Raw genomic sequence first — 57,671 nt, 5'->3', positions numbered from 1 at the left:
CCGAATCTGCTGCGCACGGCCGTCTGGACCTCGGCTTCCTCGGCCGGGTCGGCGGCGAGGCGGCGGAGTTGTTCGACGACCCGGGCATCACCGGTCGCGGCGTGCCGGGCGGCCAGTTCCCGGGTGGTCTCCTCGCAGTCCCACAGGCATTCGACGGCGAAACCCGCCGCGAAACCGGGGTCGGTGGCGGCGAGCGCCCCGGCGGCCCGGCCGCGCAGATGCGAGGAGGAGGTCTCGCGGTAGACGTGGCGCAGGACGGGGGCGGCGCAGCCGACACCGAGGCGGCCCGCCCCGTCGACCAGCTCCCACAGCCCGCCCGCGTCCGGGCCCTCGGCGCGTACGGTCCTGCGCAGCGCGGCCAGCACCAGTGCGGCATCGCGCTGCCCGCCGCGCCGGGCGAGCATCGCGGCGGCGGACGCGCCCAGCCGGTCCTCGCGCCGGGCCCAGACCCGGGCCCGGTCGACGGCCTGGACACTGCGCATCCGCTCGAAGGAGGCCAGCGCGGCGGCGGTCAGCGGCTCCGCGGTCAGCGGGTCGACGGCCACCTCCTCGATCAGGCCGAGGACGTCCGGGTCGCCGCGTTCGGCGAGGTGGTGCAGGGCGGCGGCGCGGGCGGCGTCCGGTCCGCCGCGCGCGGCCCGCAGCAGTTCGGGGCGGTCCTCGGGCCCCGCGACGGCGGCCAGGCAGCGGGCGGCCGCGGCGTGCCGGTGTTCCTCGGGGTGCAGGTCGAGGCCCTGCTGGGCCCACTCCAGCACCTCGGTGACGCTCCAGCCGGGGCGCGGTCCGCGGGGCCGCAGCTGCCGCTGCCAGCGGTCGAAGGAGCCCTGCTCCCCGGCGGCGGCCAGCCGTCCGGCGTACCGGGCGTCCTCGGCCCACAGCCGCCAGGGCCGCGGCTCGAAGGCGTCGCGGACGGCGGTGGCCAGCGTGGCCTCCCCTTCCTCGGTCTCGGGGAAGCGGGCGAGGACGGCGGGGGCGAGGCCCATCAGCCCGGCGTCGTCGTCGCGCAGCGCCAGCTCGTCCAGGGCCCAGCGCCAGTTGCTGCCGACCGCGGCGTAGCTGCGCAGCAGCAGGCGCGCGGCGTCCCGGCCGTACGAGGCGAGGTGGCCCAGGACGGCGAGGGCGAGGCCGGTGCGCTCCTCGGCGGTGTCGATGAGGTCGTCGGGGTGGAAGAGGTGCCGTTCGATCTCTTCGAGCCCGCCGTCGAGCTGCATGTAGAGGCGCGCGTAGTAGAGCGAGCGGTTCTCCACCTGCCAGTCGCGGCGGGGGTCACGCAGCACACTGTCGTTGAGTGCCGCGAGCGCCTCGGCCCGCGGCGCCGCGAGGGCATGCAGGGTACCGTCGCCGCGGCCTCGCTGAAGGAGGCCGAGCAAGGTGCCACTGGGCGCTATGTCTGGATCGAACATGAGGTCAGCATCCGGTGCGGGGGACAGGCTGGCAACGGGATTTCCGCCGACCGGCATTCTTGCCGGTGACCGCGGGCCGTATGCATCGTTCCCACCGTGGGTCGGGGGGCGTGACTGCCTGCGGCGGGCGCAGCCTAGCTTGGAAGCGGTCATTCCGCCGATTCGGCCCTGGGTTGCCCCAGGGAGGCCGGGGGCATATGCCGGGTGCACCACCGTAACGGGTACCGCCAAATCCCTTACGGACAGTCGCAGCCTGTGCAACAGTCGTGACCGGCCCTTCTGTCAGACCTGGCCCCGGCGCCGCCTGATCACGGAGTACGTCATGCCGTCCCCTCGCTTCGCGGACCACCACGCCGCCCAGCCGCCCGAGCGTGAATCGCTGGAGGCACTCATCACGCAGGCCCGCCGGCTGCGCGGTGGCCTCGACGCCGTCCGCCGGGAGGCATCGTCCGCCGACGCCCCCGCCGACCCGCAGCAGCGCTGGCAGCGGGCCCTGTGCGATCTCGCCGTCCACCACCTCGACGACCTCGACGGCCACCTCGGCCAGCTGCGGGAGGGCCTGCCGGCCGACACCGCGGACGGCGGGGTCGCGGACGCCGAGCCGCCGGCGGCCCCGCCCGAGCCCGAACCGCACGAGCGCGGCTCGCTGCTGCGCCGGGTGGGCAGCGCCGAGTGGAATCTGCTCACGGACGAGGTGAGCTGGTCCGATGAGCTCTTCGCGATGTTCGGCAGGGAACCGTCCGACGGTCCGCTGACCCTGGACGAGCTGCCCTCCCTGGTCCTCGCCGAGGACCAGGAGGGACTGACGACGATGGTCACCAACTGTCTGGTGGACGGCCGGCCGATCGACGGCGAGTTCCGCATCGTCCGCTCCGACGCGAGCGTCCGCACGGTGCACATGGTGGGCGAGCCGGTCCTCGACGCCGACGGCGGTACCGCCTGCATGTGGGCCGTGCTGCGGGACGTCAGCGCGCTGCGGCGCAGCCAGCAGGCGGTGGCCGAGACCCGCGAATCGCTGCAGCGCCAACGGCATATCGCGCAGACCGAGCACCGGCTCGCGGTCGAGCTCCAGCAGGCCGTGCTGCCGCCCTGGCGCGGCTCCCTCCAGTTCCCGCAGAGCGGCCCGGCCGCCCTCGACCTCGCCGGGCACTACCTCCCCGCCGGCACCCGGGCGCTGATCGGCGGCGACTGGTACGACGCCCTGCAACTGCCGGACGGCAACACACTGTTAAGTGTCGGTGATCTCACCGGGCACGGCGTCACCGCCACCTCCGGGATGGCGATGGTGCTCGGCGCGCTGCGCGGGATGGCCGTCGCGGGCCAACGGCCGGGGCCGCTGATGGGATTCCTCAACCAGCTCCTCGACACCGCTGCCCAGCCCGCCCTGGGCAGCGCGGTGTGCTGCCGCTTCGACCCCGCCACCCGTCTGCTGGAGTGGGCCCAGGCCGGGCACCCCGCACCGCTGCTCTTCCGCGGCGGTACGGGGCGCGCGCTGGACCCGCCCGAGGGGGTGCTGCTCGGCGCCACGACGGGCGCGGTGTACACCCAGCGCACCGAGCAGCTGGCCCCCGGCGATCTGCTCGTCCTGCACACCGACGGACTCGCGCCGCGCCGTACGCACCACGCGGACACCGCCCATGAGGGTGCCGAGCGGCTGCTCGCGCTGGCGCCGCGGTTCGCCGCGGCGCGCAGTGCGCAGGACGGTGTCCGTATCGTCCTGGAGGAGTTCGGCAGCGCCGAGCGCGAGCACGACGCCTGTGTGCTGATCGCCAGAGTCGGCGCCTGACGCACCGCGCGCGGACGGCGGGCGGACCTGTCGGCCGGATGTCGGCCGATCTGATACCGGGTGGGGGTAACGGACCGGGTGGCGGGGTGGGTGGTGTCACCCCGTCACACCGAGAGGCCGCCCAGCGCCGGTCCCCACTCCGGTACCGGTCCCGCCTCCTTCTCCCGGGCCTTGCCCTTGGCCTTCTCCTTCGGCATGACCTGCTGGATTTCCTCGCGCAGCGCCCGGATCTCGGCGGAGTTCGCGTACTGCCCGGTGAGCCGGAACATCTCGCGCAGCCGGTCCCAGGTGCGGTGGGAGGAGTTCTCACCGATGGTGGCCAGCGCCAACCGTGCGTACCGGTCGCCCTGTTCGGGATCGTCACCGATGAAGCACGCCGAGGCCATCGAGAGGTAGTCGAAGATCTGCGACCGCTGGTGGCCGCTCCCCCGCAGCCGGAGCGCCTGCTTGGCGTGGTGCTGGGCCAGCCCGGCGACCGACGGATCGTGGTCGGCGAGCGTACGGAAGGCCAGCGCCTGCATGCCGTGCAGATCCGCCTCGTCGAAATTCTGCATCCAACTGGGCCGCGGCGCATCGGCCTTGTCCGAGACGAAGAGCTCCTCCGCCTCGCCCAGGGTGCGGCGCATCGCCTGGCCGTGGCCCTTGGACGCCTGCGCCCATGCCTCGATGGTGTACAGCATGGCGCGGGTGCGCGGCAGATTCTCCGCACCGGAACCGGACTTGGCCAGCTTCATCAGATCCAGCGCGTCGTCCGGGCGGCCCAGATGGACCATCTGGCGGGCGGCGCGGGAGAGCGCCTCCCCGGCGCGCGGCCGGTCGCCGCCCTCGCGCGCCGCGTGGGCGGCGATGACGAAGTACTTCTGGGCGGTGGACTCCAGGCCCACGTCGTGGGACATCCAGCCGGCCAGCACCGCCAGATTGGCCGCCACTGCCCAGAGTCTGCGTTGCAGATGGTCGGGGTGGCGGTAGGCGAGCATGCCACCGACCTCGTTGAGCTGGCCCACCACGGCCTTGCGCTGCAACCCGCCGCCGCGGGCCGCGTCCCAGGCGCGGAACACCTCCACCGAGTGCTCCAGCGCGTCGATCTCCTGCGACCCCACGGGGGCCGCCTCGTAGCGGTCGAGGCCGATCTGGTCGAGCTGATCGCGCCGGCCGGCCGAGCCGGCGGCGAACGGGTCGTGGGAGGGGGCGGCCGAGGTGGCCGGGTCGGTGTGCAACCAGTCGTGCATGGCGCCGGTGAGTGCGGAGCCTGCGGCGAGCGCAGCGCCCGCGCCCACCAAGCCGCGTCGGTTGAGCATGAGGTCCATTCCCGTGAATTCCGTGAGGACCGCGGCGGTCCGCTCGGGTGCCCACGGCAGACCGTCCGTGGCCTGCCGTTTCCCCGCGCGGCCGGTTCTTGCGAACCCGAGGTCCTCGATGGTTACGACACGGCCGAGTCGCTCGGTGAACAGGGATGCCAGGACCTTGGGCACCGGATCGCGCGGGGTCTCCCCCGTATCGATCCAGCGCCGCACTCGCGAGGTGTCGGTCGCCAGCTGCGGATGCCCCATGGCCGCCGCCTGCCGGTTGACCAGTCTCGCCAGTTCTCCCTTGGACCAGCCCGCCAGGCCGAAAAGGTCCGCGAGACGGGTGTTCGGCTCCCTGTTCACGTCAAGCCCCCAGGTTCCTCGACTGAGTTGACAGTAACGGCCCGTGACATGCGCGGCGACCATTCGCCAGGGTTCGCCAGGGTGCGCCAGATGGTCTGCCACCCGCGCCCGAGTGTTCTGTAGGTGTGCAGCCCCCGGCCCCGTGGCGGGACCGCATTCCCCAGGGTGCGAGCCCTGCGCAGGGGCCCTGGATCGGCCTTCTGCACGGGACCCTTCACCGGGTTCCCACCGCCGGGCCGGGGGCGCGCACGCAATTCGTCGGCGCACGAAGGGATCTGTCTCACCCATGTACGCAGCATCGTCCGCCGTGACCGCCCCCACCCGGCCGTACCGGCCGCACACCGCAGGCAGCGGGCCGTATCTCGCCCCCGCCGCTGCCGCGGGGGCGGTCAACGGCCTGTCCGGCGGCCACACCCGGCGGGCGCAGGGGACGGGCACCCAACCGCTCAGCGGGAGACTCGACTTGTCCGGCCCACAGGGTGCCCAGCTGCGCGCCGCCGTCGCCTCGGTGCACCGCATCTGCCCGGAGTTCAACCCGGTCAAGGTGCTGCGCCGGGGCGGCAGGTCCGTTCTCCTGGTGGGCACCACGGGCCGTACGACCGCGGTCGCGAAGTGCTTACTGGACCATTCCCCGGCCTGGGTTGAGCGGTTCCGGCAGGAAATAGTCGCCTATCGCGCGTTCGTCCGGCACCGTCCGCCGGTGCGGGTACCGCGGCTGGTGGCCGCCGACCCCGACAACTGCACCCTGGTCGTGGAGCGCATGCCGGGCCGGGTCGCCGCCGTGCAGCGGCATCCGTCCGAGGCGCCCGCGCGCGCGGACGTCAGGGCCGCGCTCGGCGCGATCTGCCGGGTCAACCTCTGGCGTCCGCAGGCCGGACTGTTCGACGCCCCGCTGGACTACGCGGACCGCATCGGCCGCTATCACGACCTCGGGCTGCTCACCGACCGGGATCTGGGCGACCTCCAGAAGCTACTGCGCGGTCTGTCGCACACCCAGGGCCAGTTCTGCCACGGCGACGCGCTGCTCAACAACGTCCTGCTCTCCCCCGCGGGTCCGGTGCTCCTGGACTGGGACAACGCGGGCTGGTATCTGCCGGGCTACGACCTGGCGACGCTCTGGTCGGTGCTCGGTGACGCGCCGGTGGCCCGCCGTCAGATCAGCCAGCTGGCACAGGCCGCGGGGCCGGCCTCGCGGGACGCCTTCCTGGTGAATCTGATGCTGGTGCTGACCCGCGAGATCCGGCGCTACGAAACCGCGGTCCAGCGGACCATGCGCGAGCCCGCGCCGACGGGGACACCGGGTCCGGGACAGCCCGGGGCACCCGCGGCGGGCGAGGAGCAGCGACTGCTCCTGCGCCGGCTGCACGACGACTGCCAGATGGCGCGGCGTGCGGTGCGGGCGGCGGTCGGCACGCGCTGACCGCCGGCGGAGACGGGTGAGCGGCGCGCCCGATCCGGGCGCGCCGCTCACCCGTCTCCGCCCAGCCGTCTCGGCCCACCGGCGCGCCCGGCTTTCCGTATCCGCGCCGTATCGCTCCCGTCTCCGCTCCCCGGATGCGCGGAACCGGACCCTCCGGTGTCCTCCGCCGCAGATTCGTGATCCGCGCCGGAGCCCGGACATTGGTCCATTCCACTGACGCGCCGCAGGCCGGGAGCCCGCAGCGGGAAAGCTCCCCGGGACATGCTCTGACATGCGAAATCCCAATCCTGCACGGTCATTGACGGGGCGTCGGCAAAGGGGTACCCCTAGGGCCTGACCGCGGGTCCGGTCCCGCCCCGCACGGCCGTTCACGCACCACCCGCCACACCGTCCCGGCTCGGGCCGGCTTTGAGGAGGCTCTTTTGCGAGAATCCGCCCCGATTGACACGAAGAGAACTGTCCGCCCCACCTTGCGCAGGTCCGCCACCGCCGTCGCCACCGCGGCGCTGATGGTGCCGCTGGTCTCCGCCGCGCCCGTCGGGCAGACCCGGGCGGACGCCGCCTTGCAGCGGGCCTTCACCGACGCCGCCGCCCGTTTCCAGGTGCCGCGCAGTGTGCTGCTCGGCGTCTCGTACCTGGAGTCCCGCTGGGACGGCCACGGCGGCGCGCCGAGCGTCTCCGGCGGCTACGGGCCCATGCATCTGACCGACGCCCGGACGGCGCTGGCGCGCGAGCCGGAGTATGGCGCGGACGCGACGGACGCCCGGCGGGCCGGCGCCCGCGGTGACGGTAGCGGCACCCGTGCGACGGCGCCCACGGCACGGCTGGCCGCCCTGCCCGCCGAACTCCCCGCCCGACTGCGGACGTTGCCGACCGCGGCGCGGCTGACCGGGCTGCCCGCCGAGAAGCTGCGCACCGACCCCGCCGCGAATGTGCTCGGCGGTGCCGCGCTGCTCGCCGCCGAGCAGCGCGCGCTGGGGCTCCCCGGCAGCACCGACCCGGCCGAGTGGTACGCCGCGGTGGCGCGCTACGCCGGCGAGGACAGCGGACAGGGCGGCACGGTCTTCGCCGACGAGGTGTACGACCTGCTCCGCCACGGCCAGACCCGGACCACCGACGCGGGGCAGCGGATCACGCTGGCCGCCGCGCCCTCGCTGGTTCCCGACCGTACGCAGCAGAAACGTATCTCTGCGGGCCCCGCCATTACCGCCGTCCAGGCGTCCGCCCCGGCCGGGACCGCCATGCCGGAGTGCCCGTCGAGCGTCGCCTGCGAGTCGGTTCCGGCGCCGTACTCGCGGTTCGGCGACAACGACTACGGCAACCACGACCGGGCGGACCGCCCCGCGGACCTGCGCGTCGACACCATCGTCATCCACGACACCGAGGGGTCCTGGGAGACGACGCTGAAACTGATCAAGGACCCGACGTATGTGTCGTGGAACTACACGGTCCGCTCCTCGGACGGTCTGATCGCCCAGCACGTCCCGACCAGGGACGTCGCCTGGCACGCGGGCAACTGGTACACCAACTCGCACTCCGTGGGCATCGAGCACGAGGGCTTCCTGACCGCGCCCGACGCCTGGTACACGGAGGCGATGTACCGCACGTCGGCCCGGCTGGTGAAGTACCTGAGCCGCAAGTACGACGTACCGCTGGACCGCCAGCACATCCTGGGCCACGACAACGTGCCCGCCACCTCGCCGTCCACGGTCCCCGGTATGCACACCGACCCCGGCCCGTACTGGGACTGGGGCCACTACTTCGCGCTGCTGGGCAAGCCCTTCACACCCACCGCGGGCCCGCACGGCGGTCTGGTCACCATCCGCCCCGACTACGACCGGAACGAGCCGGTCTACACCGGCTGCGAGAAGGGCGGTGAGCCCTGCGCGGCGCACGGCTCCGCCGCGGTCCGGCTGCACACCGCGCCGCGCGAGGACGCCCCGCTCGTCAAGGACGCCGGGCTGCACCCGGACGGCAGCGATTCGACGGCCGACGTCAACGACACCGGCGCCCGCGCCACGACGGGGCAGCGGTTCGCGGTGGCGGGCCGCTCCGGCGACTGGACGGCGATCTGGTACCTCGGCCAACGGGCGTGGTTCCACAACCCGCGCCACCAGCCGACGGCGGTGAACGCGAAGGGCCTGATCGCGACGCCCAAGGCCGGCCGGTCCGACATCCCGGTCTACGGGGTGGCGTACCCGGAGAAGGCCGCCTACCCGGCCGGGGTGCCGGTCCAGAACGTCACCCCGCTGCCGTACAAACTGGCCGCCGGCCAGCGGTACGCCGTGGGTCAGCGGCTGACGGGCGACTACTTCTACGCCAAGTCCTTCGACGTCGGCGAGCACGCGGTCGTGCGCGGCAAGGACGCGTACTACGAGATCCAGCTCGGGCACCGCGTCGGCTATGTGCGGGCGGCCGACGTGGACGTCCGGCCGTCGGACCGGTAGCGCCGCCCGGGTGACGGAAACACGTCGCGCCCGGTGGACGGCACTCCGTCCACCGGGCGCGACGGATGACCGCGCGGCGCTCAGCCCTGCTGGAAGAGCTCCGCGGGCAGCGGCTTGAGCAGGGCGTAGAGGTCGTCGGTGATCGGCCGGTCCCAGCTGGCGATGGTGACCAGTACGCCGTCGCTGCGGTCGAACTGGGCACAGGAGATGCGGCTCTCGGAGCATTTGATGCGCTTGACGATGAGCAGGTTGTCCTCGTGCATCACGGGGGTGTCCTCGCGCTCGACGACCACCACCGGCTCGTCGTTGCCGAGGGCCGCGAGGAGCTGGGCCACCTCGAAGGGCACCTGGTCCTCGTCGAGGTCGCGGGCCGGGGAGCCCTCCGGCAGATTGCCGATGATCATCGCGGGGCCACGGCCGCCGAACAGGTCGTAGCGGAGGAAGACGCCCTGGCAGCTGCCGTCGGGGGCGGGCAGCAGCCCGGCTCCGAGGTTGCCCGGCCAGTCCCCGGGGTCCATGGCGAGGACGTCGAAGTCAGGCCCGGCGGGCGTGGCTGCGCTGCGGCGGCGGAGGAAGGACATGCCGCCATCGTACGTGGCCCGGCCGGACCCGCCGCGCGGACGTCGGGGTGGGACCGGCCGGGCCCCGGGGCCGCGGCACACGACGGCGTGGCGGGCGCGGCCGTCCGGGGCTCCCCGCGCGGCGGACCCGGCCCCGGACCGGGCCGCTCAGCTCCGGTCGGCGAGCGCGACGAGGCGGCGGAGCGCCGCGTCGGCCGCGTCGTACGGGACGAAGAGGTGGTCGTGGTGGAAGCCCGCCACGACATTGCAGCTCAGTCCGGCGGTGGCGAGTTCGGCGGCGACGGCGGCGGTCAGGCCGACGGCGTCCAGCGCCGAGTGCACCCGCAGGGTGATCCAGCCGGCGACGTAGCCGTACGCCAGGCCCGCACGGTCGGCCGCCTCCTGGCGGAGGACCAGCGTGGTGCCTTCCGGTTCGGCGACGGTCACCACGGGCCGCAGGCCGTCGGGGATCCGGCCGGCCACGGTCGTGAAGACGTAGCGGCCTTCGTTCAGCTCGGGCCGCATACCGCTCAGCAGCACCCGGAGATCACGCTCACCTGTCATGACCGCCACTCTAGGACCTGTCGGTCCGCCCGCCGCGGGCACCCGGGCGCGGCGAGGGGCTCGGCGACGGGCCGGGCGGGCGCCCTTGCCGCAGACCGGGGTGCGCCGCTCCCGGCATCGGCGGCGGCCGGCCTCGCGGGCGAGGCGCGCGGTGCGCCCGCGCCCGCTCGGGCAGGTCAACCGGGCGGGGGTTCGGTGCCGACCAGCCACATCGAGAAGAACTGTGCGCCGCCTCCGTAGGCGTGTCCCAACGCCCGTCTGGCGCCGTCGATCTGGTGGTCGCCGGCCTGGCCGCGGACCTGGAGGGCGGCCTCCGCGAAGCGGAGCATCCCGGAGGCGCCGATGGGGTTGGTGGACAGGACGCCGCCGGAGGGGTTGACGGGGAGGTCGCCGTCGAGTCCCGTGACGCCGGACTCGGTGAGTTTCCAGCCCTCCCCCTCGGCGGCGAAGCCCAGGTTCTCCAGCCACATCGGCTCGTACCAGCTGAAGGGCACGTACATCTCCACCGCGTCGATCTCCCGGCGCGGGTCGGTGATGCCCGCCTGCCGGTAGACGTCGGCCGCGCAGTCCTTGCCGGCCTGCGGTGAGACGGAGTCCTTGCCGGCGAAGAGGGTGGGTTCGCTGCGCATCGCGCCGCCGTGCACCCAGGCGGGCGGGTGGGGTGCGCGGGCGGCCCCGGCCCGGTCGGTGAGGATCATCGCGCAGGCGCCGTCGGAGGACGGGCAGGTCTCGGAGTAGCGGATCGGGTCCCAGAGCATCGGAGACGCCTGGACCTGCTCCAGGGTGAGGTCGTGTTCGTGCAGATGCGCGTAGGGGTTCTTCAGGGCATTGCGGCGGTCCTTGTAGGCGACCAGGGAGCCGATGGTGTCCGGGGCGCCGCTGCGCCGGATGTACGCGCGCACATGCGGGGCGAAGAATCCGCCGGCGCCGGCCAGCAGCGGCTGCTGGAAGGGGATCGGCAGGGAGAGCCCCCACATGGCGTTGGACTCGGACTGCTTCTCGAAGGCGAGGGTGAGGACGGTGCGGTGGATCCGGGCGGCGACGAGGTTCGCGGCGACCAGGGCGGTGGAGCCGCCGACCGAACCGGCGGTGTGCACCCGCAGCATCGGTTTGCCGACGGCGCCCAGCGCGTCGGCGAGATACAGCTCGGGCATCATCACCCCCTCGAAGAAGTCGGGGGCCTTGCCGATGACCACGGCGTCGATGTCCGCCCATTCCAGCCGGGCGTCGTCCAGGGCGCGGCGGGCGGCCTCGCGGACGAGTCCGGCGAGGGAGACATCGCGGCGGGCGGCGGCGTGCGCGGTCTGGCCGATACCGGTGACGGCCACGGGTTCCTTGCTCATGCCTCCCCCTCCAGGACGGCGACCAGGTTCTGTTGCAGGCACGGCCCCGAGGTGGCGTGCGCGAGGGCGCGGTCGGAGTCGCCGCGCTGGATGCGGTCGGCGGCCTCGCCGAGGCGGATCAGTCCGGTGGCCATGACGGGGTTGGCGGCCTGGGCGCCGCCCGAGGGGTTGATCCGTACCGTGTCGTCGAGGGCGAGCGCGTCCCGCAGGACGACCTCCTGGGAGGTGAAGGGGGCGTGCAGTTCGGCGGTGTCGACGGGGCGCCGGAAGACGCCGGCGCGTTCGGCGGCGAGCCGGGTGGACGGGGAGTCGGTGAGGTCGCGCACGCCCAAGCTGTGGGCCTCGATGCGGTGGTCGAGGCCGCGGATCCAGGCCGGGCGGCGGCCCTGCGCGGCGGCCAGCCGGCGGGCGGTGTCGCCGGCGGCGAGGATCACCGCGGCCGCGCCGTCGCCGATGGGCGGGCAGTCGCCGGTGCGCAGCGGCGCGACGACGTACTCGCCGGCCGGGCGCGGGCCGCGCCGCTGTGCGTGCGGGTGGGCCGCGGCGGCGGTGCGGTCGCGGTCGGCGATGGCGGCCAGTTCCGCCTCGTCGGTCCGTCCGGCGTCGATCAGGGCCTGGGCCTGGAGGGCGGCGAGCGCGACGGAGTCGGGCCACAGCGGGGCCAGGTAGTAGGGGTCGAGCTGGCGGGTGAGCACCTCGCGGAGGTCGCCCGGGGAGGACTTGCCGTACGCGTAGACCAGCGCGGTGTCCGCCTCGCCGGTGAGGAGCTTGACCCATGCCTCGTACAGGGCCCAGGCGCCGTCCGTCTCGACATGGGATTCGGAGATCGGCGGCCAGGCGCCGACGCCGTCCAGGGCCATGGTGAAGGAGAAGGCGCGGCCGGCGAGGTAGTCGCTGGAGCCGGAGCAGGTGAAGCCGATGTCGCGGGTGCGCAGGCCGGTGCGGCGCAGGACGTCGTGCAGCACCGGCATCAGCATCTCGACCTCGGAGGTCTGCGCGCTGTCGCGGACGTGGTCACTCTGTCCGAAGGCGACGATGGCGACCTCGCGCATCAGATCAGCTCCTTGTAGCTGTCGTAGGGAGCGTCGGGTTCGCCGGTGGGGCGGTAGTGGTCGGGGAAGGTGCCGTCGCCGGTCCATACCGGTTCGACGCGCAGGCCCATCCTGACCTCGTCGTAGGAGATGCCGCCGATGCGCGCGTGCAGGGCCAGACCGGCGCCGTCCAGGGCGATGTGGGCGTAGACGTAGGGGACCTCGATGTCGAGGTTCCGGGCCTTGATGTTGACGATGCAGTAGGTGGTGACGGTGCCGCGGGGGCCGACCTCGACCTGGGTGTCGGTGGCGATACCGCAGGTGGGGCAGGCGCCGCGGGGCGGCACATAGACCTTGCGGCAGGAGGGGCAGCGCTCGCCGATGGTCTTGCGTCCGGCGAGCGCCCGGAGGTAGCGGGACTGGGCGCGGCCGGGTGCGTAGGTGTAGTCGAGGCGGGCGGGGGTGGTGATGCCGGTGACAGGGTCGGCGAACTCCCCGCTGTGCGCGGCCGGTTCGGCGCCGCTCCCCGGTCCGTCGTACGGGGTGAAGCAGGCGATGTCGGTGATCGCGCCGGTGCGTTCGGCGGCCCAGCGGATGCGGACCCGCAGGCCGGTGTGTACGGACTCCGGGCCGGGGACGTCCAGGGCGTGCAGCAGCGCGGTGTCGGCGCCGTCGAGCCGGACCAGGACCCAGGCGAAGGGGGTGGCGAGCGGCTGGCCGCGGCGCGGGGCGGGGTTCCAGGCCCAGGTGGTGACGGTGCCGGCCGAGCCGACCTCGACCAGGTCGCGGATCTCCTCGGCGGTGACCGGGTCGTATTCGGCGGGCGGGACGATCACCCGTCCGTCGCCCGCGCGGACGCCGAGGACGGTGCGCTCGCGCAGTCCGGTGAGGAAGGCGCTCTGGACGGGGCCCAGCGAGCGGGTGAAGGGGAACTCCACCACGAGCGGCGCCGTGCGGATTTCGGCCATGCGGAACTCCTCGGGTCAGGCGCGCCGGAAGACGGGTGGGCGCTTCTGGGTGAAGGCGAGGGAGCCCTCCTTCGCGTCGGCGGTGGCGAAGACCGGCCAGCCGCGCTCCAGTTCGGCCTTGAGCCCTTCGGTCTCGGGCAGCTCCGCCGTCTCGTAGACGGACGCCTTGACGGCTTCGACGGCCAGCGGGCCGCAGGCGTTGATCTGCTCGGCGATCTCCAGGGCCTTCTCCAGTGCGGTGCCGTCGGGTACGACATGGCCGATCAGGCCGATGCGTTCGGCTTCGCGCGCCGGGTAGGGGCGTCCGGTGAGCAGCATTTCCAGGGCGTGGGTGCGGGGGATCTGGCGGGCGAGGCGGACGGTGGAGCCGCCGATGGGGAAGAGGCCGCGCCGGACCTCGAAGAGCCCGAAGACGGCGCTCTCCCCGGCCACCCGGATGTCGGTGCCCTGGAGGATCTCGGTGCCGCCGGCGACGCAGTGGCCCTCGACGGCGGCGATCACGGGTTTGCGCGGGCGGTGGTGGCGCAGCATCGCCTTCCAGTGCAGGTCGGGGTCGTCGCGCAGCCGGTCGCGGTAGCGCTCGCCGGTCATCCCGTCGCCCGCGAGGGCCTTGAGGTCCATCCCGGCGCAGAAGGTGCCGCCGGCGCCGGTGAGCACGATGGAGCGGATCGCGTCGTCCTCGTCGGCGGCCAGCCAGCCGTCGTACAGGCCCACCAGCATCGGCAGCGAGAGCGCGTTCCTGGCCTCCGGCCGGTTGAGGGTGAGCACCAGTGTCGCGCCGACGCGCCGTACGGTGAGATGTTCGGTACCGCTCATGCCGTCCTCCCGTCTCCAGACGGAGAACAGGTTGCAGCAGCCGAACGGCGACTTCAAGAGTTTTCTGACAGGCAGTCAGTTTTCTTGGCCACGGCCCTTCCCTGCGCCTCTCGGCGGCGCTCTAATGACCGCCAAGCCGACGTCCGCCCGGTCTGGAGGAGACGTGGAGTACAACCTTGCCGACCTCTTCGAGTCGATCGCCGACACGGTCCCCGGCCGCGAGGCGCTGGTGTACCTCGACCATCCGGGGTCCGGCGCCGAGCGCCGGCTCACCTACGCGGAGCTGGACCGGGCCGCCAACCGCCTCGCCCACCATCTGCGCGACCAGGGCGTCGCCCCCGGTCAGCACGTCGGGCTGCACCTCTACAACGGCGTCGAGTACCTCCAGACCCTCTACGCCTGCCTGAAGATCCGCGCGGTGCCGGTCAACGTCAACTACCGCTATGTGGCGGACGAATTGGCCTATCTCTACCGGGACGCAGACCTGGTCGCCCTGGTCTACGACGCGGAGTTCACCGAACGGGTCGCCGCCGCCCTGCCCCGGGCCGCGCGGCTGCGGCACCTCGTACGGGTGGGCACCCCGCCCGCCGGTGTCGCCGGGCCGCACCTCGTCCCCGTCCCGCTCGCGGACGCGGAAGCCGCCGGATCGCCCGAGCGCGGCTTCGGCCCGCGCTCCGGCGACGACCGGATCGTCATCTACACCGGCGGCACCACCGGTATGCCCAAGGGCGTGGTGTGGCGCCACGAGGACCTGTTCTTCTCCGGGATGGGCGGCGGGGCGCCGACCGGTGAGCCGGTCGGGCACCCGGCGGAACTGGCCGAACGGGTCGCGGCGGGCGGTGACGGCCTCGCCTTCTTCCCCGCTCCCCCGCTGATGCACGGCACCTCCACACTCACCGCGTTCATCGCCTTCCACTTCGGCCAGAAGGTCGTCCTGCACCGCAAGTTCACGCCCGAGGACGTGCTGCGCACCGTGGCGCGCGAGCGGGTCACCAGCGTCTCGCTGGTCGGCGACGCGATGCTGCGCCCGCTCGTCGACGCGCTCGGCGGACCGCTCAAGGACACCGACTGCTCCTCGCTGTTCAGCGTCAGCAGCTCCGGCGCGATCCTCTCGGAGACCGTCCGGGACCAGTTCGCCGCACTGGTCCCGGGCGCCCTGCTGCTGAACAACTTCGGCTCCTCCGAATCCGGCTTCAACGGCACGGCCACCGAGGACTCGGGCCCGGACAAGGGGTTCCGGCTGCGGGTCAACTCCCGTACGGCGGTGGTGGATCCGGCCACCCACGAGCCGGTCGCGGCCGGTGGTACGGGGCGGATCGCGCTGCGCGGGCACGTCCCGCTGGGCTACTACAACGACCCGCAGAAGACCGCCGAGACGTTCTTCGAGGCGGACGGCGACCGGTGGGTGCTGCTGGGCGATATGGCGACCGTGGACGCCGAGGGCATCGTCACCGTGCTGGGCCGGGGCTCGCAGTGCATCAACTCCGGCGGCGAGAAGATCTACCCGGAGGAGGTCGAACAGGCGCTGAAGGCCCATCCGGACGTCTACGACGCGCTGGTGGCGGGCGTTCCGGACGAGCGGTGGGGTAGCCGGGTGGCGGCCGTCGTCCAGCTCCGGGCCGGTTCGGCGCCGTTGGACCTGGCCGGTGTCCAGGACCACTGCCGGACCCGCCTGGCCGGGTACAAGATTCCGCGCGCCGTCGTCTTCACCGACCGCATCCGGCGCTCGCCCAGCGGCAAGGCGGACTACCGCTGGGCGAAGGCGGTGGCGGCGGCCGGCGGGGAGTCCTAGGGACGCCCGCGGACGGGCCCGCCCAGGTGTGCGGCGCGCACCGCGGACCGCGACCGGAAGTTGCCGACACCCGCCCGGACACACCGGCCCCGCCGGTGGGCCTCTGGCACCATGAGGGGCCACCGAGGAGAGACGAGGACGGCCATGACCACGTGGGACGCGGAGTCGTTCGACGAGTTCGAGCGGACGGGCTGGTCCGGCCGCGCCGACGCCTACCGGGCGGGCTTCGGGCGGCTGACCACCCGGCTGGCCGAACCGCTGCTGGACGCCGCGGGGGTGACCGCGGGGACCCGGGTGCTGGACGCGGGCTGCGGACCGGGCCCGGTCGCGGCGGCGGCGCTGGAGCGCGGGGCGAAGGTGACGGCCGTGGACGCCTCACCGGAGATGGCCGAACTCGCCGGACGGACCCACCCCGGCCTCGACACCAGGGTCGCGCTGCTCACCGAACTCCCCTTCCCCGACGGGGAGTTCTCCGCCGTCGTCGGCAACTTCGTGATCAACCACCTCGGCGATCCGGCTGCCGGGCTCGCGGAGCTCCGCCGGGTGCTGGCGCCCGGCGGCCGGCTCGCGCTGACCTGCTGGGAGAAGGAACCGATGCGCGCGCTCGCGCTGTTCGGCGAGGCGCTGGCCGAATCGGGCGTGCCGTACCCCGCCGGGGTGCCCCAGGCGGGGCCGTTCCTGGCCGACTCCACCGCACCGGACCGTCCGTCGGCGTTCCACGGGCTGCTGGCGGACGCCGGGTTCGCGGACGCCGATGTCGAGACGGTCAGCTGGCTGCACCGCGTCGATCCGGACCAGTGGTGGACCGACCTCGTGACGGGCACTCCGCTGACCGGCACGGTGGTCTCCCGGCTCGACGCGGCGTCGTACGCGGCCGTCCGCCGGATCTACGACCGCAAGGCCGCCGCGCACGCGGTCGGTGACGGCTTCGTGGCGCTGCCCGTCGTCGCCCTGCTGGGCAGCGCGACCCGGCCCGCCTGAGACGCCCGTACCACGCTACGGTACTGGCGCACCCTCACTCTCTCCTGTCACGCCCATTACCACACGCCTGCCCTCATGTCCACGCAAGCCGTGCATTCCCCTCCTTGGCGGCGAAAACAACGCACAGGCCGCGTCAAGTCTTTCCCATGGGCCGGTCAGGGTGCAGACGCCTTATCCCTGTGCGGGCCTGGGCTGATGGCCCCTCGGGCGCGCGAAATGAGGTGTTCGATTGACGGAGATATAGTGTCGAATAGCGAACCCGGCGTGGGTAGGGGTCGTCTGTAGGGGCGGATATCCGAGGGGTATCCGTACCACTGGCGTCGAACAGAGGCATACCCATGTCTTCGTCCCTACTTGAGTCCCCCTGTGATCCGCCGGAGCCGCACCCCGCGGTGGGCATCTACCGCGGGGCGGCCGCTCCCCCGCCCCGGACCCTGCTCCACGTACTGGATGCCACCGCGGCCGCGTACCCCGGCGCCGACGCCCTCGACACCGGGGACGAGGTGCTCGACTACCGCGGGCTGAGCGCGGAGGTCACGCGCCGGGCCCGCAGGCTGTCGGAGCACGGCATCGGGCCCGGCGACCGGGTCGGCATCCGCATTCCCTCCGGCACGGCCGAGCTGTATCTGTCCCTGCTCGCCGTGCTGCGCAGCGGCGCCGCCTACGTCCCGGTCGATGCCGACGACCCCGACGAGCGCGCCGCCACGGTGTTCCGGGAGGCCGGGGTGTGCGCCGTGATCGGGGCGGACGGGCGGCTCGCACCGCGGGGCGAACCGCGCGGCGGCACACCAGGGAAGGCCCCGGGGCCGCAGGACGACGCCTGGATCATCTTCACGTCGGGGTCGACCGGCGCCCCCAAGGGCGTCGCGGTCAGCCACCGGTCGGCCGCGGCGTTCGTCGACGCCGAGGCGGGGCTCTTCCTCCAGGAGGGCGACCGCCCGCTGGGACCGGGCGACCGGGTCCTCGCGGGGCTGTCCGTCTCCTTCGACGCCTCGTGCGAGGAGATGTGGCTGGCCTGGCGGCACGGCGCCTGCCTGGTGCCCGCGCCGCGCTCGCTCGTCCGGGCGGGCCACGAGCTGGGCGGCTGGCTGATCGAACGCGGCATCACCGTGGTGTCCACGGTGCCCACCCTGGCCGCGCTCTGGCCGGACGAGGCACTCGCGCGGGTACGGCTGCTGATCGTCGGCGGTGAGGCGTGCCCGGCCGGGCTCGTGGAGCGGTTCGCCACGCCGGGGCGGGAGATGTGGAACACCTACGGCCCGACGGAGACGACCGTCGTGGCGTGCGCTGACCGGATGACCGCGGGGCTGCCGGTACGCATCGGACTGCCGCTGGACGGCTGGCGGCTGGCGGTCGTCGACGCCGCGGGCGAGCCGGTGCCCTACGGCTGCGAGGGCGAGCTGGTGGTCGCGGGCGCGGGCGTCGCGCGCTATCTCGACCCCGTCAAGGACGCGGACCGGTTTCGGCCCTGCGCCGCGCTGGACGCGGCACGCGCCTACCGGACCGGGGACCTCGTACGGGCCGAACGCGCCGGGCTGGTCTACGTCGGCCGGGCGGACGACCAGGTCAAACTGGGCGGCCGGCGGATCGAGCTCGGCGAGATCGACGCCGCGCTGAGCGCCCTGGACGGGGTGCGCGGGGCCGCCGCCGCCGTCCGCACCACACCGGGCGGCGGCCAGATCCTGGTCGGCTACGTGGTGACCGGGAACGGCGCTGACGGCGGTACGGGGTTCCGGGCGGATCGCGCGCGCGGTGTGCTCGCGGACCGGCTGCCCGCCGCACTGGTACCGGTACTCGCCGAGGTCGCGGAGCTGCCCACCCGCACCTCGGGCAAGGTGGACCGCGACGCCCTCCCCTGGCCGCTGCCCGCGCTCGCCGGCGGCGGGGCGGGGAGCGAACCGGGCGAGGAGCTGTCCGGGAGCGCCGCGCGGCTCGCGGAGCTGTGGGAGCGGCTGCTCGGCGTCCGGCCCGGGGCGGACAGCGACTTCTTCGCACTGGGCGGCACCAGCCTGAGCGCCGCGCGGCTGGCCTCCGAGCTCCGTGCGCACCACCCGGGCGTGTCGGTGGCCGACCTCTACCGGCAGCCGGTGCTGCGGGACATGGCCGGGCACCTGGACTCCCTCGCGGGCGAAGCGGGCCCGGCCCGGCCGGTGCGGCCGGTGCGGCGGCGCACCGGGGCCGCCCAACTCCTCGTGCAGACGGGGCTGTTCGCGATCGCGGGGCTGCGGCTGCTGGTCGGCCTCATGACGGCCGACAACGTGCTCGGCCTGCTGGCGCCGCAGGCGTGGGCGCCGTACACCTCGTGGTGGCTGGTGATCGCCGGCTGGCTGGTGCTGCTGAGCGCCCCCGGCCGGTTCCTGATCGGCGCCGGGGCCGCCCGCGCGCTGACCCGCACCATCGTGCCGGGCAGCTATCCGCGCGGCGGCCGGGTCCATCTGCGGCTGTGGAGCGCCGAGCGGATCGTCGCGTCCTTCGGCGTCCCCGCGCTGCTGGGTACGCCCTGGGCGGGCCGCTACGCCCGCGCCCTGGGCTGCCGGGTGGGGGCGAACGTGGCGCTGCACGCCATGCCGCCGGTGACCGGGCTGGCCGAGTTCGGCGACGGTGCGAGCGTCGAGCCGGAGGCCGATCTGGCGGGCTGGTGGCTGGACGGGGAGACGCTGCACATCGGCGCCGTGCGGATCGGGGCCGGGGCACGCGTCGGCCACCGGAGCATGCTGATGCCCGGTGCCGAGGTCGGGCCGGAGGGCGAGCTGGCGCCCGGCGCCTGCCTGGACGGCGTGGTGCCCGAGGGGAACTGCTGGACCGGCTCGCCAGCCCGCCCCGCCAAGGGGTACGCGCAGATCGCCGGCAAGGGCTGGCCCGCGCCGCGGCCGGAGCGCTCCCGCCGCTGGAGCGCCGCCTACGCCCTCTCGCTGGCCGGGCTCCCGGCGCTGCCGCTGCTCGCCTCGCTGCCCGCGCTGGTCGGCGTCTACTACCTGGTGCGCGACTGCGCGACGCTCTCCGAGGCGGCGCTGCGACTGTTCGCCGCCGTCCCGGCGATCGCGATCGGCACCACACTCTGCTGGATGGTGGTGCTCGCCGCCGTGGTCCGGCTGCTGGGCCGGGGCATCCGGCCCGGTATGCACCCGGTCTGCGGCCCGGTCGCCTGGCGGGCCTGGCTGGTGACCCGTCTCGTCGACGGCGCCCGCGGCACCCTCTTCCCGCTCTACGCGAGCCTGGCGACACCGCTGTGGCTGCGGCTGCTCGGCGCCCGCGTCGGCCGGCGCGCCGAGATCTCCACGGTGCTGCCGCTGCCGTCCCTGCTGAGCGTCGAGGACTTCGCCTTCCTCGCCGATGACACGCTGGTCGCTCCGTACGAGCTGCGCGGCGGCTGGCTGCGGCTGGGGACCGCGCGGATCGGGCGGCGGTCCTTCGTCGGCAACTCCGGCATCGTGGGGCCGGACCGCGCGGTGCCCGACGAGAGCCTGATCGGGGTGCTGTCGGACGCCCCGGAGCACAGCGAGCCGGGTACCTCCTGGCTCGGGCGGCCCGCGCTGCCGCTGCCCCGGGTGGCGACGACCGGTGAGGTGGGACGCACCTTCGAGCCGCCGCGCCGGCTGGTGGTGGCACGCGCCGCCGTCGAGCTGTGCCGGGTGCTGCCGCTGATGTGCGCGATGGCGCTCACCGAGGCCGTGCTGCTCACCGAGCAGGGCGCGCTGGACACCGGCGGGCCGGGCCTGGCGGTCCTGGTGGGCGCGCCGCTGCTGCTGCTCGCGGCGGGCGTGGCCGCGCTGACCACGACCGCCGCGAAGTGGCTGCTGGTGGGCCGCTTCACGGCGGGCGAGCATCCGCTGTGGTCCTCGTTCGTATGGCGCAACGAGCTGTACGACACCTTCGTCGAATCGCTCGCCGTCCCGTGGATGACCCGCGCGTTCACCGGTACACCCGTGCTGAACTGGTGGCTGCGCAGCCTCGGCGCCAGGATCGGCCGCGGGGTGTGGTGCGAGACGCACTGGCTGCCGGAGACGGATCTGATCACCCTCGGGGACGGGGTCAGCGTCAACCGCGGCTGCGTGCTCCAGACCCATCTCTTCCACGACCGGATCATGCGGCTGGACACCGTCCACCTCGCGGCGGGCTCCTCGCTGGGCCCGCACGGTATCTCGCTGCCGGGTACCGCCGTGGGGGCGCACGCCTCCATCGGGCCGTCCTCGCTGGTGATGCGCGGCGAGAGCGTCCCCGCCGGGACGAGATGGGCGGGCAACCCGATCGCGGGGGCCACGGACGGTGCGCGCAAGGGTGTGCGCGCCCATGGCACTCCGGTGGGGGCGGGTGTGCCCGGCACCCCGGTCGCGGTGGGTGCGCCCGGCACTCCGGTGGGGGCCGTCGAAGGAGGCGGCCCCGCATGACCTGGTGCACCCGCAGGGCGCTGGTCAGGACCGCCGCCCTGCTCCCGCTGGCCGCCGCGGCCGACTGCTCCACCGGCCGCGCCGACCGGTACTTCCCCCAGCACGGCACGGCCGCCCACCGCACGGTCGCCTACGATCTGCGCCTGTCCTACGACCCGGACAGCGGCCGGCTCGACGGCCGCGCCCGGATCGACGCCGTGGCCGGCCCCGCGCTGGACCGGGTGGAGCTGGATCTCGCGCGGCTCTCGGTGCACGCCGCCGAGGTGGACGGGCGGGCGGCGCGCACCCGGCAGCGGCAGGGCAAGCTGTTCCTGGAGGCACCGCGCCGGATCGCCGCCGGGGCGCCGTTCACCCTGGACGTGCGCTACCGGGGACGGCCCGGCCCGCTGCGTTCGCCGTTCGGCTCCATCGGCTGGGACCGTACCGGCGACCGCTACGACGGGACGCTGGTGGCGTCGCAGCCGCTGGGCGCGCCGTCCTGGTTCCCGTGCAACGACCGCCCCGACGACAAGGCCGCCTACACCTTCCGTATCACCGTCCCGCGCGGCCACCAGGCGCTCGCCAACGGCACCCTGCACGAGCGCAGCCAGGACGGGCGGACGGAGGTGTGGACCTATCACCACCCCGGCCCGATGTCCTCCTATCTGGCCGCGCTCTACACGGGCCGCTTCCAGCACGAGCATCTGCCGTCCGTCACCACGGTCGGCGGCCGGCCCGTCTCGCTGCACAACGCCTTCCCGCCGCGGCTGGCCGAGGCCGCCCGGTACGACCTGGGGCGCCAGCCCGAGATGCTGCGGCACTTCACCGAGCTCTTCGGCCCGTACCCCTTCGAGTCGTACGGTGCCGTGGTGGTGGACGCCGACCTCGCGGAACCGGTCGAGAACCAGACGCTCTCCGTCTTCGGCCGCAACCACATCGACGGGAAGCGGGGCTGGGAGACGCTGGTCGCGCACGAGATGGCCCACCAGTGGTACGGCAACAGCGTCGGCCTCAGCGACTGGCGGCACATCTGGCTCAACGAGGGGTTCGCCACCTACGCCGAGTGGCTGTGGTCCGAGCACCTCGGGGAGGACGACGCGGACACCATCGCCCGCCGCGAGCGCCTCTCGATGGGCCGCCGCGACCAAGACCTCTGTCTCGCCGAGCCGGGCCCGCGCCATATCTTCGACAACCGGGTCTACGTCCGCGGCGCCTGCACCCTGCACGCGCTGCGGCTGGCCATGGGCGACGACCGCTTCTTCCCCATGCTGCGCGCCTGGCACGAGACACACCGCGGCCGGACCAGCGACACGGAGGCGTTCATCACCCACGCGGACCGGCACACCGCCCAGGCGGTCCGGCCGCTCCTGCAGTCCTGGCTCTACGACAAGGCGCTGCCGGAGCTGCCCACGGGGAGCGGGCTGCGGCGGGTGTGACGTGCGGTGCCGCCGGGCGGACCGGCCGCGGTGGGAAAACGGCGCCGGTCTGCCCCCCCGTCCCGCCGTCCTGCCGCCCCGGGAGTCCGGCCGTACCGCCCGACCTGCGCCTTCCGCACCCGGCTCCGGTGCGGACGCCGCCCGGGAGCCGTTCGCGGCACACCCCTTGACGTGCTCGCCGCGCGCTGATTGTTTGGACCCGCATTCAGCTACCGAATGATCGGTAGGGAGACAAGGCGGGTGACACTCCATGCCGGAATCGGCTACGGGCAGGGCGGCGTTCGACGAGACCGAGAAGCTCTCCGGGGACGCGTTGCGGGAACTCCAGCTGACACGGCTGCGCGCCTCGTTGCAGCACGCGTACGACCACGTTCCCTTCTACCGCGCGTCCTTCGACCGGGCCGGGGTGCGGCCGCAGGACTGCCGCTCGCTCGGTGATCTCGCCCGGTTCCCGTTCACCGTCAAGGACGATCTGCGGGCCAACTACCCCTTCGGGATGTTCGCCGTCCCCCGGAGCGAGGTGCGCCGCATCCACGCCTCCAGCGGCACGACGGGCCGTCCCACGGTCGTCGGCTACACCGATCGGGATCTGTCGTCCTGGGCGGATGTGGTGGCCCGCTCGATCCACGCGGCCGGCGGGCGGGCCGGCCACACCGTCCATATCGCCTACGGATACGGCCTGTTCACCGGCGGTCTCGGCGCGCACTACGGGGCGGAGCGGCTCGGCTGTACGGTCGTGCCGGCGTCCGGCGGGATGACCAGCCGGCAGGTGCAGATCATCCGGGACTTCCGCCCCGAGATCATCATGGTGACGCCGTCGTACATGCTCACCCTGCTGGACGAGTTCGAGCGGCAGGGCATCGATCCCCGGTCGACCTCGCTCAAGGTGGGCATCTTCGGCGCCGAGCCGTGGACACAGGAGATGCGCCGCGAGATCGAGGAACGGTTCGCGATCGACGCGGTGGACATCTACGGCCTGTCGGAGCTGATGGGGCCGGGGGTCGCGCAGGAGTGCGTGGAGACCAAGGACGGGCTGCACATCTGGGAGGACCACTTCTATCCGGAAGTGGTCGATCCGATCACCGGCGAGGTACTGCCGGACGGGGCCTCCGGTGAGCTGGTGTTCACCTCGCTCACCAAGGAGGCGATGCCGATCGTCCGCTACCGCACCCGCGATCTGACCCGGCTGCTGCCCGGCACCGCCCGTCCCGCCTTCCGCCGGATGGAGAAGATCACCGGGCGCAGCGACGACATGATCATCCTGCGCGGGGTCAACCTCTTCCCCGCGCAGGTCGAGGAGATCGTGCTGCGGACGCCGGGCGTCGCCCCGCACTTCCAGCTGCGGCTCACCCGTGAGGGCCGGATGGACCGGCTGACCGTACGCGCCGAGGCCCGGCCGGACGCGGCCCCGGAGGCGCGGACGGCGGCCGCCGGGCGGATCGCGCGCTGCGTCAAGGACGGTATCGGGGTCTCGGTCGACGTCGAGATCGTCGACCCGGAGACGCTGGAACGCTCGGTCGGCAAAATCAAGCGCATTGTCGACGCGCGGCCGCGGGAGCGGGGCTGACGGAGGTGCGCGGGCGGCGCGGTCCGACGACCGGTGCGATCCGACGGCGCGATCCGGCGACGGCCGCCGGACCGGGCCGCCGCCGGATCGGGTCCCCGCCGGATCAGGACATCGTCGGGTCGCCCTTGATGACGGCGAACGGGGCGCCGGCCGGGTCCGTCAGCATCGCCAGCCGGCCGACTCCGGGTGCGTCGGCCGGGGGGATGATGACCGTGGCGCCGTGCGCAGCGGCCGAGGCGACGGTGGCGTCGCAGTCGGTCACGCCGAAGTACGGGTGCCACTCCGAACTCGAACCGGCCGCCAGATGCATCTGCGCCAGCTGCATGATGCCGCCCTGCCCCGTGTCGTCGCCCTTGCCGCCGCCGGGCGAGGACACGACGGTGTACACCAGGTCGCCGGCCATCGGCATGTCCTGGGTCCGCCAGGAGAAGACGGCGCGGTAGAAGTCCTTCGCGGCGGCCGCGTCGGTGGTGTAGAGCTCCGTCCAGCACAGGGTGTCGGGCTCCATGACCGCGTCCAGGCCCTTGACGTCGCGGGGCTCCCACACGGCGAAATCGGCGCCCGTCGGATCGGTGAACCCGGCCAGCCGCCCGGCGGTGAAGACCTCCATCGGCGGGAAGCGGACCGAGCCGCCGGCCTGCTCGACCGCCTTGACCGTGGCCTCGGCGTCGGCGGAGTGGAAGTACACCGTCCAGGCGGAGCTCGCGCCCTCCTCCATCAGCGGGCCGACGGCGGCGACGGTGCGGCCGTCGCGCTGGAAGAAGCCGTAGCCGCCCGCCTCCGGACCGGCCGAGTGGAAGGTCCAGCCGAAGACGGCGGAGTAGAAGGTGGTGGCGGCGTCGATATCGGGGGCCCCGAGGTCGAGCCAGTTCGGTGTGCCCGGGACGAAATCGGTCGTCAGCATGGGAATTCCTCCGGTGTACGGGGCGGGACGGCACCCGCCGTACGGGGCCGGGCCCGCGGTGCGGTCCGCTGGGACCGGGGGCGGGGCGTCCGGGGTGCGTCCGGTGGGTGGGGTTCTGTCGGGTGTGTCCGGTGGCTGGGTAGGCGTGTGCTGTGGGGTGGTGACGGGGTGGCCCCGCCCGGCCGGTTCCGAGGGCCTTGCGCCGGCCACTTCTCAGCATGGCAGGGGGCACTGACAGTCGCCCTTCGTACGGGTGGCGGCCGGCCGGACGCACCCCGGGGGCCGTGCCCCGGAGCCGGCGCCGCACCCGCGGTGACGGCTCGGGCGGTACCGAACCGGGCAGTGCCGGATCACGCAGCCGGATCAGGCAGCGCCGAACCGGTCGCGCAGCTCCCGCTTGAGGACCTTGCCGCTGGCGTTGCGCGGCAGCGCGTCCACGAACAGCACCCGTTTGGGCGCCTTGAACGCCGCGAGGCGCGCGCGGGCCGCGTCGATCAGCTCCTGCTCCCCCACCCCGTCGCCATCGCTGTCCTCGCCCGTACGCAGTACGACGACGGCGGTCACCGCCTCGATCCAGCGCTCGTCCGGCAGCCCGATGACGGCCACCTCCGCCACCTGGGGATGCTCGTAGAGCACGTCCTCCACCTGGCGCGAGGCGACCAGCACACCGCCGGAGTTGATGACGTCCTTGATCCGGTCGACGACCGTGACATAGCCGTCGGCGTCCTGGACGGCCAGGTCCCCGGAGTGGAACCAGCCGTCCCGGAACGCCTCGGCGGTCTCCGCCGGCTTGTCCCAGTAGCCGGTGCACAGCTGCGGGGAGCGGTAGACGATCTCGCCCCGGGTGCCGGCCGGCACCTCCCGGTCCGCCTCGTCCACCAGCCGCGCCTCCACGAACAGCACCGGCCGCCCGCAGGAGTCCGGCCGGTCCGCGTGTTCGTCCGGGCCCAGCACCATGGCCAGCGGCCCGATCTCGCTCTGCCCGAAGCAGTTGTAGAAGGCGAGTTGCGGCAACCGGGCGCGCAGCCGGGCCAGTACCGGAACCGGCATGATCGAGGCGCCGTAGTACGCCTTGCGCAGACCGCGCAGATCGCGGACCGCGAAGTCCGGATGGTCCGACAGTCCGATCCACACGGTCGGCGGCGCGAACAGGCTGTCCGCCCGGCCCGCCGCCACCAGTTCGAGGAGATGCGCCGGGTCGGGGCCGTCCAGGATGAGGTTCTCCGCGCCGACCGCCAGGTAGGGCAGCAGGAAGACGTGCAGCTGCGCGGCGTGGTAGAGGGGCAGCGAGTGCACCGGCCGGTCCGTCTCCCGCAGGTCCAGGGCGACGACGGCGCTGGTGTAGGCGTGCACCAGCGCGCGGTGCGTCATCATGGCGCCCTTCGGCAGCGCGGTGGTGCCGGAGGTGTAGAGGAGCTGCACGAGCGCCTCGTCGGCCGGCGCCCCGTCGGCCCGCACCCCGGCCGGATCCGGTCCGCCGGGCGCCGCGGCGGCCCCGGCCAGCCGCTCCAGCAGCCCGTCCGGGTCGTCGCGCAGCGGCATGCTGCGCACCGTGCCCGGCAGCCGGCCGGCGAGTGCGGGATCGGTGAGCACCAGCGTGCTGCCCGACTGCGCCAGGATGTAGCGCAGGTCCTCGCCGGTGAGGCCGTGGTTGACCGGCACATGCACCAGGCCGGCGCGGGCGCAGGCCAAAAAGCCGATGAGGTACGCGTCGGAGTTGTGGCCGTAGGAGGCGACCCGGTCGCCGGGGCGGAGCCCGTCCGCCAGCAGGACGCGGGCCGCGGCGCTCACCGCGTCGTCCAGTTCGCGGTAGGTCCAGGACCGGTCCGCGTACCGCACCGCCGTCCGCCGCGGCACCCGGCGCGCGCTGCGCCGCAGGACGTCGTCGACCGTGTTGCTCCGCGCTCGGGTCATGGCGTGATCCTCGGCCGCGCCCCGGCGCGGGTCAAGGCATCCGGCGGCCCGGTGGCTACACGGCGCGGTCGCGGCCCGCCCAGTACGGGTCGCGCAGCCGCCGTTTGTAGAGCTTGCCGTTGGGGTCGCGGGGCATGTCCGCGAGGAAGTCGACGGACTTGGGCCGTTTGTAGTCCGCGAGGTGGCGTGCGCAGTGCGCCAGGATCTCCGCGGCCAGGCCGGGGCCCGGCGGGTGGCCGTCGGCGGGCTCCACCACGGCCTTGACCTCCTCGCCCCAGTCGTCGTGCGGGATGCCGAAGGCGGCCGCGTCGGCGACGGCGGGGTGGCCGAGCAGCACCGACTCGATCTCGGCGGGGTAGATGTTGACCCCGCCCGAGATGATCATGTCGATCTTGCGGTCGTGGAGGAAGAGGTAGCCGTCCCGGTCCAGGTGGCCGAGGTCGCCGACGGTGAAGAAGTCACCGATCCGGTTCTTGCGCGTCTTGCCCTCGTCCTTGTGGTAGCTGAAGCCGCCGGTGGCCATCTTCATGTAGACGGTGCCCACCTCGCCGGCGGGCAGCCGGTTGCCTTCTTCGTCGAAGACGGCCAGTTCGCTGATCGGCCAGGCTCTGCCGACCGTCCCCGGCTTCTCCAGCCAGTCCTGTGCGGTGGCGAAGGCGCCGCCGCCCTCGCTCGCCGCGTAGTACTCCTCCACGCAGCCGCCCCACCAGTCGATCATCGCGCGTTTGACGTGGTCGGGGCAGGGCGCGGCGCCGTGGATGGCGTGCCGCATCGCGCTGACGTCGTATGCCGTCCGGATCTCCGCGGGGAGCGCGAGAAGGCGGTGGAACTGGGTGGGCACCATGTGGGTGTGGGTACAGCGGTGAGTGTCCATCAGGGCGAGCATGTCCTGTGGCGTCCACTTGTCCATCACGACGATCCGGTGCCCGAGGTGCAGGGCGGCGGCCGCGAACTGGAGCACCGCGGTGTGGTAGAGCGGCGAGCAGACGAGATGGACGTTGCCGTCGAACGGGGTGATGCCGAAGATGGCGAGAAAGCCGCCGAGATGGCTCTCCTCCGGGGGTGTGCCGGGCAGCGGGCGGCGGATGCCGCGGGGGCGTCCGGTGGTGCCCGAGGTGTAGTTCATGACCCAGCCGAGGGTGCGGTCGGCGGGTGCGGACCGCGGTGCGCCGTCCAGGAGCCGGTCGTACGGGCGGAAGCCGTCGACGGCGCCGCCGACGGCGTAGCGCCGGTCCGCCGGGAGGTGCGCCTCGTCGGCGGCGCGGCGTGCGGCGTCGGCGAACCGCTCATGGGCGATCAGCACCTTCGCGCCGGAGTCGGCGACGATCCAGGCGATCTCCGGTCCGACCAGGTGGTGGTTGACGGGGACGAGGTAGAAGCCGGCCTGGGACGCGGCGAGATAGGCGGTGAAGAACTCCACGCCGTTGGGGAGGACGGCGGCGAACGCGTCGCCGCGCGCCAGTCCCGCGGCGCGCAGTCCGTGCACGAGCTGGTTGCTCGCGGCGTGCAGCCGCCCCGCGGTCCACTCCGTGCCGTCCGGGGCGGTCAGCACCACCCGGTCCGGGTCGGCGGCGGCCTGCGCCCAGAAGCCCTTGGGCGGTGAGTCGTGGGTCATGGCGCTCTCCTCCTCGGGATCAGGCGCGTCCGGCGATGCGGTTGATGCGGTCGATGGCCCGCTCGAAGCCGCGGGTCAGGTCGTCGAAGACGGCCTGCACACTGCGTTCGCTGTTCATCCGGCCGACGATCTGGCCGACGGGCGTGCCGAGCAGCGGTTCCACCTCGTACCGCTGGATACGGGAGTTGGCCTCGGCGACCAGCAGGCCCTGCAACGGCATGGGCAGGGCGCCGGGGCCGCCCGGGTCGTCCCAGGCGTCGGTCCACTCGGTGCGCAGCTGGCGGGCGGGTTTGCCGGTCAGGGCGCGGGAGCGGACGGTGTCGCCGGGCCCGGCGGCTAGCAGTTTCCGGGTCAGCCGCCGGGAGTGCAGTTCGGCCTCCTCGGTGGTGAGCCAGATCGAGCCGAGCCAGACGCCCTGCGCGCCGAGGGCCAGTCCGGCGGCGATCTGCTCGCCGGTGCCGATACCGCCCGCGGCGAGCACCGGCAGCGGATCGACGGCGGCCACCACTTCGGGGGTGAGCACCATGGTGGCGATCTCGCCGGTGTGCCCGCCGGCCTCGTAGCCCTGCGCGACGACGATGTCGATACCGGCGTCCCGGTGGTGCCGGGCGTGCCGGGGGCTGCCGGCAAGTGCGGCGACGAGGACGCCGTGGTCGTGAGCGCGGCGGACGATATCGGCGGGCGGGGAGCCCAGCGCGTTGGCGAGCAGCTTGATCGGATAGCCGAACGCCACGTCGAGCTGGTCGCGGGCGACCTGCTCCATCCAGCCGGTGATCCGCCAGCCGGACGCCTCGCCCGCGGCGAGCCGCGGCACCTGGTGGCGGTCGAGGAGGCCGTCGACGAAGCGGCGGTGCCCCTCGGGGATCATCGCCTCGACCTCGGCCTCGCTGACGCCCGCCACCTTCTTGGCGGGCATCACCACGTCGAGGCCGTACGGCAGTCCCCCGGTGTGGTCCTGCATCCAGTCGAGGTCGCGGGCGAGGTCGTCCGGCGCGGTGTAGCGGACCGCGCCGAGCACCCCGAAGCCACCGGCCCGGGTGATCGCGGCGGCGACCGCGGGGAAGGGGGTGAACCCGAAGACGGCGTATTCGGCTCCCAGCGTGTTGCTCAACTCCGTCTGCATGGGCGCAGGATGCCGCAGCGTGCCGTACGAGGGAAGAGGGTTTCTGATGCCACGTCAGATTTCCGGACGGCGCCGGCCCCGGCCGGGAGGTCCGGCGCGCGGCACACGGCACCGCGGGCCCGGCACACGCCCGTCGGGCCGGACGGGCGCCGCACCGCGCACCGCGGCCACCGGCGCGGACCGCCCGGCCACCCCGCCCGGCGCCCGCGTGCGCCACCGGTCACCCGGCGGCCATCTGCCCGCTTCCCGGCCGGTCGTCGACACTCCCGCCCCGCGGCCGCTCCCGGTCCTCCTCCAGCACCGCCATCGCCGCGTTGTGCCCGGGGATGCCGCTCACTCCCCCGCCGCGCACCGCGCCCGCCCCGCACAGCAGGACGTTGGCGTGCCCGGTCGCCACACCCCAGCGGCCCGGTGCGGTCGCCGCGCCGTCCGGGTCCGCGTACGGGAACGCCAGCTCGCGGTGGAAGATGTTGCCGCCGGGCAGCCCCAGTTCGCGGTCCAGGTCCAGCGGGCTGCGGGCCTCGATACAGGGCCGGCCGTCGGCGTCGCGGGCCAGGCAGTCGGCGAGCGGTTCGGCGAGGTGGGTGTCCAGCTCCGCGAGGGTGGCGGCGAGCAGCCGGTCGCGGGCGGCGGGCTGCCCGGGGGTGTCGGCGGCGAACAGCCCGGCCGGGGTGTGCAGCCCGAAGAGGGTGAGCGTGTGGTAGCCCCGGCGGACCAGCTCCGGACCGAGGATCGAGGGGTCGGTCAGGGAGTGGCAGTAGATCTCGCTGGGCGGCGTGGCGGGCAGCTCACCGGCCGCGGCCTGCCGGTAGGCGGTCTCCAACTGCCGGTAGCCCTCGGCGACATGGAACGTCCCGGAGAACGCCTCCCGCGCGTCCACCCGCGGATCGCGCAGCCGCGGCAGCCGGGTGAGCAGCATGTTGACCTTGAGCTGGGCGCCCTCGGCGGGCGGTGGCGGCGCTTCGCCCAGCAGCCGGGCGAGCTCCCGCGGCGCGGCGTTGACCAGCACCCGGCGGGCGCCGACCGTGCCCGCCGCGCACGTCACCTCCGCCGTCCGGCCGTCCGTCGCGATACCGGTCACCGCGCAGTCCGTGACGAGCTCCGCCCCGGCGCCGCGGGCGGCGTCGGCCAGCGCGTCGGTGAGCGCGCCCATACCGCCGATCGGCACGTCCCAGTCGCCGGTGCCGCCGCCGATGACGTGGTAGAGGAAGCAGCGGTTCTGCCGCAGCGAGGGGTCGTGGGCGGCGGCGAAGGTGCCGATCAGGGCGTCGGTGAGCACCACGCCGCGCACCAGGTCGTCGGTGAAGGCTTCCTCGACCGCCTCGCCCAGGGGGCGTTCGAAGAGCGCGTGCCAGGTGGCGTCGTCATCGATCCCGGCGCGCAGTGCGGCGCGGCTGGGAAGCGGTTCGGTGAGCGTGGGGAAGACCCGTTCGGCGAGCCGCCGCATGCGTCCGTAGAAGCGCTCCCAGGCGGTGAACTCCCGGTCCGAGCCGGTGAGTTCGGCGAACGCCCGGCGGGTCCGTGCCGCTCCGCCGCCGACCAGGAGACCGGTGGGGCGGCCGTCGCGGACGGCGGGGGTGTAGGAGGAGACGGTGCGTTTGCGGACCGCGAAGCGCAGGCCGAGATCCTGGACGATCTTCGGCGGCACCAGGCTGACCAGGTAGGAGTAGCGGGAGAGCCGGGCGTCGACCCCGGCGAACACCCGGGTCGAGACCGCGGCGCCACCGGTGTGCGCCAGGCGTTCCAGCACGAGCACGCTGCGCCCGGCGTGTGCGAGATAGGCGGCGGCGACCAGTCCGTTGTGCCCGCCGCCGACGATGACCACGTCGTACGAAGTCCGTTCCGGCATGTCTCTTGGTAGCACGGGGTGACCGGGGTCGCCAGGCGCAGGCGGCTGAATCCGCCGTCCCGGGCAGCGAGGCTTCTTGACCGGGTCCGGACCGCCTCTTAGCGTCCGGCCGTGCGCCGCACCGGCACCACCCGGCCCGTGCGCCGCTCCGGCCGTCCCGCCCACCCGTGAGGTGACCCGTGTCCCACTTTCCGGTATCCCGCATCGGCCGCACCGTCGCCGGGCTGGCGGCCGTGGCCGCCTGTACGGCGGGACTGCTCTCGGCCACCGGCCCGGCGGCCGCCGACGCGGACCCGGCAGGCGCCGTCGCACCGTATCCGAACCTGGCCCCGACACCCCCGATGGGCTGGAACAACTGGTCCTACTACATGTGCGACATCAACGAGAAGGTCATCCTGGACAACGCGCGGGCCCTGGTGCGCACGGGGCTCGCGAGGCGGGGCTACCGCACCGTCACCGTCGACGACTGCTGGATGACCAAGCAGCGCGGGCCCGACGGCGAGCTGGTCGCGGACCCGGTGAAGTTCCCGCACGGCATGGCGTACGTGGGCCGCCAACTGCACGCGATGGGACTGAAGTTCGGCATCTACGAGGATGTCGGCACCGCCACCTGCGGCAAGTTCCCGGGCAGTCTCGGCCATTTCCGGCAGGACGCCGAGCAGTTCGCGCGCTGGAAGGTCGACTACCTCAAGGCCGACGGCTGCCATGTGCCCGTGCCCGCCGGGCAGACCAAGGAGCAGGCGTACCGCGAGGCGTACGGGAAGATGAGCCGCGCGCTGACCGCCACCGGCCGACCCATCACCTTCTCGGTGTCCGCGCCGGCCTATTTCCAGTACAGCGGCGACAGCGTCTGGCACCAGGTCATCGACTGGTCCGCCCGGCTCGGCAATCTGTGGCGGGGCGGGGCGGACATCGCGACCCGGGAGCAGGATCCGGCCGCGAAATGGTCCTCGATCGTCTACAACTTCGACTACAACGCCAAGCTGGCCCCCCTTCAGCGGCCCGGCCGCTGGAACGACCCCGACTTCCTGCTGACCGGCGACCCGGGGCTGACGGCGGACGAGACGCGCAGCCAGATGTCGCTGTGGTCGATGATGGCCGCGCCGCTGATCTCCAGTACGGACCTGACCCGGATCGGCGCGACGGCGCGCCGGGCGCTGGGCAACAGGGACGTCATCGCCGTCGACCAGGACCCGCTCGGCGTCCAGGGCCGGATCGTGGCGCAGGGTGACGGTTTCACGGTGCTGTCCAAGCCGCTGAAGAACGGTGACCGGGCCGTCGCCCTGTTCAACTCCGGCGACTCCCGGCGCACGCTCGCCACCACGGCCGCCGCGGCCGGGCTGCCGCCCGCCGCCTCCTACCGGCTGCGCGAGCTGGTCACCGGCCGCACCACGTCCGCCGGGCGGGACATCGTCGCGAAGGACGTACCGCCGCACGCCACGGTGCTCTACCGGATCACCGCACGCCGACCCGCCCGGCGGTAGCGGCGCCGCTACCGCCGGGCCGCACGCTCCTGACGCAGCGTCGCGACCCGGCGGTAGAGGGCGACGGCCTCGGCCGTGCGGCCCAGCTGCTCCAGGCACTGGGCCTGGTCGCCGCGGCTGGCCAGCGCGTCCGGATGGGCCGCGCCCAGGACCCGTTCGCGGGCGTCGGCGACCTGGCGGTAGCCGCCCAGCGCGTCGGCCCAGCGGCCCAGCCAGCCCAGCGCCACGGCGACCTCCCGGCGGCTGACCAGGGTGTCGGGGTGGTCGGCGCCCAGCACGCGCCCGCGCGCCGCCGCCACCTCGCCGGCCTCGGCCAGCGCCTCCTCCCAGCAGCCGAGCCGCCCCAGGTTGACGCCCAGGCCGTGCCGGGCCCGGAGCGTCTCCGGATCATCGGCGCCCTGGACGCGGGTACGGGCCGCCGCCAGGTCTCGGTAGAGCGCCAGGGCCTCCGCGCTGCGGCCCAGCCGGCCCAGACCGATGCCGACCTCGTAGCAGGCGGCGAGGGTGTCGGGGTGGTCGGGGCCGAGCGTCCCGGCCCGTGCGTCCGCCACCTCGCGGTAGCCCCGCAGCGCCTCCTCCCACCTCCCCAACTGCCCCAGTACGCCGGCGATTTCATAGCGGGTGCGGAGGGTGTCGGGGTGCCGTTCGCCGAGTACCCGGGCGCGCGCCTCGGCCACCTCCCGGGCCATCGCGTGGCAGTCCTCCAGCCGCCCCAGCCGGCGGAGGTTGAACGCGAGGTGGTGGCGGCAGCTGAGGGTGTCGGGGTGGTCGGGGCCCAGCGCACGCGTCCGCCCGGACAGTACGGCGGCGCAGACCTGGTGCGCCTCGAAGTGCCGGCCGAGCCGGCCGAGCGCATGGCCGGTCTCCAGCCGGGCGGTGAGGGTGTCGGGGTGGTCCGCGCCCAGGCTGCGGGTACGGGCCGCGGCGACCCGCTCGTACCCGGTCAGTGCCGCGGCGGGGTGCCCCGACCGGTCGAGGGCGCGGGCCTCCTCGAAGTGGCTGGTGAGGGTGTCGGGGTGGTCGGGGCCGAGGAGCCGCGCGCGTTCGGCGGCGACGGCGCGGTGTACGTCGGCCGCCGCCGCCCAGCGGCCCTGCCCGCCGAGGGCGAGCCCGGCGGCGTGCCGGGCGGCGAGGGTGGTGCGCGGCCCCCCGGCCGGGCCGGCCGGGGGGCCGGACGCCTCGCCACGTGTCGCGGGCCCGCGGGTCCAGGCGTCGGTGAGGGCGTCCAGGGCGTCGAGGCCGTGGCCCGGCGGCCCGGAACCGGCCGGGCGGGCGCCGTTCGCCGGGGAACCGCCGGTCATCCCCCGCGTCCACGAGGGCAGCCGCTGCGTCGGGGCGGACTCCGGACCGTCCGCGCCGGGAGCGCCGTCGGTGGATGCCGCCGCCCCGGTGGGGTGGCCGCCCTGCGGCCGGCGGGCGTCGGCGAGGCGCTTGCCCAGTTCGGCGGCGTCCCGCGGCCGGTCGTCCGGGTCCTTGGCGAGCAGGTCCAGCACGATCCGTTCGTACGCCTCGGGCAGGTCGGGACGCCGGTTGCGCGGGGGTTCCGGGGCGGTGTCGCGGTGCCCGATGAGCACCGCCCAGGCGTCCCCCAGGTCGAACGGCGGGACCCCGGTGGTGATCTCGTACAGCACACAGCCCAGGGAGTAGAGGTCGCTGCGGTGGTCGACGGTGCCGGCGCCGATCTGCTCGGGGGACATGTAGTGCGGGGTGCCCATGGCCATACCGGTGCCGGTCAGCCGGGCGGTGAAGCCGATGTCGTCGCCGAGGCGGGCAATGCCGAAGTCGCAGATCTTGACCGTGCCGTCGGCGGTCCGCACGATGTTGGCCGGTTTCAGATCGCGGTGCACGACGGCCTGTTCGTGGGTGTAGGCGAGCGCGGCGGTGAGCTGTTCGGCGATCTCGACGATGTCCGTGACGGGCAGCGGCTCGCGCCGGTTGTCGTCCAGCAGCTGGCTGAGGTTGCGGCCGGTCAGCAGCTCCATGACGAGGAAGAGGGTGTCGCCGTCCTCGCCGAAGTCATGGACGACGGTGATACCGCGGTGCTGGAGCGCGGCCGCGACCCGGGCCTCCCGGCGGAACCGCTCGCGCAGCACCCGCAGGAACGACGCGTCGTGCTGCGGCCCCACGGGCTTGAGACATTTGACGGCGACCTGGCGGCCCAGCGATTCGTCGCGGGAGCGCCACACCTCGCCCATCCCGCCGCGTCCGATCCGTTCGAGCAGCCGGTAGCGTCCCTGGATCAGCCTGCTCTCCACCATCGCGTACCGCCGCCCCCGTCGCCGACTCCGTTCCGTCGCGCAGCTCCCCCTGCGTGTCCTGCCCGTCCAGTATGGCGGCGCGGCGGCGGAGCTTGTAGGGGACTCGGCGGCGGCCGGTGCCGATCCGGTCGGCGGTGCGCGGGGTGCGCCGGGGCGGGCGGGACCCGCGTGGCGGGCCGTCGCCGCCCTAACCGGGTGTCACGGCGTAACCGTCGGCCGTCCAGCCGCCGTCGCTGACCATCACCTGGCCGGTGATGTTCGCGGACACGTCGGAGGCCAGGAAGAGGGCGAGGTGGGCGATGTCCGCCGGGCGGCCGAGGACGCCGCGCGGGGTGCGGCGGCGCAGTGCCGCCGTGTCCAGCCGGCCGGCCGCGGCGAGCCCGGCCACCAGGTCGGTCTCGACATAGCCGGGCGCCAGCGCGTTGACGCGGATGCCGTGCGGGGCCCATTCGACGGCCAGCACCTTGGTGAGGGAGGCGACGGCGGCCTTGGTCGCGCAGTACGCCGCGCGTTCGGGCCCCGCGGTCACCCCGTACATCGACGAGGTGGTGAGGATGACGCCCCCGTCGCCGTCGCGCATGAGGCGGGCGGCCGCCCGCGCGCAGACGAAGACGCCGGTGAGGTTGGTGTCCAACGCGGCCTGCCAGCGCCCCAGTTCGAGGTCGAGGGAGGGCGCGTTGGCGGACAGTCCGGCGTTGCCGACCATGACGGACAGCTCCCCGGTGCGCGCGGTGAAGTCCGCGAGCGCCGCGGCCACGGCGTCCTCGTCGTTCACCGGGGCGGTGGCCGTCGCGATCACCCGGTCCGGGTGGCAGGCCGCCAGTGGGGGCCGTACGCGGTCCAGTTCGCCGCCGTCGATGTCGAGCAGCAGCACATGGCAGCCGGCGTGCGCGAAGGCGGTGGCCATCGCCAGGCCCAGGCCGCGCGCCGCGCCGGTGACGCACACGGACCTGCCGCGCAGGTCGGGGTAGCTCGCCGCTTCGGTCGTCATGTTCCGTTCCCTGTCTCTCGTCATGGATTGAGCCGGGTAATTCCTCTCCTGGCCCCGGCCGTCCCTGGTTCTCCCCTGGCCGTCCCGGTGTGCGCGGGTGCTCAGGCCATGTGCATGCCGCCGTTGACGTGGATGACCTCGCCCTGTACGAAGCTCGCCGCGGGCGAGCAGAGGAAGGTGACGACGGAGGCGACCTCCGCGGGCCTGCCCAGGCGGCCCATGGGGGTGGTGGCCAGCGCGGTGTCGCCGCGGGTGGCGACGTAGTCTCGGGTCATGGGGGTCTCGATGATGCCGGGCGAGACCATGTTGATCCGCGCCCGGGAGCCCAGTTCCCAGGCGAGGCTGCGGGAGAAGGCGAGCAGGGCACCCTTGGTCGCCGCGTAGTGCGCATGCCGGATGCTGCCGCGGTGGCCCGCCATGGAGGTCAGGTTGACGATGCTGCCGCCCTCGTTGAGGTGGGGCAGGACGGCGCGGGTGAGGTAGAAGACACCGTTGAGGTTGACCGAGATGACGGTGTTCCACTCCTCGTCGGTCATCTCGGCGACAGTCTGTTCGGGGTAGATTCCGGCGGCCGGTACGAGGAAGTCCACCGCGCCGAACCTCTCGACCGCGGCGGCGACGAACGCGTTGTTGCTCTCCGAGGAGGCCGCGTCCAGGGTGCGGGTGAGCACACGCGTACCGGTGGGGTCGAGGGTGGCGGCGAACTCCGTCAGGGCGCCGGCGTCCAGGTCGCCGAGGACCAGGTTGGCGCCGGCGGCGTGGAACTGGCGGGCCACCTCGCGGGCGATGCCGCCGCTCGCGCCGGACAGGAGGAGGGTCCGGCCCTGGAAGGCGTGGGCGTCAGCGCCCGGTGTCTGCGGTGTCTGCGGTGTCTGCGCTGTCATGGTCTTCCTCGGTGAAGAGTTCGGGGTGCTGGCCCAGTTCCAGCCGGGTGCGGCGGATGTGGCCGGTGAGAAATCGTTCGGCGTCGACGGTGTCGGCGCGCCTGATCGCCTCGATGATCAGGCGGTGTTCGGCGTGGATCAGCTCCCAGCCGCTGTCGCCCGCGAGCCGGGCGAAGGCGCGCCGATAGTGCTGTGTGGTGTTCCAGAACCGGTCGACGAGGGCGGTCAGCTGGCCGACACGGCAGCCGGCGTAGGTGAGCAGGTGCAGACGGCGGTCGAGGGTCAGGAAGCGGTCCACGTCGGTGGTCTGCTCGATCTGCCGCGCGATCGCCGCCAGTTCGGCGATCTGCCCGGCGGTCAGATGCGGAATGCTCTCGCTGAGGGCGAGCGGTTCGAGGCGTTCGCGGATCTTGTAGACGCCTTCGCACTCCGCCATGTCCATCTTGGAGACCCAGGCACCGCTGTTGGACTTCACGACGGTCAGGCCCTCGGCCGCCAGTATCCGCAGGGCCTCGCGTACCGGCAGCCGGCTGGCGCCGAGCCGGGCCGCGACCTCCTCCTGCCTGATCCGCGCACCGGGGCGCAGTTCACCGCTGAGGATGGCGGTCCGCAGATGGTCGGCGACGCGCTGGCTGGCGACGGCGGAGGCGCTGGATCCGGTGGTGCCGGACCCGGGGGTACCGGATCCGGTGGCGGTGGATCCGATGATGCTGGATCCGGAGGTACTGGATCCGGTGGTCGGCTTCTGTGGCATGGCTCTTCCCGGTACGGCGGACGTGTTCAGGCGGAAGGCTGCCACAGCAGCACCGGGGAGTCGGCCGCGTACCGCTTGCCGCCGGGGTAGGAGACCAGCTCCAGCTGCATCCCCCAGGGCGTCAGGAAGTAGACCCACCGCTGCCCTTCGCTCGGGCCCGAGCTGGCGGTGGGCTCGCCCAGGATCCGTACGCCGTGCCGCCGCAGATGGGCGACGGCGGCGTCGAGGTCGGTGACGTAGAAGGCCAGATGGTGACCGCCGATATCGCTGTTGCGGGGCGGCCGCGTGGTCCGCTCGGGTGCCTCGTACTCGAAGATCTCGAAGTTGGGGCCGCCGGCGCAGCGGAAGAAGCGCAGTTCGCGCATGACGGCGCGGGGGTGGACGCCGAGGTGGTCGCGCATCCAGGTGCCGTCGGACCGGAAGGGGCCGAGCGAGTAGACGTGCTCGCAGCCGATCACCTCGACGAAGAACCGGGTCGCCACTTCGAGGTCGGGGACGGTGAAGCCGATGTGCTCGACCCCGGCGAGGCCGGGGAGCCCATGACTCCGCTCATCCGCTGAATGGATCCATCGTTCCGCCATGGCAATTACCCTGCGCCGCCATAAGTGCCGCAGTCAATGGATATAGCCCAAACCTGAAGATAACGTTCCGGTAACGAGGTATTGGTTATGGATCCATTCACTGCGACAGTGCTCACCGAATCCACAGGAGAGTGCTCATGCCCACACACCGGAAACTGGCCCCCACGTCGCCCTGGACCGAGGTGAGCGCGGCCAAGAAGGACTGGCACGGCGCCGACCCGGGGCTGCTGACCTCGATGTTCGCCCAGATCCTGCTGATCAGGACCTTCGAGGAGTACGTCCTCGACCTCGCGGGGCAGGGGCTGGTGCACGGCCCGGCGCACTCCAGCATCGGCCAGGAGGGCGGCGCGGTCGGCTCCGTGTCCCCGCTGACCGGTGCCGACTTCGTCGGCGGCTCGCACCGGGGGCACCACCAGTTCCTGGCCAAGGCGCTGGCGTACGTCGCCCCCGGCGGCATCGATCTGCGGCAGCCCGTGGACGCTGAGGTACGCACCGTGCTGCTGCGCAGCCTGGCCGAGATCTGCGGTCTGGCCAGGGGCTTCTGCCGGGGCCGGGGCGGCTCCATGCATCTTCAGTGGCGCGCGGCCGGGGCCATGGGCACCAACGCGATCGTCGGCGGCGGCGTACCGCAGGCCGCCGGGTTCGCCTGGTCGGCCCGGCAGGCGGGCACCGACGCCGTCTCCGTCAGCTACTTCGGGGACGGCGCGGTCAACATCGGCTCCGTGCTGGAGACGATGAACCTCGCCGCGGCCTGGCGGCTGCCGGTCTGCTTCTTCATCGAGAACAACAAGTACGCCGTCTCCACGCATGTGGACGAGGCGACGGCCGAGCCCCGGCTCTCGGCGCGCGGTCTGGGCTTCAACATCCCCAGCTGGCGGGTGGACGGGATGGATCCGCTCGCCGTGCACCTGGCCATGTCCGAGGCCGTGGACCATATGCGCGCCGGCCGGGGACCCACCATCGTCGAGGCCGAGGTCTACCGCTACTTCCACCAGAACGGCCCGTTCCCCGGCAGCGCCTTCGGCTACCGCACCAAGGACGAGGAGCGGGAGTGGCGGGCCCGCGACCCGCTGGCCCTGGTCTCCCGGCAGCTCGTCGAGCGCGGCATCCTCACCGCCGAGGCGATCGAGGAGTGCACCGCACGCGCCAAGGCGCTGCTGGCCTCCGTAGGCGACGAACTGCTGGAGCCCGACCCCGAGGGCAAGCCGGGCACCCGCCGCATCAAGCCCGCCGAATGGCCCGACCCGTCCTTCCGCGACGTCGGCGTACGGGGCGACCTCAGCGAGTTCGAGGGCGTCCGCCTCGTCGACGGCGACGCCTTCGAAGGGCGCCTGGAACAGCGGAAGTTCATCGACATGGTGGCCGAGGTGATGGTCCGCCGGATGGCCGAGGACGAGTCGGTCGTGGTCATGGGCGAGGACGTGCACCGCCTCAAGGGCGGCACCAACGGCGCGACCAAGGGCCTGGCGGAGGCCCACCCGGACCGCGTCCTGGGCACGCCCATCAGCGAGAACGCCTTCGCCGGGCTCGGCGGCGGCATCGCGCTCGACGGCCGGTACAAGCCGGTGGTGGAGTTCATGTACGCGGACTTCATGTGGGTCGCGGCCGACCAGATCTTCAACCAGATCGGCAAGGCCCGGCACATGTTCGGCGGCGACGGACAGGGCTCCGGCGTGCCCCTGGTGCTGCGCAGCAAGGTCGCCATGGGCACCGGCTACGGCTCCCAGCACTCCATGGACCCGGCCGGTGTCTTCGCCACGGCCCCCGGCTGGCGGATCGTCGCACCGTCCACGCCCTTCGACTACGTGGGCCTGATGAACACGGCACTGACCTGCAAGGACCCCGTCGTCGTACTGGAGCACACCGATCTGTACGGCTCGGTCGGTCCGGGCCCGGTGGACGACCTCGACTACTGCCTGCCGGTGGGCCGGGCGGCCGTGCGCCGCACCGGATCGCGGATCACCGTCGTGACGTACCTCGCGATGACCGGCCATGTCCTGGACGCCGTCGAGCAACTGGGCCTGGACGCCGAGGTCATCGACCTGCGGTGGCTGGACCGGGCCAGTCTGGACTGGGACACCGTCGGCGCGAGCATCCGCAAGACCAACAATGTGCTCATCGCCGAGCAGGGCCCCGTCGGCACCTCCTACGGCGGCTGGCTGTCCGACGAGATCCAGCGCCGCTTCTTCGACCACCTCGACCAGCCGGTCCAGCGCGTCCACGCCGGGGAGTCCTCCCCCAGCATCAGCAAGGTGCTGGAACGGGCGGCCATCGCGCGGACCGAAGAGGTCGTGGCCGCGCTCCAGCGGGTCACCGAGAACTGACCCTCCCCCGTACATCAGCACACCCAGGAGGGTTGATCATGGCCGAACTGTTCCTTATGCCCGCCGTGGCCGCCGATACGGCGACAGCGGTGCTGTCCGCCTGGCAGGTGGCACCGGGCGCGCCGTTCACGAAGGACGACGCACTGGTCTCCATCGAGACCGACAAGGCGGAGGTGGACGTCGCGGCCGACCGCGACGGCGTCCTGCTCACGACGTTGTACGAGGCCGGCGCGGAGATCGAGGCGGGCACCCCGATCGCCGTGCTCGGCGCCGCCGGCGAGCGGCCCGGCGATCTCGGCGCGCTGCTGGCGGAGCTGGGCGTCGACGCGCCCGCCGCGGCCGGTCGCGCCGTGCGCCGGGACGTACCGGAGGACCCGGCCGCGGACCGCCCGCGGACCGCCCCGGCCCCGACAGGCCCGGCACCCGCCGGACCGGAGCACGAGGGGCGCGTCTTCAGCAGCCCGCTGGCCCGCAGGCTGGCCCGTGAAGCCGGTCTGGACGTCACGGCGCTCACCGGCACCGGGCCCGGCGGCCGCATCGTGCGGCGCGACGTCGAGGCCGCGGCCGCCGCCCGGGACACGGCCGGGGCGGCGCCCCAGGCACCGGCCCCCCTGGCGACCGCCCCGGCCACCGCCGCGCCGGCGCCCACCGCCACCACCCCGGCGGACACCGGCGCTCACACGGACATTCCGCACAGCCGGATGCGCCGGGCCATCGCCACCCGCCTGACCGAGAGCAAGCAGCACACCCCGCACTTCTATCTGCGGGCGACCTGCGCCGTGGCCGAGCTGCTCGCACTGCGGGAGCGGATCAACGCCGTCAGCCCGGTGAAGGTCTCGGTCAACGACCTGCTGGTCAAGGCCGTCGCCACGGCGCACACGCAGGTGCCGGAGATGAACGCCGTATGGCGGCCGGAGGCCGTCCGCCGGTTCGACGCGGTCGATGTCTCGGTCGCCGTCGCCACCGACAAGGGCCTGGTGACCCCGGTCCTGCGCGGCGTCGAGAACCTGTCGGTCTCGGCGATCGCCACCCGGACCCGGGCGTTCGCGGAGCGGGCACGCGCCGGTGCGCTGCACCCCGCCGATCTCGAAGGCGGCTCCATCACCGTCTCGAACCTCGGGATGTACGGGGTCGAGGAGTTCGCCGCCATCATCAACCCGCCGCAGGCCGCCATCCTGGCCGTCGGCGCCGCACGCGACGAGGCGGTGGTCCACGACGGCGCGGTCACCGTGGCCAGGGTGCTCGGCGTGGTCCTGTCCGTGGACCACCGTCCGGTGGACGGCGCCGTCGCGGCGCGCTGGCTCGCGGCCTTCACCGAGGCCGTGGAGAACCCGGTCCGGCTCGTCGTCTGACCCCACCCCGGCGGCCGGGGTACGCGCCACCACCGCGTGCCCCGGCCCCTCCCCCTCGGCCGCACCCGCAGCAACGGCCGCCTGAGCACTCCTTGAGGACACCGATGTCTTTGATCCGCGGTTCCCGCACCCCCGGTGCGGCCACCCCGCCTGCCACCCCGCCCGACCCGCTCGGCGAGCTGGACAGCCGCAATCTGCGGCGGCTGATGCCCCTGCTGCTGGCCGCCTACATCATGTCGTTCCTGGACCGGACCAACATCGGCCTGGCCAAGGAACGCCTGGAGGTCGACCTCGGTATCTCCGCCGCGGCCTACGGGCTGGGCGCGGGCCTGTTCTTCCTCACCTACGCCGTCTCCGAAGTCCCCAGCAACCTGATCATGCACCGGGTGGGGGCCCGCTGGTGGATCACCCGGATCATGCTGACCTGGGGCGTCATCTCCGCCTGTATGGCCTTCGTCCAGGGCGAGAAGTCCTTCTACGCCATGCGGCTGCTGCTCGGCGCCGCCGAGGCCGGGCTGCTGCCGGGCATCCTGCTCTACTTCACGTACTGGTTCCGTTCCGAGACCCGCGGCAAGGCCATCGGGCTGCTGCTGCTCGGTGCCTCCATCGCCAGCGTCGTCGGCAACCCGCTGGGCGGACTGCTCCTGGAGATGGACGGGATCGGCGGCTGGCACGGCTGGCAGTGGATGTTCCTCATCGAGGGCATCCCCTGCCTCTTCCTGGCGGTCGCCGTCTTCCGGTACCTGCCCGACGGCCCGGCCAAGGCACCGTGGCTGACGGCCGAGGAGGCCCGGCTGGTCCAGGACGAGGTCGCCCGCGAGCAGCGCGAGGGCGCCGCGGCGGCCGGCAACGGTTCCGGCACCCTGCGGACGGTGCTGCGCGACAAGCAGATGCTGCTGGCCATCTTCGCCAACTGGACGCACCAGGTCGCGCTGTACTCCGTCGTCTACTTCCTGCCCGGCATCATCGGCGGCTGGGGCCATCTGTCACCGTTCACCATCGGCCTGCTGACCGGGCTGCCCTGGGTCACCGCGGCCGTCGGCGCCGTGGTGGTACCGCCCCGCGCCACGACGCCCCGCCGCTCCCGCAACTTCGTGGTGGCCGGGCTGCTGATGATGTTCACCGGGCTCATCGTCGGCGCGGTCGCCGGGCCGGTGATCGCGCTGCTCGGGTTCTGCTTCACCGGCCTGGCGTTCTTCGTCGTCCAGCCGCTCCTGTTCAACTTCCCCGCCACCCGGCTGGCGGGCAAGACCCTCGCGGGCGGCCTGGCCCTGCTCAACACCGTGGGCATCACGGGCGGTTTCGTCGGCCCGTACCTCATGGGCTACGCCGAGGACGCCACCGGCAGCCATCTGTCGGGGCTGTGGGTGTCCGTCGCCCTGCTGGCGCTCGGCGCGCTGGCGGCGACCCGGCTGCGGTTCTCGCCCAAGTCCGAGTAGGCGGTTCCGGCACGGCCCGGGGCTGCCCGGGGTCCGGACGCCGGTCGGGCCGGCCGTTCTCGGGGGCCCGGCCGCTTCGGTGCGACGAGCCCGCCGCTTGGCCCGAAGACCCGTATCCGACCTGTCACAGCACGGGCACGGCAACGAGCAGACAGCACAAGGAGGTTGACCACTTCGGCCAGCCGAGGCCCGCGCCTCGGAAACACCCCCGAACCCGCAGGTCTGCTCAGCCGTGTGTGGTGGTGAAGCGTCTGCGGTACTCGGTCGGTGTGGTGCCCAGGTGGCGGGCGAAGGCGCGGCGGAGGGTTTCGTCGCTGCCGAGGCCGCTGTGCTGCGCCGCCGAGGTGATGCTGTGTCCGTCCAGGAGGAGTTGCCGGGCGCGGTCGAGGCGGACGCGTTCGACCCAGCGGGCGGGTGTGGTGTCCAGTGCGGTCCGGAACAGCCGGGTCAGGTGCCGGGTGCTGACGGCCGCGGATGCGGCCATGGCGGACAGGGTGTGCTCACCGGCCGGGTCGGCGACCACGGACGAGAGCAACGAGCGCAGCAGGTCGTTGCGCGCCGGCGGGGTCGTGAGGGCCGTGGAGAACTGCGATTGCCCGCCCGGTCGCTGCATGAACACGACCAGTTCGCGGGCGATTTCCCGGGCGGTCTCCGCTCCGTGGTCGTCCTCCACCAGTGCGAGGGTCAGATCGATGCCTGCGCTGATCCCCGCGGAGGTGAGGTACCGCCCGTCGCGGATGTAGAGGGCGTCCGGCTCCACGCGGACCTTCGGATAGCGGCGGGCGAGCGCTTCGGCGTGCCGCCAGTGCGTGGTCGCCCGGCGCCCGTCGAGCAGACCGAGAGCGCCCAGGACGAAGGCACCGCTGCAGACCGAGGCGACGCGGGTGGCCCGCTCGGCGAGGGTGCCGGCGGCTGCCAGCAGCTCCTCCTCGACGGGCCGGTCGGCCAGCCGGTCGGCGCCGGCGACCACGACCGTGTCGAAGGGGCCGGCATCGACCACCGCGATCGCCCCGGCCAGGGCGAGCCCCGAGGACGTGGCCACCTGGCCGCCGCGTGGCGACACCAGCGTCAGCTGGTACGGGCAGCCGAGCCGCACCGCCTGGTGCACCACCTCCACGGGGCCGCTGACGTCGAGCATGGTCACCCCGTCGAAAACCAGGAAAGCGACCCGCTGCGTCATGTCTGCATCTGTGGCGCTCGTGGCCGAATGGACATGGGGGCAGGCTATGCCATCCGGTGGACTCGGTCCGATCCTCCAGCAGGAGTTCGGCATTCCCGCCGAGCAGCATCGCCACCCCGCAAGAGCCACGCCAACGGCCGACCGGAGAACAGGGTGGCGGATGACCAACCGCCAGGGGCCCGCGTTTCCCGGGGAGGCTCGCGGGGCGTGCTGACCAGCGGGCTTGCCACGATTCAGAGGTGGGGTGACCTGGTCCCGGCAGGTTCAAAGGACCGTTCTGTCCCCGAAGTGATCTTCCAGCCATGCTGCATGCTGTGCCGTGTCCGGTGTGACGTCGGCGCCCGCCCGTAGGCGTGCCCCAGGGCCGAATCCGCTGCGGCTCAGGCGGGGGCCGACTTGGATACGCAGGGTGTCCACCGCCCTTCCCGCGCGGCGCTCAGTAAGCGCAGACCTGGTTGGCGACTCTCCAGTCACGCCAGTGCCCGTCTGTACAAATCTCTGAGTCGCCCCGCGCGCGGCTCGTACCTGCCCCCCGTCGCTTCTATCCCAGCACTCTCCCGAGGAAGCCGCGCAGGTAGCCGGCGACGACGCCCAGGTGGCTTTCCAGCAGGAAGTGGCCGCCGTTGATCAGGTGCACCTCCGCGTCCTTGGCGTCGCGGGCGAAGGCCCGCGCGCCGGCCGGGCCGAAGATCTCGTCGTTGCGACCCCACACGGCGAGCACCGGAACCTCGCTGGTGCGCAGGAACTCGTGCAGCAGCGGGTAGAGCGGGCGGTTGTTCCGGTAGTCGCGGAACAGTGCCAGCTGGACCTCGTCGTTGCCCTCGCGGGAGACGAGGGCATGGTCGTGCTCCCAGGTGTCCGGGCTGACCAGGCTCGGGTCGGGCACGCCGTGCAGGTACTGCCAGCGGATGGCGTCGATGCCCAGCGCGGCGCGGACGGCCGGTTCGGTGTCGGGGCCGGGGTGCGCTCCGTAGGCCCAGACGTCGCTCCAGAACGACTCGACGAAGCCGTCCTCGTAGCCGTTGCCGTTCTGGGTGACGAGGGCGGAGATCCGTTCGGGGTGCTTGAGCGCGAGGCGCCATCCGATGGGGGCGCCGTAGTCCTGGACGTAGAGGGCGTAGCGGTCCAGGCCCAGCTGTTCGAGCAGTCCGGAGGTGAGTTCGGCGAGGGCGTCGAAGGTGTAGGTGAACTCCCCCACGGGAGGGGCGTCCGAGTGGCCGAAGCCGAGGTGGTCCGGCGCGATGAGGTGGTAGCTGTCGGCCAGCAGCGGGATGAGTTCGCGGAACATGAACGAGCTGGTCGGGTAGCCGTGCAGCAGGACGATCGCGGGGGCGTCGGCGGGGCCGGCCTCGCGGTAGAAGATCTCATGGCCGTCGACGGTGGCGGTCCGATGGTGCACCGAGCTCATATCTAACCCCTTTGCTTGCCCAATCTGGTTACCCGTTCGCCATGCAAGCACGGACAGGCTAACCTGTCAAATGACTCAATCTGGTTAGAGAGGGAAGTGCTCGATGGATGCGCTACTGGACCTGCTCAACAGCAGGCCGCTGGTCAACGGCGAGGAGCGGGACGCGCTCGGCGACCCGGCCGGAGGCAGGCGCTGGGCGCGGGAGCACGGCGGGGACGGCAGTCTCGCGGAGCTGGCGCTGCTGCGTGAGACACGGGACATCCTGCGGGACGTGGTGCGCGGAGAAAGCTCGCCCGCCGCGTTGGGCCCGCTGCTCGAAGGGGTCCACCAGGTCCCTGAGATCACTTCGGACGGCCTTCGGTGGACGGTCAAGACTCCACCGCACGCCCGGCTGACCGTCGAGACGGTCCTCGCTTGGGCCGCCACCGAGGAGCGGATACCCGGCCGGCTACGCCCCTGCGCCAACGCCGAGTGCCGGTTGTTCCTGCTCGACCGCAGCCGCGCCAACCGCGCCCGCTGGTGCTCGATGGCCGTCTGCGGCAACCGCGAGAAAGCGCGCCGCCACCATGAGCGCACCCGCTGACTCGTCCCGGGACCCTGGTGCGAGCGGAGCGAGACGTCCGGCTCGCCATCAGCCCCCTTGACACCCTCCGACCCGGGAACGCCTGTGCGACACTCCGTGGGTTGCTCTGAGCCTCCCTGAGTCCTCCACCTCGTGGCCGGGGTTCGTGCTGGCGCGGGCCTCGGCGGGGCTGGCGGACGGCACGATCCCCGGGGGCGTCGGGCACCTGGAGCAGATGCGGTCCTGGTTCGGCCGACCGCTGTGGGAGAGGGAGCCGCCTGACGCCGACGCATGCGAAAGGGCCGCGGCCCACGCACGGACTCGACCATGAACTGTGATCATTCCCAGCTCAGGATCCGCTTTCGACGCGCGGCCTAGAAGACGTCGCGCAGGGTCTCCAGGAGGCGGGCGATGTTCGCCTCGTCGCGGCGGTAGTAGGTCCACTTGCCCCGCCGGGTGGCGACCACCAGCCCTGCTTGCCGCAAGGTCGTGAGGTACTGCGAGGTGGTTGGCTGACTCAGACCTGCGCGCTGCTGGATGTCGGTCACACAGACGCCGATCTCGACATCGTCGGGCTCCTGGCCGGGGAAGCTCATCGGCTCCTTGAGCCACACCAGCATCTGGCGGCGGGCTGGGTTGGACAGGGCCCGGAACACAGCCAGCAACTCCGCCTCCGAGAACACGCGCTCATCCTAGCTCAGCCACATATTGACACTTTGGAATATGTCAATCTATGGTCGCCGCATGTCCACTTCGATGCGTGTGATGGAACTCGTCCGCTTCGGTGCCGCGGACACCGCGTTCGCCGCCCGAGAACTGCCAAGACCCACCCCCGGACCCGGCCAGGTGCTGGTGCGCGTGCTGGCCACGTCCGTGAACCCGCTCGACCTCCAGACCCGGCGCGGCGACTACCGCGACCAGGTAGCGCTGCCCGCGGTGATCGGCAACGACGTGTCCGGCGTGGTGGTCGAGACCGGCCCCGGGGCGGACGACTTCCAGCCGGGCGACGAGGTCTGGTACCTGGCGCCGATCTTCGCCGGGCAGGGCACCTACGCCGAGTACCACGTGGTCGACCAGGCCCTGGCGGCCCGCAAGCCCGCCCGGCTGTCGCACGTCGAGGCCGCCGGCCTCGCACTCGTGGGCGTGACCGTGTGGGAAGCACTGGTCGAACGAGCAGCGGTGCGGGTCGGGGAACGGGTCCTGGTGCACGGCGGAGCGGGCGGCGTCGGCTCCGCCGCCATCCAGCTCGCCGGCGCCCTGGGAGCCGAGGTGGTCACCACCGCGCGGTCGAAGGACCACGAGTTCGTCAAAGGACTGGGAGCCGACATCGCGATCGACTTCTCGACCGGCGACTACGTGCCACAGGTCCGCGCACTGGGCGGCGTGGACGTCGTACTGGACACGGTCGGCGGGGACACCCTCACCCGCAGTCCGGAGGTCCTCGCCGACCGAGGCCGCGTGGTGTCCATCGTGGACATCCCCGAACCCCAGAACCTGCTCGCCGCGTGGGGCGTGAACGCGACGTACCACTTCGTCTTCGCCAGCCCCGGCCGGGCGAAGCTTGAGGCCCTCGGCCGATTGGTCGACCGGGGAGAACTGCGACCGGTGATCGGCGCCGTGCTGCCGCTGGCCGACATCGCGGAGGCGCACACACTGCTGGAAGGCGGCTCCACCAGCGAGGGCCGCAGACGCCCCCGCGGCAAGATCTCCATCGCCGTGCATCCCCTGGACCAGCAGCCTCACGGGACGGGGGCCTCGGCTCGGAAGAGCTAGGGCTTTCAGAGAAGAGCCAGGGCCTTTCAGAACCGCTTGACGTCCACGTCCTTTCGCCCATCGGCCCGCTGAGCGGGTCGATGGGAAGAGGGGCCCTCGTGGTCGGCATCGGACGACCTGTCGGTCAGGGGCGAACCCCGGCCGGCGCGTGGAGCGTTCCCTGCGCCCCGGCGGGGCGTCGCGGTCGGGCGCCTGGGCCGGGCCCGCCGCCCGTTGGCGGTTCAGGGTGACGGGCGCTTGGCGCGGGCGGTGAGGCGTTCCCGGTTGCGGTGGCCGATGTCGGCCTTCTGCTCGTCGGTGAAGGGCGAGTTCTCCAGGAAGGAGCGGGCTTCACCTCTCGCAACTGGTCAACGACAAGGATCACGCAGCGTCCAGCCGCGGCACCCCTGCAGGCAGGGTGCTGCGGTTCAGGTGGATTCGGCGATATGGATCGTGTCGATGCCCTGGTCCATGAAGGTGGCCAGGTTCTGGCCCTCCGCCTCCAGTTCTCGCTCTTCGGTCCGAGTGAGGTTGCGCAGGAGGCTGATCGTGAGGCGGCGGTCGCCGGTGGTCCAGGTGGCGGCGACGCGGCCGTCGATGAGAACGGCGCGCTGTCCGGCGACGGAGAGGCCGAGGTGTGGGTCGTCGATGATGCGGCTGCGGTCCTGGTAGCCGAGGATCGCGTTGTCGAAGGCGGGCAGGAAGCGGATGGGCGCGGGGGTGTCGGCGTGTGGGCGGGGTGCGTCGGTCAGGTCGAGGAGTAGCCGGCCGCGTTCGTCGCGGTAGGTGATGAGGTCGCCGCGGAGGGCATTGACCGCGGCGGGCAGTCCGGCCAGGCCGCTCCAGGCGCGGATGTCCGCGGTGGTGGCGGGGCCGTAGGCGGCCAGATAGCGCAGGACGAGTCGCTGTCCGATCGGATCGTCCGGGTCCGCGGGCAGCTGGGGGACGGGCTGGTGCAGCCAAGTGGACAGGGGGAGGTTGTGGACGCCTGCGGTCCTCTTCCACAGTCCTCTGGGGGGTAGTTGGGCCATGGGGATGAGCGCGGCGACGAGAAGTTCGCCCAGTACCCGGCTGGGCGGCGTGGGCCAGCGGTCACGGAGTGCGCCTACGAGTTCGCCCATTGCGCGTGGCTGGTGGTCGGCCATCACGGCCCGGCCCGCTGTGCTCAGTTCGTCCAGGTCGATTCCGTCGAGTTCGCTGCGGTAGGTGGACAGGACGCGTTGCCGCAGCATGGCGTCGTGGCGGGCGCGCCAGGCGAGCGCGTCGGTGGCGGTGACGAGGTGGACGGTGCGGCGCATGAGGTGGGTTCGCACAACCTGGCGGCCACTGACCAGGTTGTCCAGGTCGGCCGGGGTGAATGCCCTGACGCGCGACCACAGGCCGGTGAACGGTTCCTGCGGGGCCTGGGCCTGCAGTCCGGCCAGGTGGGACACGGCATCGAGGGCGGTGCAGTCCTCGCGCTCAAGGAGGTACTGGCGGGCGAGAGTGGCCCGGTTGAGGTCGCGCTGGGTCAAGACACGCATGGTCTCAGGCCGCCGCACGCTCGAAGCTGGGGCGGCGCCGCCGGCCGATGTCGGTAAGGGAGGGGGGCTGGTAGGCCACGTCGAGCGGGCCGATGTCGATGCCCGGCGGGACGATGTCGTCGATCCGGTCCAGGACGCCGTCGTCGAGCACGGTTGCGGCGCCTGCCAGCAGGTCATCGAGCTGGTCGAGGGTGCGGGGGCCGATGATGGCCGAGGTGACGTCCGGGTGGGTGGTGGCGAAGGCCATGGCCAGGTGAGTGAGCTGCAGGCCGGCCTGTTCGGCGAGGGGCATCAACTGCTCGACGGCGTCGAGCTTGCGGGGATCGGTCATGTGCCTGGGGACCCAGTGCATGCGGGCGTTGCTGCTCGGGGCCTCGTTCTTGCGGTAGCGGCCGGTGAGCAGGCCCATGGCCAGCGGGCTCCATACGAGCACGCCCATGCCGAAGCGACGGGCGACGGGGAGGATCTCGCGCTCGATCGCCCGGTTGAGGATGGAGTAGGTGGGCTGCTCGGTGCGCAGCCGGTGCAGGCCCCGGCGTTCACTGACCCAGTGAGCCTGCACGATTTCGCTCGCGGGGAGGTTGGTGGAGCCGATTGCGCGTACCTTGCCGGACCGGACCAGATCGGTGAGGGCGGACAGTGTCTCTTCGATGTCGGTGTGCGGGTCGGGGTGGTGGATCTGGTAGAGGTCGATGTAGTCGGTGTTCAGGCGGCGTAGTGAGCCTTCGACCGCTTTCATGATCCAGCGGCGTGAGCTGCCGCTGTGAAGGGGGCCCTCGCCCATGGGGCCGTTGAACTTGGTCGCCAGAACCACGTCCTCGCGGCGGCCCTTGAGGGCGCGGCCGAGGATGTGCTCGGTCTCGCTGTGTCCGTAGACGTCTGCCGTGTCAATGAAGTTGATGCCGCCGTCCAGGGCCCGGTGCACGATGCGGGTACATGCGTCGTGATCCGGGTTGCCGTTCGGGCCGAACATCATGGTGCCCAGGCAGTAGGTGCTGACTTCGATGCCGGTCCGGCCGAGCTGACGCATGCGCATCACAGGGTCCGCTTCCATGTGGGCCGACTGCCGTCGGCGTGCTGATGGCGAAGATGAACGGGGCGGGCAACCATTGCGGGGTGCCCGCCCCGGGGTGGGTCAGCCGTTGTAGGGGGCGGTGACGTCCAGGACCCAGGTCACGCCGAAGCGGTCGGTCAGCATGCCGTACAGCGGGGCCCATGCCGCGGGCTCCAGCGGGCGCAGCACGTTCGAGCCGTCGGCCAGTCGCTGCCACAGGGTGCTGATCTCGTCGGCGTCCTCGCTGCGCACGGACACGAAGAACGGGTTGGTGCCCTGCTCGTACGGCATCGCCGAGGGCACGTCGTAGGCCATGACGTGGAAGCCGTTGCCGGCGATGACCTGGCCCCACATCACCCAGTCCGCCTCGCTCTCGTTCTGAACGTTGCCGGCGTCCTTGTAGGTCACCGCGACGGTGTGCCCGCCGAAGACGGACTGGTAGAAGTCCAGCGCCTCACGGGCCGAGCCGCGGAAGTTCAGATGCGTGGTGGTGGTGACGGACATGGTCTGCTCCTACCTTGAAATGCACCGGATGAGGCACATGCGAATGACGGGCGAAATGCCCTTCTCAGGAATCTGTGAGGGAGCATGGCACCCGTACAGGACAGGTTGTGTCCTGTACTTGCCGCATGATGGAGGCATGCAGAAAACGTCCTCGCGGCTCCTGGCCCTGCTCTCCCTGCTCCAGGCGCGACCGGAGTGGAGCGGAGACGACCTGGCCGAGCGACTGCAGGTCACCGTGCGCACCGTGCGCCGTGACATCGGCCGCCTTCGCGCGCTGGGCTACCCGGTCGCCACGGACAAGGGCCCGGGCGGCGGATATCGTCTACGTCCCGGATCGCAGATGCCACCGCTGCTTTTCGACGACGAGCAGGTCATCGCTCTGGCCGTCGCGCTGCAGAGCACCGCCCACCCTGCGATCGCGGAGGACGCCGACCGGGCGCTCGCGACGATCCGGAACGTCCTCCCGCCGCGCCTGCGGCAGCGCATGGACGCGCTCCATGTCGCCACCGTGCGCCCACCTGATCCCGGCGCCCCACCGGCCCAGGCCCTGGATCTGCTGACCACCGTGAGCACCGCGATCCAGCGCCGTGAAGTACTGCGCCTGGACTACACCCCATACCAGGAGGCCGCACCACAGCGACGCTGCGTGGAGCCCCATCACCTCGTGGCCTGGCGCACCCACTGGTACCTGCTGGCCTGGGACATCGACCGCGACGACTGGCGCGCCTTCCGCACCGACCGCATGACCCCACGCACGCCGACCGGTCCGCGCTTCACCGTACGTCAGCTGCCTGGCGGGGACGTCTCCACGTTCGTCACCAGCCGGTTCCGGGGCTCCGACGGAACTGAAGCCGCCTGGCCCTGCCAAGGCGAGGCCATCCTGGATCTACCCGCCTCAGAAGTCGTACCCCACACCGCCGACGGCATCGTGGAACCGCTCGGGCCCACACGATGCCGCGTGATCACGGGATCCTGGTCCTGGGCCGCCCTTGCTGCCGGCCTTGGCCGATTTGACGCGAACCTGCACGTCATCGGCCCACCAGCCCTCCACGAAGCCTGCGCCACACTCGCCCGCCGCTACGCCGCCGCCACGACCACCAAGCCTGGCCGGCTGGACGCACCCAACAGGTGACGGGCCGGACAGGGTGCCGCCGGACCCTGCGATCCTGGGCTGTGTCGACGCGATCCGCCGGGCGGCCGTGGTGAAGATCTCGGTCGTCTTCCCGACGTAGCACAGCCGGCCCTCGCCGCCGTGGCGCCCTGCCTCCCTCAATCCGAGCCAGCCCCTGCCTGACCAGCAGCACAGGGCGTGCGCCATCGCCGGAGCGTCCCGCGGCCCCGGGCCGGCCCCGACCCCCGCGCGCTCCAGGACGGCGGTGATGGCCGTGACGAACAGTTTGGCCGTGCGGCTCCACAGCTCACCGATTCCGGGGAACGGTCAGCGACAGGTCGATCGCCGTGCGCATCACCAGGCCGTGCTCGTTCCAGAGTTCCACCGTGCGCCGCAACCCGTCACCGCCGTACCCGGGGCATCCCCAGCCCGATCCACGAGATGATCTCGCGCTGGATCTCGTTGTTGCCGCCGCCGAAGGTGAAGATGACGGCCGAGCGGTAGCCGCGTTCCAGTTCGCCGTGGAGCACCTCGCCCGCCGATCCCTCCTTGAGGGGGCCGGCGGTTCCGACGACCTCCATCAGCCAGGCGTACGCGTCGCGCCGGGCCTCCGAGCCGTAGACCTTGACGGCGGAGGCGTCCTGCGGGGTGAGTCCGCCGTGCTGGAGGGCGTCGACCATCCGCCAGTTGAGCAGTTTCATCGCGTCCAGCCTGGTGTGCGTACGGGCCAGCCGGCCGCGTACCCAGCCGAGGTCGATGACCCGGCGGCCGTCGGCGAGTTTCGTGGCGGCGGCCCAGCGCTGGACATCGTGCAGCGCCCGGATGGCCATGGTGCCGTGGGCGGCGAGGGTGACCCGTTCGTGGTTGAGCTGGTTGGTGATGATCCGCCAGCCCTGGTTCTCCCGGCCGATGCGGTGGGTGGCCGGGACGGTGATGTTCTCGTAGTAGCTGGCGGTGGTGTCGTGGGAGGCGAGGGTGTTGATGAGGGTGCAGGAGTAGCCGGGATCGGTGGTGGGCACCAGCAGCAGGGTGATGCCCTTGTGGGGCGGGGCGTCGGGGTCGGTGCGGACCGCGAGCCAGACCCAGTCCGCGGTGTCGCCGTTGGTGGTCCAGATCTTCTGGCCGTTGACGACGTAGTGGCCGGTGTCCTCGTCGCCCTCGCGTACGGCGCGGGTCTTGAGGGCGGCCAGGTCGGTGCCGGCGTCCGGTTCGCTGTAGCCGATGGCGAAGTCGATCTCGCCGGAGAGGATCCTGGGCAGGAAGTACGCCTTCTGCCCGGCCGTGCCGAACTTCATGATCGTCGGACCGACGGTGTTCAGCGCCATCAGCGGCAGCGGCACGCCCGCCTGCGCCGCCTCGTCGAAGAAGATGAACTGCTCCATGGTGCTCAGCCCGCGCCCGCCGAACTCCTCGGGCCAGCCGACACCGAGCCAGCCGTCGGTGCCCAGCCGTCGGATGGTCGCGCGGTAGAACCGCTTCCGGTCCGCGGGGTCCGGGGGCGCGGTACCGCCCGGCACCAGTCCGGCGAAGTACCTGCGCAGCTCGGCGCGCAACCGCTGCTGCTCGGGGGTGTATTCGAGGTGCACGGCCCCTCCAGTTCGTCCGCGGCTGTCGGGCGTTTCTGACGGTCCGTCGGACAGCGGACCGAGGGGCAGCACAGTAGAACTTGTTCCAGTAATACGGAAGGGTGCGCGACCGTGACGGCGGCGGTGGCTGCGGTCGCGGCCCGGCGTACGGCGGCGACCGGCGCCGGTCAGCTACAGGTGGTGCCCTTGGGGGGCAGCACACCGTGGAGGAGGAAGGCGTCGACGTTCCGGTGCACACAGGCGCTGGGGGTGACGTACGCGCCGTGCCCCGAGCCGCGGAGGGTGAGCACGGTGCTGCCGTTGCCGAGCGCCCGCGCCATATGCGCCGCGCCGTCGTACGGGGTGGCCGGGTCGTCGGTGGTGGCGACCAGCAGCATGGGCGGCGCCTGGGCCGCGCGGACCTGCCGGGAGGTGTCGTCACCGGCGACCGGCCAGCCGGCGCAGGAGAGCAGCCCGGTGGCATTGGCCTCGCCGAAGAGGGGCGACGCCTTGAGGAAGGCGGGCAGTGCCCGGGTGAAGGCGTCGGCGTCGTAGCGGGCGGAGGTGTCCCGGCAGGCGATGGCCCGCATGGATACGCCGGCCTGGACGGCGTCGGGGTCCGGGTCGGAGCGGGCCGGACCGGAACGGTTCCGGTCGGCCGGACCGGACCGGCCCGACCGGTCGGACCCGGCGGGCCGGCCGGGGTCGTCGGCGCCGCCGGGGTCGTCGTACCGGCCGGGACCGTCGGCCGGCGCGGACCGGTGGGGCGCGACCGCCGCCGGCAGACCGCTCGCCCCGCCGCCGCCGGCCAGCCGCGCGATGCCCGTGGTGTCACCCTGTTCGAGCTGGGCCAGCGCCTGCCGGATCGCGGGCCAGCTCGCCTCGGAGTACAGGCCGTTGCGGATCGCCTGGACGAATTCGCCCGCCCCGCCCTGCGCCTTGGCGTCCTGGTAGAGGGCGGTGAGCTCGTCGGCCGCCGACTGTCCGGTGCCGCCCAGCGGACAGTCGGCGCCGCGTGCGGCGCAGTCCGCGAGGAAGTCGTCCAGCACGGCCTGCTCGGACGCGGTCTGGGCGAGCGCCTCCTGCTCGGGGTCGTGCGTCGGGTCGACCACGCTGTCCAGGACGAACCGGCCGACCCTGGTGGGGAATTGGTGCGCGTAGTTGGCGCCTAGGGTGGTTCCGTACGAGAACCCCATGTAGTTGAGCTTCTGCTCACCGAGCGCGGCGCGCACCACGTCCATGTCGCGCGCCGCGTCGGGGGTGCCGACCCAGGGCAGCAGCTTGCCGGAGTACGTACCGCAGGTGGCGTTCTTCGCGCGCTGGTCCGCGGCCACCTGGGTGGGCGGTTCGGCGATGTTCACCGTCATCGCGACGCCCGGACCGCAGACGACCGGTGAACTGCCGCCCGTACCACGGGGATCGACGCCGACGAGGTCGTAGCTCGCGGCCGGTCCGGGGAAGAACCCGGCCATGTCCGGCAGCACGGCGACCACCGGTTCGCCGGGGCCGCCGAAGTTCAGCAGGAGGGAGCCGAGCCGTCTGCCGGGGCCCGTCGTCCTCATCCGGTTCACCGCGAGCCGGATCTCGCCGCTCCCGGGGTGGCCGTAGTCGAGCGGGACGGTCACCGTGCCGCACTCGAACCGCCGCCGGTACGTGTCGGTCCCCTGGACGTTCAGCGTGCCGGCGCAGGGGCTCCAGTGGATCCGCTGGCGGTAGTACGGTCCGAGGCCGGTGCCCGGGGTGCGGGCCCGGACCGGTTTCGAGGCCGTCCGTCCTGGCGGGGAGACCGCGGACGGCACGGCCTCCTCGGCGGCCGGTGTCAGCACGGCCGGCACCAGCACGGCCGCCGTCGCGCTCGCGCACACGGCCATGGCCACCGCCGCGCGGCGGAAGCCATGGCTTTTCGATGCCTGCCGGACATCCATTTCGCCAACGTAGCCGCCGGTATCCGCACCCGCATGCCCGGCCGTCCGCCGTCCGCGCCGTACGGGGGCCGGCCGCCTCGGGCGGGCCCGCGCATGCGGCAGGCCCGGTCTCCGTACCCACGGGTACCGGAACCGGGCCTGCCGATTACTCCACCGGGTGTGCGCATCGGCCGCCCGGCCGCCCGCCCGGTCAGTCGGTGACCGGGGTCGCGGGGTGCTTCGTCACGGTCTTGGGCTCCACGGCCTGCTTCGACCCGGTCTTCGGCTCCACGGCGTGCTTCGCCGTGGTCTTGGGCTCCACTGCGTGCTTGGCCGCGGTCTTCGGTTCGGCAGCGTGCTTGGCAGCGGTCTTCGGCTCGGCGGCGTGCTTCACCGTGGCCTTCGGCTCGGCGCGGCCGTGCGACGCGTCCTTGCAGAAGGGCACCGCGCTGGTGTTGTTCACGTACTTCGCCGAGACCCAGGTGTCCCGCTCCCGGAGCATGTACCAGATGTTGTTGCCCCCGACGCTCTCGGCGCGGACCTTGCACCGCAGACCGAACGCGTGGCGGTGGCTGAGGGAACCCTTCACGGCGGAGTCCGTGCTGGGGTACTGACGCTCCGCCACACCGGCCTTGGTCATGACGGTGCCATAGGGACGCTCGGGGGTGACGGCCTGGGCCGGCGCCGCGCCGAGCAGCGTCGCGCCAAGGGCGACAGCAGCGGTCAGCGCGCCCGCGCCGGCTGCGAACTTCCGGCTTCGGGCCACGAGGATGTCGGTCGTCGACATAAGGGGTCTCCTGTTCTTGAACGCGATGCCGCCCATTGGCGCGAGGGGGACATTACGCGCAAAAAGCCCGTGCGATGTGCTGAAACGACGACCGGGGAGCCGATCGTGTGACAAGGCCCGCGGGGCCGCACGACGGGGGCGCGCCGCCCGGCCGCCGCTCCGTGGCGCCCCCCGGCGCGGCGGACGGCGAACGCCGCGCCGGGACCGAAGACGCGCGGCGGTCCGGCGCGTCGCACGCCCGGGGCCGCCCGCGCGCGCGGCCGGGCCACACCATCGGCGGTACCGGCGCCGCCGCCCGGCGGGTACTTGCTTGGTGGCCGGGACACGCGCGCAGTGCGCCGCCACCGTGGGCGGGCCGGACGCGGGACGCGCGCGACACCGGGTCCGCCGCGCCGCGGTGCGACCTGTTCGAGGCGCCGCGACGGCGCCGGAGGAGGAGCCGAAGATGGCCGGGAACACAGCATTCGTGATCGCCGGAGCGGGGCTGGCCGGTGCGAAGGCCGCGGAGACCCTGCGTACGGAGGGTTTCGACGGGCCGGTCGTGCTGGTCGGTGACGAGCACGACCGGCCGTACGAGCGGCCGCCGCTGTCCAAGGGCTATCTGCTGGGCACGTCCCCGCGGGAGGACGCCTACGTCCATCCCCCGGAGTGGTACGCCGAGCACGACATCGATCTGCGCCTGGGCACCGCGGTCACCGCCGTCGACCCGGCCGCCCGTG

Annotated in this window: 43 protein-coding genes and 1 pseudogene (2 of these 44 only partly in view); 16 read left to right on the top strand and 28 right to left on the bottom strand. The window is 72.9% G+C overall.

The window, feature by feature from the left end:
• Positions 1-1,403 carry the 5' portion of a hypothetical protein gene (locus tag IH09_RS03340; protein WP_052853728.1) on the bottom strand. The gene continues 22 nt to the left of window position 1, outside the view, so 1,403 of the gene's 1,425 nt are visible here — the first part of the coding sequence; it begins with the start codon at positions 1,401-1,403; its stop codon lies off the left edge, out of view.
• A gap of 322 nt (positions 1,404-1,725) precedes the next feature.
• On the opposite strand from IH09_RS03340, the gene IH09_RS03335 reads away from it, so the two are divergent.
• Positions 1,726-3,189 (top strand): PP2C family protein-serine/threonine phosphatase, encoded by a 1,464-nt coding sequence (locus IH09_RS03335; protein WP_052853727.1) that lies wholly within the window; start codon positions 1,726-1,728, stop codon positions 3,187-3,189.
• A gap of 104 nt (positions 3,190-3,293) precedes the next feature.
• Here IH09_RS03335 and IH09_RS03330 read toward each other — a convergent pair whose 3' ends face one another.
• Positions 3,294-4,838, bottom strand: coding sequence for a DNA-binding protein NsdB (locus tag IH09_RS03330; protein WP_052853726.1), 1,545 nt, complete (start codon positions 4,836-4,838; stop codon positions 3,294-3,296).
• A gap of 286 nt (positions 4,839-5,124) precedes the next feature.
• Here IH09_RS03330 and IH09_RS03325 point away from each other — a divergent pair, with 286 nt between their 5' ends.
• Positions 5,125-6,258 (top strand): aminoglycoside phosphotransferase family protein, encoded by a 1,134-nt coding sequence (locus IH09_RS03325; protein ID WP_052853725.1) that lies wholly within the window; start codon positions 5,125-5,127, stop codon positions 6,256-6,258.
• A 422-nt stretch (positions 6,259-6,680) separates the two neighbouring features.
• A complete protein-coding gene (locus tag IH09_RS03320) occupies positions 6,681-8,705 on the top strand; it encodes an N-acetylmuramoyl-L-alanine amidase (protein ID WP_052853724.1) in 2,025 nt (674 codons plus the stop codon).
• An 80-nt stretch (positions 8,706-8,785) separates the two neighbouring features.
• Here IH09_RS03320 and IH09_RS03315 read toward each other — a convergent pair whose 3' ends face one another.
• The 6 genes from IH09_RS03315 to IH09_RS03290 all read right to left on the bottom strand — a co-directional run bounded on the left by IH09_RS03315 (position 8,786) and on the right by IH09_RS03290 (position 13,987).
• Positions 8,786-9,286: a hypothetical protein gene (locus IH09_RS03315; protein WP_052853723.1), complete on the bottom strand. Its 501-nt coding sequence runs from the start codon at positions 9,284-9,286 to the stop codon at positions 8,786-8,788.
• 147 nt (positions 9,287-9,433) lie between these two features.
• Positions 9,434-9,829: an ACT domain-containing protein gene (locus IH09_RS03310; RefSeq protein WP_052853829.1), complete on the bottom strand. Its 396-nt coding sequence runs from the start codon at positions 9,827-9,829 to the stop codon at positions 9,434-9,436.
• 176 nt (positions 9,830-10,005) lie between these two features.
• Complete coding sequence (locus tag IH09_RS03305; RefSeq protein WP_052853722.1) at positions 10,006-11,172, bottom strand: thiolase domain-containing protein; 1,167 nt, start codon at positions 11,170-11,172, stop codon at positions 10,006-10,008.
• Positions 11,169-12,224 carry a thiolase domain-containing protein gene (locus IH09_RS03300; protein WP_052853721.1) on the bottom strand — a complete coding sequence of 352 codons (1,056 nt, stop codon included), beginning with the start codon at positions 12,222-12,224 and terminating at the stop codon, positions 11,169-11,171. Before IH09_RS03300 ends, IH09_RS03305 begins: the two co-directional genes overlap by 4 nt.
• The gene (locus IH09_RS03295; RefSeq protein ID WP_052853720.1) at positions 12,224-13,171 is read right to left on the bottom strand and encodes a Zn-ribbon domain-containing OB-fold protein; all 948 of its coding nucleotides are present in this window, start codon (positions 13,169-13,171) and stop codon (positions 12,224-12,226) included. The genes IH09_RS03300 and IH09_RS03295 overlap by 1 nt, the downstream gene beginning before the upstream one ends.
• 15 nt (positions 13,172-13,186) lie before the next feature.
• Complete coding sequence (locus IH09_RS03290; protein ID WP_052853828.1) at positions 13,187-13,987, bottom strand: crotonase/enoyl-CoA hydratase family protein; 801 nt, start codon at positions 13,985-13,987, stop codon at positions 13,187-13,189.
• Positions 13,988-14,150: 163 nt separating this feature from the next.
• Between IH09_RS03290 and IH09_RS03285 the strand changes: the two genes are divergently transcribed.
• From IH09_RS03285 to paaK, 5 genes are all read left to right on the top strand, one after another.
• Entirely contained in the window at positions 14,151-15,779 is a 1,629-nt protein-coding gene (locus IH09_RS03285) for an AMP-binding protein (protein ID WP_052853719.1), read from the top strand.
• A 144-nt stretch (positions 15,780-15,923) separates the two neighbouring features.
• Positions 15,924-16,760, top strand: a complete 837-nt coding sequence (locus tag IH09_RS03280; RefSeq protein WP_052853718.1) for a class I SAM-dependent methyltransferase — start codon at positions 15,924-15,926, stop codon at positions 16,758-16,760.
• Positions 16,761-17,098: 338 nt separating this feature from the next.
• A complete protein-coding gene (locus IH09_RS03275) occupies positions 17,099-21,148 on the top strand; it encodes a Pls/PosA family non-ribosomal peptide synthetase (protein ID WP_110952033.1) in 4,050 nt (1,349 codons plus the stop codon).
• Positions 21,145-22,563, top strand: coding sequence for a M1 family metallopeptidase (locus IH09_RS03270; protein WP_052853717.1), 1,419 nt, complete (start codon positions 21,145-21,147; stop codon positions 22,561-22,563). Before IH09_RS03275 ends, IH09_RS03270 begins: the two co-directional genes overlap by 4 nt.
• Positions 22,564-22,813: 250 nt before the next feature.
• On the top strand, positions 22,814-24,130 hold the full coding sequence (gene paaK / locus IH09_RS03265) for a phenylacetate--CoA ligase PaaK (RefSeq protein WP_052853716.1): 1,317 nt from the start codon (positions 22,814-22,816) through the stop codon (positions 24,128-24,130).
• Positions 24,131-24,233: 103 nt separating this feature from the next.
• Here the strand turns inward: paaK and IH09_RS03260 are convergent, their stop codons facing one another.
• The 5 genes from IH09_RS03260 to IH09_RS03240 all read right to left on the bottom strand — a co-directional run bounded on the left by IH09_RS03260 (position 24,234) and on the right by IH09_RS03240 (position 31,535).
• Positions 24,234-25,034, bottom strand: a complete 801-nt coding sequence (locus tag IH09_RS03260) for a VOC family protein (protein WP_052853715.1) — start codon at positions 25,032-25,034, stop codon at positions 24,234-24,236.
• A 363-nt stretch (positions 25,035-25,397) separates the two neighbouring features.
• On the bottom strand, positions 25,398-26,948 hold the full coding sequence (locus tag IH09_RS03255; protein ID WP_052853714.1) for a fatty acyl-CoA synthetase: 1,551 nt from the start codon (positions 26,946-26,948) through the stop codon (positions 25,398-25,400).
• Between the two features lie 55 nt (positions 26,949-27,003).
• Positions 27,004-28,563: an acyl-CoA synthetase gene (locus tag IH09_RS03250; RefSeq protein ID WP_052853713.1), complete on the bottom strand. Its 1,560-nt coding sequence runs from the start codon at positions 28,561-28,563 to the stop codon at positions 27,004-27,006.
• A 19-nt stretch (positions 28,564-28,582) separates the two neighbouring features.
• Complete coding sequence (locus IH09_RS03245; RefSeq protein ID WP_052853712.1) at positions 28,583-29,686, bottom strand: NAD(P)H-dependent flavin oxidoreductase; 1,104 nt, start codon at positions 29,684-29,686, stop codon at positions 28,583-28,585.
• Between the two features lie 220 nt (positions 29,687-29,906).
• Positions 29,907-31,535, bottom strand: a complete 1,629-nt coding sequence (locus IH09_RS03240) for a phytoene desaturase family protein (protein WP_052853711.1) — start codon at positions 31,533-31,535, stop codon at positions 29,907-29,909.
• Positions 31,536-31,714: 179 nt separating this feature from the next.
• Here IH09_RS03240 and IH09_RS03235 point away from each other — a divergent pair, with 179 nt between their 5' ends.
• Positions 31,715-33,019 (top strand): glycoside hydrolase family 27 protein, encoded by a 1,305-nt coding sequence (locus tag IH09_RS03235; RefSeq protein ID WP_052853710.1) that lies wholly within the window; start codon positions 31,715-31,717, stop codon positions 33,017-33,019.
• An 8-nt stretch (positions 33,020-33,027) separates the two neighbouring features.
• Here IH09_RS03235 and IH09_RS03230 read toward each other — a convergent pair whose 3' ends face one another.
• From IH09_RS03230 to IH09_RS03210, 5 genes are all read right to left on the bottom strand, one after another.
• Positions 33,028-35,277, bottom strand: a complete 2,250-nt coding sequence (locus tag IH09_RS03230) for a serine/threonine-protein kinase (protein ID WP_052853709.1) — start codon at positions 35,275-35,277, stop codon at positions 33,028-33,030.
• Between the two features lie 187 nt (positions 35,278-35,464).
• Entirely contained in the window at positions 35,465-36,268 is an 804-nt protein-coding gene (locus IH09_RS03225) for an SDR family NAD(P)-dependent oxidoreductase (protein WP_052853708.1), read from the bottom strand.
• 101 nt (positions 36,269-36,369) lie between these two features.
• Complete coding sequence (locus IH09_RS03220) at positions 36,370-37,152, bottom strand: SDR family NAD(P)-dependent oxidoreductase (protein WP_052853707.1); 783 nt, start codon at positions 37,150-37,152, stop codon at positions 36,370-36,372.
• Complete coding sequence (locus IH09_RS03215; RefSeq protein WP_110952032.1) at positions 37,109-37,906, bottom strand: GntR family transcriptional regulator; 798 nt, start codon at positions 37,904-37,906, stop codon at positions 37,109-37,111. Before IH09_RS03215 ends, IH09_RS03220 begins: the two co-directional genes overlap by 44 nt.
• Positions 37,907-37,932: 26 nt before the next feature.
• Positions 37,933-38,487 (bottom strand): VOC family protein, encoded by a 555-nt coding sequence (locus tag IH09_RS03210; RefSeq protein ID WP_052853706.1) that lies wholly within the window; start codon positions 38,485-38,487, stop codon positions 37,933-37,935.
• A gap of 137 nt (positions 38,488-38,624) precedes the next feature.
• On the opposite strand from IH09_RS03210, the gene IH09_RS03205 reads away from it, so the two are divergent.
• The 3 genes from IH09_RS03205 (at position 38,625) to IH09_RS03195 (ending at position 43,602) form a co-directional block, all read left to right on the top strand.
• Entirely contained in the window at positions 38,625-40,811 is a 2,187-nt protein-coding gene (locus tag IH09_RS03205; RefSeq protein ID WP_052853705.1) for an alpha-ketoacid dehydrogenase subunit alpha/beta, read from the top strand.
• A 38-nt stretch (positions 40,812-40,849) separates the two neighbouring features.
• Positions 40,850-42,163 (top strand): dihydrolipoamide acetyltransferase family protein, encoded by a 1,314-nt coding sequence (locus IH09_RS39605; RefSeq protein ID WP_052853704.1) that lies wholly within the window; start codon positions 40,850-40,852, stop codon positions 42,161-42,163.
• Positions 42,164-42,267: 104 nt separating this feature from the next.
• Positions 42,268-43,602, top strand: a complete 1,335-nt coding sequence (locus IH09_RS03195; RefSeq protein ID WP_052853703.1) for an MFS transporter — start codon at positions 42,268-42,270, stop codon at positions 43,600-43,602.
• Between the two features lie 226 nt (positions 43,603-43,828).
• Here IH09_RS03195 and IH09_RS03190 read toward each other — a convergent pair whose 3' ends face one another.
• Positions 43,829-44,782: a GlxA family transcriptional regulator gene (locus IH09_RS03190; protein WP_052853702.1), complete on the bottom strand. Its 954-nt coding sequence runs from the start codon at positions 44,780-44,782 to the stop codon at positions 43,829-43,831.
• Between the two features lie 541 nt (positions 44,783-45,323).
• The gene (locus IH09_RS03185; RefSeq protein WP_052853701.1) at positions 45,324-46,190 is read right to left on the bottom strand and encodes an alpha/beta fold hydrolase; all 867 of its coding nucleotides are present in this window, start codon (positions 46,188-46,190) and stop codon (positions 45,324-45,326) included.
• A 103-nt stretch (positions 46,191-46,293) separates the two neighbouring features.
• Between IH09_RS03185 and IH09_RS03180 the strand changes: the two genes are divergently transcribed.
• Positions 46,294-46,773, top strand: coding sequence for a CGNR zinc finger domain-containing protein (locus tag IH09_RS03180; protein WP_052853700.1), 480 nt, complete (start codon positions 46,294-46,296; stop codon positions 46,771-46,773).
• A gap of 353 nt (positions 46,774-47,126) precedes the next feature.
• On the opposite strand, the gene IH09_RS03175 is transcribed toward IH09_RS03180, so the two are convergent.
• A complete protein-coding gene (locus IH09_RS03175; RefSeq protein WP_052853699.1) occupies positions 47,127-47,435 on the bottom strand; it encodes an ArsR/SmtB family transcription factor in 309 nt (102 codons plus the stop codon).
• Between the two features lie 61 nt (positions 47,436-47,496).
• Here IH09_RS03175 and IH09_RS03170 point away from each other — a divergent pair, with 61 nt between their 5' ends.
• A complete protein-coding gene (locus IH09_RS03170; protein WP_052853698.1) occupies positions 47,497-48,525 on the top strand; it encodes a zinc-binding dehydrogenase in 1,029 nt (342 codons plus the stop codon).
• 407 nt (positions 48,526-48,932) lie between these two features.
• On the opposite strand, the gene IH09_RS03165 is transcribed toward IH09_RS03170, so the two are convergent.
• From IH09_RS03165 to IH09_RS03155, 3 genes are all read right to left on the bottom strand, one after another.
• Positions 48,933-50,027 carry a winged helix DNA-binding domain-containing protein gene (locus IH09_RS03165; RefSeq protein ID WP_052853697.1) on the bottom strand — a complete coding sequence of 365 codons (1,095 nt, stop codon included), beginning with the start codon at positions 50,025-50,027 and terminating at the stop codon, positions 48,933-48,935.
• A gap of 4 nt (positions 50,028-50,031) precedes the next feature.
• Positions 50,032-51,063: an aldo/keto reductase gene (locus IH09_RS03160; RefSeq protein ID WP_052853696.1), complete on the bottom strand. Its 1,032-nt coding sequence runs from the start codon at positions 51,061-51,063 to the stop codon at positions 50,032-50,034.
• Positions 51,064-51,162: 99 nt separating this feature from the next.
• On the bottom strand, positions 51,163-51,585 hold the full coding sequence (locus IH09_RS03155) for a VOC family protein (RefSeq protein ID WP_052853695.1): 423 nt from the start codon (positions 51,583-51,585) through the stop codon (positions 51,163-51,165).
• A gap of 136 nt (positions 51,586-51,721) precedes the next feature.
• On the opposite strand from IH09_RS03155, the gene IH09_RS03150 reads away from it, so the two are divergent.
• Positions 51,722-52,717 (top strand): helix-turn-helix transcriptional regulator, encoded by a 996-nt coding sequence (locus tag IH09_RS03150; protein ID WP_052853694.1) that lies wholly within the window; start codon positions 51,722-51,724, stop codon positions 52,715-52,717.
• Positions 52,718-52,885: 168 nt separating this feature from the next.
• On the opposite strand, the pseudogene IH09_RS39600 reads toward IH09_RS03150, so the two are convergent.
• The 4 genes and pseudogenes from IH09_RS39600 to IH09_RS39595 form a co-directional block, all read right to left on the bottom strand.
• Positions 52,886-53,093: pseudogene (locus IH09_RS39600) on the bottom strand (TetR/AcrR family transcriptional regulator); the annotation flags it as partial.
• 4 nt (positions 53,094-53,097) lie between these two features.
• The gene (locus IH09_RS03145; protein WP_052853693.1) at positions 53,098-54,282 is read right to left on the bottom strand and encodes an acyl-CoA dehydrogenase family protein; all 1,185 of its coding nucleotides are present in this window, start codon (positions 54,280-54,282) and stop codon (positions 53,098-53,100) included.
• Between the two features lie 167 nt (positions 54,283-54,449).
• The gene (locus IH09_RS03140) at positions 54,450-56,186 is read right to left on the bottom strand and encodes an alpha/beta hydrolase (RefSeq protein WP_052853692.1); all 1,737 of its coding nucleotides are present in this window, start codon (positions 56,184-56,186) and stop codon (positions 54,450-54,452) included.
• A 190-nt stretch (positions 56,187-56,376) separates the two neighbouring features.
• On the bottom strand, positions 56,377-56,952 hold the full coding sequence (locus IH09_RS39595) for an SH3 domain-containing protein (protein WP_240150934.1): 576 nt from the start codon (positions 56,950-56,952) through the stop codon (positions 56,377-56,379).
• 445 nt (positions 56,953-57,397) lie between these two features.
• On the opposite strand from IH09_RS39595, the gene IH09_RS03130 reads away from it, so the two are divergent.
• Positions 57,398-57,671, top strand: the beginning of a protein-coding gene (locus IH09_RS03130) for an NAD(P)/FAD-dependent oxidoreductase (RefSeq protein ID WP_052853691.1). Its footprint extends 980 nt past the window's final position; only the first 274 of its 1,254 coding nucleotides appear in the window; its start codon is at positions 57,398-57,400; the stop codon falls past the right edge of the window.

This window comes from Streptomyces celluloflavus (assembly GCA_000720995.1).
In the GTDB taxonomy this organism is placed as follows: domain Bacteria; phylum Actinomycetota; class Actinomycetes; order Streptomycetales; family Streptomycetaceae; genus Streptomyces; species Streptomyces celluloflavus.
The sequence above is the reverse complement of the archived record's forward strand: the minus strand, read 5'-3'. Positions and strand labels throughout refer to the sequence as shown.

Excerpts from the sequence above, each read along its gene's own strand:
- IH09_RS03150 (WP_052853694.1), top strand. The coding sequence starts at position 51,722 with ATGCAGAAAACGTCCTCGCGGCTCCTGGCCCTGCTCTCCCTGCTCCAG.
- IH09_RS03160 (WP_052853696.1), bottom strand. The coding sequence starts at position 51,063 with ATGCGCATGCGTCAGCTCGGCCGGACCGGCATCGAAGTCAGCACCTAC.
- IH09_RS03260 (WP_052853715.1), bottom strand. The coding sequence starts at position 25,034 with ATGCTGACGACCGATTTCGTCCCGGGCACACCGAACTGGCTCGACCTC.
- IH09_RS03310 (WP_052853829.1), bottom strand. The coding sequence starts at position 9,829 with ATGACAGGTGAGCGTGATCTCCGGGTGCTGCTGAGCGGTATGCGGCCC.
- IH09_RS03190 (WP_052853702.1), bottom strand. The coding sequence starts at position 44,782 with ATGACGCAGCGGGTCGCTTTCCTGGTTTTCGACGGGGTGACCATGCTC.
- IH09_RS03250 (WP_052853713.1), bottom strand. The coding sequence starts at position 28,563 with ATGACCCACGACTCACCGCCCAAGGGCTTCTGGGCGCAGGCCGCCGCC.
- IH09_RS03290 (WP_052853828.1), bottom strand. The coding sequence starts at position 13,987 with ATGAGCGGTACCGAACATCTCACCGTACGGCGCGTCGGCGCGACACTG.
- IH09_RS03305 (WP_052853722.1), bottom strand. The coding sequence starts at position 11,172 with ATGAGCAAGGAACCCGTGGCCGTCACCGGTATCGGCCAGACCGCGCAC.
- IH09_RS03240 (WP_052853711.1), bottom strand. The coding sequence starts at position 31,535 with ATGCCGGAACGGACTTCGTACGACGTGGTCATCGTCGGCGGCGGGCAC.
- IH09_RS03185 (WP_052853701.1), bottom strand. The coding sequence starts at position 46,190 with ATGAGCTCGGTGCACCATCGGACCGCCACCGTCGACGGCCATGAGATC.
- IH09_RS03275 (WP_110952033.1), top strand. The coding sequence starts at position 17,099 with ATGTCTTCGTCCCTACTTGAGTCCCCCTGTGATCCGCCGGAGCCGCAC.
- IH09_RS03170 (WP_052853698.1), top strand. The coding sequence starts at position 47,497 with ATGTCCACTTCGATGCGTGTGATGGAACTCGTCCGCTTCGGTGCCGCG.
- IH09_RS03180 (WP_052853700.1), top strand. The coding sequence starts at position 46,294 with ATGGATGCGCTACTGGACCTGCTCAACAGCAGGCCGCTGGTCAACGGC.
- IH09_RS03205 (WP_052853705.1), top strand. The coding sequence starts at position 38,625 with ATGCCCACACACCGGAAACTGGCCCCCACGTCGCCCTGGACCGAGGTG.
- IH09_RS03165 (WP_052853697.1), bottom strand. The coding sequence starts at position 50,027 with ATGCGTGTCTTGACCCAGCGCGACCTCAACCGGGCCACTCTCGCCCGC.
- IH09_RS03325 (WP_052853725.1), top strand. The coding sequence starts at position 5,125 with ATGTACGCAGCATCGTCCGCCGTGACCGCCCCCACCCGGCCGTACCGG.
- IH09_RS03315 (WP_052853723.1), bottom strand. The coding sequence starts at position 9,286 with ATGTCCTTCCTCCGCCGCCGCAGCGCAGCCACGCCCGCCGGGCCTGAC.
- IH09_RS03245 (WP_052853712.1), bottom strand. The coding sequence starts at position 29,686 with ATGCAGACGGAGTTGAGCAACACGCTGGGAGCCGAATACGCCGTCTTC.
- paaK (WP_052853716.1), top strand. The coding sequence starts at position 22,814 with ATGCCGGAATCGGCTACGGGCAGGGCGGCGTTCGACGAGACCGAGAAG.
- IH09_RS03335 (WP_052853727.1), top strand. The coding sequence starts at position 1,726 with ATGCCGTCCCCTCGCTTCGCGGACCACCACGCCGCCCAGCCGCCCGAG.
- IH09_RS03255 (WP_052853714.1), bottom strand. The coding sequence starts at position 26,948 with ATGACCCGAGCGCGGAGCAACACGGTCGACGACGTCCTGCGGCGCAGC.
- IH09_RS39605 (WP_052853704.1), top strand. The coding sequence starts at position 40,850 with ATGGCCGAACTGTTCCTTATGCCCGCCGTGGCCGCCGATACGGCGACA.
- IH09_RS03295 (WP_052853720.1), bottom strand. The coding sequence starts at position 13,171 with ATGGCCGAAATCCGCACGGCGCCGCTCGTGGTGGAGTTCCCCTTCACC.
- IH09_RS03210 (WP_052853706.1), bottom strand. The coding sequence starts at position 38,487 with ATGGCGGAACGATGGATCCATTCAGCGGATGAGCGGAGTCATGGGCTC.
- IH09_RS03140 (WP_052853692.1), bottom strand. The coding sequence starts at position 56,186 with ATGGATGTCCGGCAGGCATCGAAAAGCCATGGCTTCCGCCGCGCGGCG.
- IH09_RS03220 (WP_052853707.1), bottom strand. The coding sequence starts at position 37,152 with ATGACAGCGCAGACACCGCAGACACCGCAGACACCGGGCGCTGACGCC.
- IH09_RS03215 (WP_110952032.1), bottom strand. The coding sequence starts at position 37,906 with ATGCCACAGAAGCCGACCACCGGATCCAGTACCTCCGGATCCAGCATC.
- IH09_RS03280 (WP_052853718.1), top strand. The coding sequence starts at position 15,924 with ATGACCACGTGGGACGCGGAGTCGTTCGACGAGTTCGAGCGGACGGGC.
- IH09_RS03270 (WP_052853717.1), top strand. The coding sequence starts at position 21,145 with ATGACCTGGTGCACCCGCAGGGCGCTGGTCAGGACCGCCGCCCTGCTC.
- IH09_RS03300 (WP_052853721.1), bottom strand. The coding sequence starts at position 12,224 with ATGCGCGAGGTCGCCATCGTCGCCTTCGGACAGAGTGACCACGTCCGC.
- IH09_RS03225 (WP_052853708.1), bottom strand. The coding sequence starts at position 36,268 with ATGACGACCGAAGCGGCGAGCTACCCCGACCTGCGCGGCAGGTCCGTG.
- IH09_RS39595 (WP_240150934.1), bottom strand. The coding sequence starts at position 56,952 with ATGTCGACGACCGACATCCTCGTGGCCCGAAGCCGGAAGTTCGCAGCC.
- IH09_RS03230 (WP_052853709.1), bottom strand. The coding sequence starts at position 35,277 with ATGGTGGAGAGCAGGCTGATCCAGGGACGCTACCGGCTGCTCGAACGG.
- IH09_RS03155 (WP_052853695.1), bottom strand. The coding sequence starts at position 51,585 with ATGTCCGTCACCACCACCACGCATCTGAACTTCCGCGGCTCGGCCCGT.
- IH09_RS03195 (WP_052853703.1), top strand. The coding sequence starts at position 42,268 with ATGTCTTTGATCCGCGGTTCCCGCACCCCCGGTGCGGCCACCCCGCCT.